General features: G+C 48.9%; 48 protein-coding genes (2 of these 48 running past the window's edge). 23 read left to right on the top strand and 25 right to left on the bottom strand.

All coding sequences use genetic code 11. The features are described 5' to 3' along the window. A protein-coding gene (locus tag MKZ12_RS27980) for a methyl-accepting chemotaxis protein (protein WP_339257798.1) crosses the window boundary here: on the top strand, window positions 1–1,716 show its 3' portion. It extends 3 nt beyond the left edge of the window; only the last 1,716 of its 1,719 coding nucleotides appear in the window; the start codon falls outside the window, past its left edge; its stop codon occupies window positions 1,714–1,716. A 147-nt stretch (window positions 1,717–1,863) separates the two neighbouring features. Here the strand turns inward: MKZ12_RS27980 and MKZ12_RS27985 are convergent, their stop codons facing one another. Both MKZ12_RS27985 and MKZ12_RS27990 read right to left on the bottom strand, forming a co-directional pair. Beyond that, window positions 1,864–2,817 (bottom strand): nucleoside hydrolase, encoded by a 954-nt coding sequence (locus tag MKZ12_RS27985; RefSeq protein WP_127548851.1) that lies wholly within the window; start codon window positions 2,815–2,817, stop codon window positions 1,864–1,866. Between the two features lie 273 nt (window positions 2,818–3,090). Beyond that, entirely contained in the window at window positions 3,091–5,322 is a 2,232-nt protein-coding gene (locus tag MKZ12_RS27990; RefSeq protein ID WP_339257799.1) for an MMPL family transporter, read from the bottom strand. A gap of 176 nt (window positions 5,323–5,498) precedes the next feature. Here MKZ12_RS27990 and MKZ12_RS27995 point away from each other — a divergent pair, with 176 nt between their 5' ends. Both MKZ12_RS27995 and MKZ12_RS28000 read left to right on the top strand, forming a co-directional pair. Then, window positions 5,499–6,134 (top strand): TetR/AcrR family transcriptional regulator, encoded by a 636-nt coding sequence (locus MKZ12_RS27995; protein WP_339257800.1) that lies wholly within the window; start codon window positions 5,499–5,501, stop codon window positions 6,132–6,134. A 15-nt stretch (window positions 6,135–6,149) separates the two neighbouring features. Continuing rightward, a complete protein-coding gene (locus tag MKZ12_RS28000) occupies window positions 6,150–6,740 on the top strand; it encodes a GNAT family protein (RefSeq protein ID WP_339257801.1) in 591 nt (196 codons plus the stop codon). 39 nt (window positions 6,741–6,779) lie between these two features. Here MKZ12_RS28000 and MKZ12_RS28005 read toward each other — a convergent pair whose 3' ends face one another. Continuing rightward, the gene (locus MKZ12_RS28005) at window positions 6,780–7,676 is read right to left on the bottom strand and encodes a diacylglycerol kinase family protein (protein WP_339257802.1); all 897 of its coding nucleotides are present in this window, start codon (window positions 7,674–7,676) and stop codon (window positions 6,780–6,782) included. Window positions 7,677–8,008: 332 nt separating this feature from the next. On the opposite strand from MKZ12_RS28005, the gene MKZ12_RS28010 reads away from it, so the two are divergent. Further along, window positions 8,009–8,602, top strand: a complete 594-nt coding sequence (locus MKZ12_RS28010) for a hypothetical protein (protein ID WP_339257803.1) — start codon at window positions 8,009–8,011, stop codon at window positions 8,600–8,602. Window positions 8,603–8,704: 102 nt separating this feature from the next. Here the strand turns inward: MKZ12_RS28010 and MKZ12_RS28015 are convergent, their stop codons facing one another. From MKZ12_RS28015 to uxaC, 4 genes are all read right to left on the bottom strand, one after another. Beyond that, entirely contained in the window at window positions 8,705–10,585 is a 1,881-nt protein-coding gene (locus tag MKZ12_RS28015) for an ABC transporter ATP-binding protein (RefSeq protein WP_339257804.1), read from the bottom strand. Then, window positions 10,582–12,309: an ABC transporter ATP-binding protein gene (locus MKZ12_RS28020; RefSeq protein WP_339257805.1), complete on the bottom strand. Its 1,728-nt coding sequence runs from the start codon at window positions 12,307–12,309 to the stop codon at window positions 10,582–10,584. The genes MKZ12_RS28015 and MKZ12_RS28020 overlap by 4 nt, the downstream gene beginning before the upstream one ends. After that, entirely contained in the window at window positions 12,306–12,848 is a 543-nt protein-coding gene (locus MKZ12_RS28025) for a MarR family transcriptional regulator (RefSeq protein WP_339238482.1), read from the bottom strand. The genes MKZ12_RS28020 and MKZ12_RS28025 overlap by 4 nt, the downstream gene beginning before the upstream one ends. A 402-nt stretch (window positions 12,849–13,250) precedes the next feature. Next, complete coding sequence (uxaC, locus tag MKZ12_RS28030) at window positions 13,251–14,693, bottom strand: glucuronate isomerase (protein WP_339257806.1); 1,443 nt, start codon at window positions 14,691–14,693, stop codon at window positions 13,251–13,253. 203 nt (window positions 14,694–14,896) lie between these two features. On the opposite strand from uxaC, the gene MKZ12_RS28035 reads away from it, so the two are divergent. Continuing rightward, on the top strand, window positions 14,897–15,640 hold the full coding sequence (locus MKZ12_RS28035; protein WP_339257807.1) for an MBL fold metallo-hydrolase: 744 nt from the start codon (window positions 14,897–14,899) through the stop codon (window positions 15,638–15,640). A 453-nt stretch (window positions 15,641–16,093) separates the two neighbouring features. Here MKZ12_RS28035 and MKZ12_RS28040 read toward each other — a convergent pair whose 3' ends face one another. Together MKZ12_RS28040 and MKZ12_RS28045 are read right to left on the bottom strand one after the other, a co-directional pair. Next, on the bottom strand, window positions 16,094–17,575 hold the full coding sequence (locus MKZ12_RS28040) for an alpha-amylase (RefSeq protein ID WP_339257808.1): 1,482 nt from the start codon (window positions 17,573–17,575) through the stop codon (window positions 16,094–16,096). A 201-nt stretch (window positions 17,576–17,776) separates the two neighbouring features. Further along, window positions 17,777–20,089: a helicase C-terminal domain-containing protein gene (locus MKZ12_RS28045; RefSeq protein WP_339257809.1), complete on the bottom strand. Its 2,313-nt coding sequence runs from the start codon at window positions 20,087–20,089 to the stop codon at window positions 17,777–17,779. Between the two features lie 137 nt (window positions 20,090–20,226). Here MKZ12_RS28045 and MKZ12_RS28050 point away from each other — a divergent pair, with 137 nt between their 5' ends. Both MKZ12_RS28050 and MKZ12_RS28055 read left to right on the top strand, forming a co-directional pair. Then, a complete protein-coding gene (locus MKZ12_RS28050; protein ID WP_339257810.1) occupies window positions 20,227–20,724 on the top strand; it encodes an antibiotic biosynthesis monooxygenase in 498 nt (165 codons plus the stop codon). Window positions 20,725–20,894: 170 nt separating this feature from the next. Continuing rightward, window positions 20,895–22,877: an LTA synthase family protein gene (locus MKZ12_RS28055; RefSeq protein ID WP_339257811.1), complete on the top strand. Its 1,983-nt coding sequence runs from the start codon at window positions 20,895–20,897 to the stop codon at window positions 22,875–22,877. 92 nt (window positions 22,878–22,969) lie between these two features. Here MKZ12_RS28055 and MKZ12_RS28060 read toward each other — a convergent pair whose 3' ends face one another. The 5 genes from MKZ12_RS28060 to MKZ12_RS28080 all read right to left on the bottom strand — a co-directional run bounded on the left by MKZ12_RS28060 (window position 22,970) and on the right by MKZ12_RS28080 (window position 27,060). Beyond that, window positions 22,970–23,530: a hypothetical protein gene (locus MKZ12_RS28060; RefSeq protein ID WP_339257812.1), complete on the bottom strand. Its 561-nt coding sequence runs from the start codon at window positions 23,528–23,530 to the stop codon at window positions 22,970–22,972. 155 nt (window positions 23,531–23,685) lie between these two features. Further along, a complete protein-coding gene (locus MKZ12_RS28065; RefSeq protein WP_339257813.1) occupies window positions 23,686–24,357 on the bottom strand; it encodes a GNAT family N-acetyltransferase in 672 nt (223 codons plus the stop codon). Window positions 24,358–24,450: 93 nt separating this feature from the next. Then, window positions 24,451–25,125, bottom strand: a complete 675-nt coding sequence (locus tag MKZ12_RS28070; RefSeq protein WP_339257814.1) for a GNAT family N-acetyltransferase — start codon at window positions 25,123–25,125, stop codon at window positions 24,451–24,453. 81 nt (window positions 25,126–25,206) lie between these two features. Then, on the bottom strand, window positions 25,207–26,064 hold the full coding sequence (locus MKZ12_RS28075; protein WP_339257815.1) for a carbon-nitrogen hydrolase family protein: 858 nt from the start codon (window positions 26,062–26,064) through the stop codon (window positions 25,207–25,209). 111 nt (window positions 26,065–26,175) lie between these two features. Then, on the bottom strand, window positions 26,176–27,060 hold the full coding sequence (locus tag MKZ12_RS28080; protein ID WP_339238506.1) for a LysR family transcriptional regulator: 885 nt from the start codon (window positions 27,058–27,060) through the stop codon (window positions 26,176–26,178). Window positions 27,061–27,214: 154 nt separating this feature from the next. Here MKZ12_RS28080 and MKZ12_RS28085 point away from each other — a divergent pair, with 154 nt between their 5' ends. The 5 genes from MKZ12_RS28085 to MKZ12_RS28105 all read left to right on the top strand — a co-directional run bounded on the left by MKZ12_RS28085 (window position 27,215) and on the right by MKZ12_RS28105 (window position 30,627). Beyond that, window positions 27,215–27,586: a CidA/LrgA family holin-like protein gene (locus tag MKZ12_RS28085; RefSeq protein ID WP_017691758.1), complete on the top strand. Its 372-nt coding sequence runs from the start codon at window positions 27,215–27,217 to the stop codon at window positions 27,584–27,586. Continuing rightward, window positions 27,583–28,263: an LrgB family protein gene (locus MKZ12_RS28090; protein WP_339238508.1), complete on the top strand. Its 681-nt coding sequence runs from the start codon at window positions 27,583–27,585 to the stop codon at window positions 28,261–28,263. The genes MKZ12_RS28085 and MKZ12_RS28090 overlap by 4 nt, the downstream gene beginning before the upstream one ends. Window positions 28,264–28,368: 105 nt before the next feature. Next, window positions 28,369–28,887: an AbrB/MazE/SpoVT family DNA-binding domain-containing protein gene (locus MKZ12_RS28095; protein WP_047840820.1), complete on the top strand. Its 519-nt coding sequence runs from the start codon at window positions 28,369–28,371 to the stop codon at window positions 28,885–28,887. A 127-nt stretch (window positions 28,888–29,014) separates the two neighbouring features. Next, entirely contained in the window at window positions 29,015–29,710 is a 696-nt protein-coding gene (locus MKZ12_RS28100) for a Crp/Fnr family transcriptional regulator (protein WP_339238511.1), read from the top strand. A 77-nt stretch (window positions 29,711–29,787) separates the two neighbouring features. Then, the gene (locus MKZ12_RS28105) at window positions 29,788–30,627 is read left to right on the top strand and encodes a DNA alkylation repair protein (protein ID WP_339257816.1); all 840 of its coding nucleotides are present in this window, start codon (window positions 29,788–29,790) and stop codon (window positions 30,625–30,627) included. A gap of 50 nt (window positions 30,628–30,677) precedes the next feature. On the opposite strand, the gene MKZ12_RS28110 is transcribed toward MKZ12_RS28105, so the two are convergent. Beyond that, window positions 30,678–31,058, bottom strand: coding sequence for a DoxX family protein (locus MKZ12_RS28110; protein ID WP_339238516.1), 381 nt, complete (start codon window positions 31,056–31,058; stop codon window positions 30,678–30,680). Window positions 31,059–31,481: 423 nt separating this feature from the next. Here MKZ12_RS28110 and MKZ12_RS28115 point away from each other — a divergent pair, with 423 nt between their 5' ends. After that, window positions 31,482–31,781, top strand: coding sequence for a helix-turn-helix domain-containing protein (locus MKZ12_RS28115; RefSeq protein WP_026081419.1), 300 nt, complete (start codon window positions 31,482–31,484; stop codon window positions 31,779–31,781). Between the two features lie 107 nt (window positions 31,782–31,888). Here the strand turns inward: MKZ12_RS28115 and MKZ12_RS28120 are convergent, their stop codons facing one another. From MKZ12_RS28120 to MKZ12_RS28140, 5 genes are all read right to left on the bottom strand, one after another. Then, entirely contained in the window at window positions 31,889–32,893 is a 1,005-nt protein-coding gene (locus tag MKZ12_RS28120) for a Gfo/Idh/MocA family oxidoreductase (protein WP_339257817.1), read from the bottom strand. A 68-nt stretch (window positions 32,894–32,961) separates the two neighbouring features. Then, complete coding sequence (locus tag MKZ12_RS28125) at window positions 32,962–34,572, bottom strand: FAD-dependent oxidoreductase (RefSeq protein WP_339261543.1); 1,611 nt, start codon at window positions 34,570–34,572, stop codon at window positions 32,962–32,964. A 445-nt stretch (window positions 34,573–35,017) separates the two neighbouring features. Continuing rightward, window positions 35,018–36,505, bottom strand: a complete 1,488-nt coding sequence (gene glpK, locus MKZ12_RS28130; protein WP_339257818.1) for a glycerol kinase GlpK — start codon at window positions 36,503–36,505, stop codon at window positions 35,018–35,020. Window positions 36,506–36,533: 28 nt separating this feature from the next. Next, a complete protein-coding gene (locus MKZ12_RS28135) occupies window positions 36,534–37,103 on the bottom strand; it encodes a glycerol-3-phosphate responsive antiterminator (protein WP_339257819.1) in 570 nt (189 codons plus the stop codon). 195 nt (window positions 37,104–37,298) lie between these two features. Continuing rightward, window positions 37,299–38,066: a GTP cyclohydrolase II gene (locus tag MKZ12_RS28140; RefSeq protein WP_339257820.1), complete on the bottom strand. Its 768-nt coding sequence runs from the start codon at window positions 38,064–38,066 to the stop codon at window positions 37,299–37,301. 360 nt (window positions 38,067–38,426) lie between these two features. Here MKZ12_RS28140 and MKZ12_RS28145 point away from each other — a divergent pair, with 360 nt between their 5' ends. The 4 genes from MKZ12_RS28145 to gntK all read left to right on the top strand — a co-directional run bounded on the left by MKZ12_RS28145 (window position 38,427) and on the right by gntK (window position 43,378). Then, entirely contained in the window at window positions 38,427–39,662 is a 1,236-nt protein-coding gene (locus MKZ12_RS28145) for an extracellular solute-binding protein (RefSeq protein ID WP_339261545.1), read from the top strand. A 159-nt stretch (window positions 39,663–39,821) separates the two neighbouring features. Continuing rightward, window positions 39,822–40,688: a sugar ABC transporter permease gene (locus MKZ12_RS28150; RefSeq protein WP_091013252.1), complete on the top strand. Its 867-nt coding sequence runs from the start codon at window positions 39,822–39,824 to the stop codon at window positions 40,686–40,688. A gap of 20 nt (window positions 40,689–40,708) precedes the next feature. Next, window positions 40,709–41,536 carry a carbohydrate ABC transporter permease gene (locus MKZ12_RS28155; RefSeq protein ID WP_339257821.1) on the top strand — a complete coding sequence of 276 codons (828 nt, stop codon included), beginning with the start codon at window positions 40,709–40,711 and terminating at the stop codon, window positions 41,534–41,536. Between the two features lie 291 nt (window positions 41,537–41,827). Beyond that, entirely contained in the window at window positions 41,828–43,378 is a 1,551-nt protein-coding gene (gene gntK, locus MKZ12_RS28160) for a gluconokinase (protein WP_339257822.1), read from the top strand. A gap of 813 nt (window positions 43,379–44,191) precedes the next feature. Here gntK and MKZ12_RS28165 read toward each other — a convergent pair. Next, window positions 44,192–44,581 (bottom strand): nuclear transport factor 2 family protein, encoded by a 390-nt coding sequence (locus MKZ12_RS28165; protein WP_237177210.1) that lies wholly within the window; start codon window positions 44,579–44,581, stop codon window positions 44,192–44,194. Between the two features lie 184 nt (window positions 44,582–44,765). Between MKZ12_RS28165 and MKZ12_RS28170 the strand changes: the two genes are divergently transcribed. The 3 genes from MKZ12_RS28170 to MKZ12_RS28180 all read left to right on the top strand — a co-directional run bounded on the left by MKZ12_RS28170 (window position 44,766) and on the right by MKZ12_RS28180 (window position 47,030). After that, window positions 44,766–45,062 (top strand): metalloregulator ArsR/SmtB family transcription factor, encoded by a 297-nt coding sequence (locus MKZ12_RS28170; RefSeq protein WP_339238528.1) that lies wholly within the window; start codon window positions 44,766–44,768, stop codon window positions 45,060–45,062. Between the two features lie 72 nt (window positions 45,063–45,134). Then, on the top strand, window positions 45,135–45,950 hold the full coding sequence (locus tag MKZ12_RS28175) for a hypothetical protein (RefSeq protein ID WP_339257823.1): 816 nt from the start codon (window positions 45,135–45,137) through the stop codon (window positions 45,948–45,950). Window positions 45,951–46,070: 120 nt separating this feature from the next. Beyond that, window positions 46,071–47,030 (top strand): MraY family glycosyltransferase, encoded by a 960-nt coding sequence (locus MKZ12_RS28180; protein WP_339261547.1) that lies wholly within the window; start codon window positions 46,071–46,073, stop codon window positions 47,028–47,030. A gap of 104 nt (window positions 47,031–47,134) precedes the next feature. Here the strand turns inward: MKZ12_RS28180 and cydC are convergent, their stop codons facing one another. Genes cydC through MKZ12_RS28200 form a run of 4 tightly spaced genes read right to left on the bottom strand, consistent with a single transcriptional unit; the run spans window position 47,135 to window position 53,398 of the window. After that, entirely contained in the window at window positions 47,135–49,072 is a 1,938-nt protein-coding gene (gene cydC, locus MKZ12_RS28185) for a thiol reductant ABC exporter subunit CydC (protein WP_339257824.1), read from the bottom strand. Window position 49,073: 1 nt separating this feature from the next. Continuing rightward, window positions 49,074–50,981 carry a thiol reductant ABC exporter subunit CydD gene (gene cydD / locus MKZ12_RS28190; protein WP_339257825.1) on the bottom strand — a complete coding sequence of 636 codons (1,908 nt, stop codon included), beginning with the start codon at window positions 50,979–50,981 and terminating at the stop codon, window positions 49,074–49,076. 1 nt (window position 50,982) lies between these two features. Further along, window positions 50,983–52,038, bottom strand: coding sequence for a cytochrome d ubiquinol oxidase subunit II (gene cydB, locus MKZ12_RS28195; RefSeq protein ID WP_339257826.1), 1,056 nt, complete (start codon window positions 52,036–52,038; stop codon window positions 50,983–50,985). Then, on the bottom strand, window positions 51,983–53,398 hold the full coding sequence (locus tag MKZ12_RS28200) for a cytochrome ubiquinol oxidase subunit I (protein ID WP_339257827.1): 1,416 nt from the start codon (window positions 53,396–53,398) through the stop codon (window positions 51,983–51,985). The genes cydB and MKZ12_RS28200 overlap by 56 nt, the downstream gene beginning before the upstream one ends. Window positions 53,399–53,866: 468 nt before the next feature. On the opposite strand from MKZ12_RS28200, the gene MKZ12_RS28205 reads away from it, so the two are divergent. The 3 genes in view from MKZ12_RS28205 to MKZ12_RS28215 are tightly spaced (at most 1 nt apart) and all read left to right on the top strand, a layout consistent with a single transcriptional unit that may run on beyond the window. Next, window positions 53,867–55,168: a hypothetical protein gene (locus MKZ12_RS28205; RefSeq protein WP_339257828.1), complete on the top strand. Its 1,302-nt coding sequence runs from the start codon at window positions 53,867–53,869 to the stop codon at window positions 55,166–55,168. Then, window positions 55,165–56,160, top strand: coding sequence for a glycosyltransferase family 2 protein (locus MKZ12_RS28210; RefSeq protein WP_339257829.1), 996 nt, complete (start codon window positions 55,165–55,167; stop codon window positions 56,158–56,160). Before MKZ12_RS28205 ends, MKZ12_RS28210 begins: the two co-directional genes overlap by 4 nt. Window position 56,161: 1 nt before the next feature. Continuing rightward, window positions 56,162–57,671, top strand: partial view of a glycosyltransferase gene (locus tag MKZ12_RS28215; protein ID WP_339238544.1) — the 5' portion only. 32 nt of this gene lie beyond the right edge of the window; only the first 1,510 of its 1,542 coding nucleotides appear in the window; it begins with the start codon at window positions 56,162–56,164; the stop codon falls past the right edge of the window.

Below are 57,671 nucleotides of genomic sequence, written 5' to 3' on the forward strand. Positions count from 1 at the left end.
AACAGTTTGTTTATGCGGATCTTTTTATTTTTTTCCTGTCTGATGCTGGCCGCGGGTGCGGTTCTTGGCATTACCATGTACCGTTCATCGGCGCAACTGGTCGAACAATCCATGGGGATGCAGGCACAGGCTGTGGCTGAACGGGCAGCTGCATTAATTGATACTTCTCTGTATGCACCACTCAGTACCGGACAGAACGAGACAGCGTATTATGGCATATTGCGTGAGCAGCTCAGTCAACTGCGCGAGGCCAATGGGCTCAAGTATCTGTATACACTGGGTACACGAGAAGAAAATGGAACTAATACATATTTCTATGTTGTGGATGGGGCCGCTGTCGATGTGGCAGAGAACGACTTCTCCCCTTACGGTTCCGCAGAAGAGACCCCTTACGCGGGTATGTTACAGGCTTTTGAGCAGAATGAACCTATTCGAGGCGAACTCACCCAGGATGACTATGGAGCTACCATTACAGCGTATGTGCCCATCCATGGGGCTGACGGAAAAGTGTTGGGGTTAGTCGGTGCGGATCTGGATTCCACTGCGGTCTATGAACTGATGTCTCGCAACCGTATGACCATGATCTGGACAGCGCTCGTTATTGTGCTGCTCAGTGTCTTGTTGGTGTATGGATTCGCACACTACTTGACCCGCCCGTTGGTGAAACTGAAGAAGTTGATTACCGAAGTGGGAAAAGGCGACCTGACCGTCAACGTCGAACTTGGACGAAAGGACGAAGTCGGACAGCTGGCTTCCGAATTCAAACATCTGGTCACAGATACCCGTGATGTTATGACGGGCATCCGTCAAAGTTCCGATTCTCTGCTGCAAGCCGCAGAAAGTGTATCGAAACACTCGCAGGCAACTGCCGAAGCGAGTCAGCGTATTGCCGAGCATACCCATCATACAGCCAGTGGAGCTGCCGAACAGGTGGCACGAGCAGGCGAAGTCACCGTTGCCATGGAAGAGATCACGCGCAGCATGCAGCATATTGCGAACTCTTCTTCTATGGTCGCGGATGTCTCGCAGGAAACGACCAATAATGCGGTGCAAGGTCAAGCCAACATCAACACGGCAATAGACAGCATGGACAAAATTCATCAAGCGAATGTGCAGATGGTGGCCTCCACCTCTCAGCTAGAGCAGTACTCTGATAAAATTGAGTCGGTTGCACATCTAATGAAGGGTATCGCTTCACAGACCAATCTGCTCGCCCTTAATGCGAGTATTGAAGCGGCTCGTGCAGGAGAGTATGGCAGCGGGTTTGCAGTGGTTGCCTCAGAGGTTCGCAAACTTGCGGGGGAATCAGAGCAATCGTCCCAGCATGTCACCGAACTGATCGCCGAGATGACACGTCAGACTTCCCTGTTGTCAGAACATATGTCAGCAAGCACATCTGCCGTACAGTCCGGTCTCGCTGTTGTACAGGAAGCAGGTCGTTCGTTCACATCCATTCATACCGGAATTGAGACGATGAATGAACGTCTGCACGAAGTATCCGCAGCATCCGAGCAGCTGTCTGCCAGCGCAGAGGAAGTGTCCGCTTCCGTGGAGGATATGGAGCATATCTCGCGCGAATCCTCTTCCAGTATCCAACAGGTGTCACACGCTACCGGAAGCCAGCTGCAATCCATGGATGAGATGAGTGCATCCGCTGAATCCCTCCGGGTACTTTCCAGTGAACTGAGCGGGCTAATTAGTCGATTTAAAATATAGCGGGCAGCTTAGATTGTTAGATATAGCCCACAACAAAAAAGCCGCACGGCAGGGACGGGATTATGGGGTCAACCCCATTTCCAGACACTGCCTGCGGCTTTATTTTTGTTGTACCTTTAAGGATGGCGAGCCCTAAGGCTGCCTGAATTAGTAGCGCTGCGGAGCAGCTTTTTTACCCAAATCCGTCATGTACGTAAAGAACGCTTCCGGATCGGTATCATACACCAGTTGTACTGGGCGTCCGTCTGCTTGCTCCACTGTGCGGCCTTGGCTAGGACCATCCGGGATGACAATACAGTTGACCGTTTTCTTCTTCACGATGTCCTCGCGTCCAACGGAAGCCGTTGTCAGCACATCCCACAGATAATATGTGGAATTTGTCTCACTGTACACCAGTGGCGGACAACCTGCGTAACAGTTCCCCAGGAAATCTACACCTTCGAAGCGACGCTCTGCTGCCCAACGGTTACGAACGGCTGGAGTCAGAGGTACTTTGTTGGTGCTTTCGAGTGCAACCAGATCGATCTGGATGCCGCTCTGCCATACACGGTAAGCCGCTTCCGGGTCCCAGAATACGTTCCATTCCGCTGTGCCGTCATGCTCAGGCTCTTCTACGTTACCACGCTCGAATGTGCCACCCATCCATACCAGCTTGTCGATTTTCTCTTCAATGTCTGGTGCTTCGTCCAGTGCACGCGCAAGGTCTGTCAGTGGTCCTGTGAACAGGAGCAATGTTTTGCCTTCGGTGTTACGCACTTTCTCGATCAGATGCTGGTGTGCAGGAATAGCAGAGAGTGGTGCTTCCATTTTGCCGGACTCGTTCAGTACAGGAAGTGCATCTACATAGAAGGAATGCAGTCTCCACGCCGCAGGAAATGGATTTTTTCCTCTGGAGTTGGATTTGGATACCTCTACGGAATATGTACCGAAACGATCGATAATTTTACGGCTGGCATCTGTTGCTGGCTCCAGATATCCGTCTGCCGGAATAACCGATACACCGGTTACATGTACATTGTCCATTTGCAGAAGCATGAACAGCGATACGAGGTCATCCACGCCGCCGTCATGGTTAAAATACACATTAAGTTGGTTCGTCATGCTTGCTTTCATCCTTCCCCTGGTTGTCCCATTGATGTTGATTCATCCGTCTGCCCTAAGCCGACGCTTCCTCTATTATGTCCCATAACCCTTGTCTACGTAAACCTTCCCTACGCAAAGAAAACAAGGATCACGCCTCATCCTGCGGATATTTTACAGTTCCACCATTCCATCTCAGGAGCAGACCCGTCCAACTAATTCCATGCCATTGTTATGCAAAAAGAAATGGACAGCCGGCTCGAAGCCCCGCTGCCCATACTACCCATCCATGCATTACACGGACTGGTTCTGTTTCTCTTCATTCTTCTCGGCAATCGGTACATACTTGCCTGGCCAGAAGGCCCATTTGCCCAGCAATGTGGTGATTGCCGGAACCATGAACGGACGTACTAGGAATGTATCCAACAACACACCAACAGCCGTTATAATACCAAACTGTACCAACACCTGAATTGGCAATGTAGCAAGTACCGCAAAAGTTCCTGCCAAAATCAGGCCGGCAGAGGTAATAACGGAGCTCGTCTCACCGACGCCTTCCTTAATGGCTTGACGAAGCGGCATCGTTTTGCGTTTTTGCCAGATGCTGGAGATCATGAAGATGTTGTAGTCTTCACCCAATGCCACCAGGAATACGAAGGAATACAGCGGAATCGCGCCTTGGATAGCATCTGCGCCAAGGCCATAGTGAATGATGATCCAACCCAGACCCAGTGCAGAGAAATACGACAGAACAACCGTTGCAATCAGATACGCCGTAGCTACAACAGAACGCAAGTATAATAGCAGCAATAGTGTAATCATGCCGATGACCACCGGAATAATGATCTTGGCATCCCGTTCTCCAGCCACTTCAATGTCATACTGCTCTGCTGTCTGACCATCAATCCAGACCTGACTGTCCGCATTGGTTACACCGGCATCTTGAAGCGCCTGTTCCGCAGTAGCCCTCAGATCCGGAATATGCTGCATCGCCTCCATGGAGTATGGATTCAGATCGAATTCCACATCAAAGGCGGTAATGTTGGCGTTCTCGGCACCCTGTTGGGCATCGCCTACTTTGCTAATGTAGTCCAGTGATTCGAGACGCTGCTTCAGATCGGTTTCTTTGCCACCTGAATCTACAATCACTTTTACCGGAGCCAGCTCGCCTTGGGAGAACTGTTCACCAATGACCGTGAAACCTTCGCGGGAAGGTACATCCTCCGGGAACGAAGACAACAGATCATATGTGAATTTAACCTGAGTTGAGAATGCTGCCAGTCCTCCCAGCAGTACCACGGTAATTGCAAGCACGGCCCAAGGTTTAGTGACCACCGTACGGCCAATCCAGCTTTCCTTCACTTTGCGTGGAGCAGGAGCCGGCTTGCCTTTTTTCTTGGCTCGTTCCACTTCCATCTCATGAGTACGCGGTACGAACGGGTAGAATGAACCCCGGCCGAAGATCGCGAGAAGTGCCGGAACCAGTGTCAGACTTGCTATAAACATAATAAAGATGGACAGACTGAATGGTACGGCAAAACGATGATATGCCCCATATTCAGCCAGCAATAGCACCAGCAGTGCTGCAACGACCGTGAATCCACTCATGGCAATAGCGCCGGAAGATCCGGTAATGGCCTGGAAAATGGCTTTCTTTTTGTCCGGCTCATGATAGAGAATCTGGCGGTATCTGGAGATCATAAACAGGCAGTAATCCGTTCCTGCTCCAAATAACAATACAGTCATGATTGAGATGGACTGTGCGTCTACCGTAATCCAGCCTTGATCCGCCATGAATCCGAGAATCGGACTGGTCACCATATACGCGAATCCAACCGCAATAATTGGGATAATCGCGAGTACCGGCGAGCGATAGATCAATAGCAGCAACACCAATACCAGTACAACCGTAGCGATCAACAAGGATACATCGGCGGAGGAAAACAGTCCGCTCGCATCAATGGATATTCCTACGGGCCCTGTCACACGAGCAATTAGTGTATTAGTATCATCTATAGCCACATCGAACGGGTTTGCCCCGAAGATGTCTTGTGTTTTTTGCTCAAGTGCTTCAATGCCTTGCTCTAATTGTTCTGCATCGGCACCTTCATTGAAGAAAAGCGGCATAACCAGGGTGCTTCCGTCTTCCGAAAGCTGGCCTTTCAACGCCTGTGGCGGCAATTGATAGAGTGGCACAACGGACTGCTGCTGTTCTACCGGATCTTGATCCAGTCGTTCCGTTAATGCCTGAATGTTCTCAATCTGCTCATCCGTCAAACCGCCGGCTTGACGCCATACGATCAGCGCGGGCAATCCTTCACCACCAGGGAATTCCTTCTCGGCAAGTGCAGCTGCCTGAACCGATGGTTTGGACTCACTCAGATCCTGCGCGTTATTAGTTTCACGATCACCAACAGCAGGCCATACCATGCCAAGCACAACGGCAATAATGATCCATACCAACAGTGTAATCCATTTGCTTCGTTTGCCAGCAACCCAGCGACCATAACCCGAACCTTCCTGCATTGTCTCTTCATCTCCCTATTCTGTTTCTATGAAGCCCTATTTATGTGATGATGTAGTAATGAACCACGGGTCATAGTATAATCGACTTAATTATATATACCGGAAGGTTAATTTTGCAATGCCTAATTTGTGAACTTGCTAAACTAGCAATTAAATACGTAAAGAGGTCAGTGATTATGAGCAAAAAAACAAACATTCCCCGGTCTCCGGGCAGACCCAAAACGGCTGCCGATCAAGCATCTGTACAAACCAACATATTGATGACAGCTTCACGTCTGTTTATGGAATATGGGTATGAACCCGTCTCTCTTCAACAGATTGCTTCATTATGTAATGTAACCAAAGCATCCATCTATTATCACTTCACCAGCAAAGCCGATCTGTTCACCGTTGCCATTACACGCATGATGGCAATGAGTATGCAGCAGACTTCACTCCGCTTGGATGAACCTGGCACACTACAAGAGCGGCTAATCAAGGTTGCAGAAGCGAAGATGCAACACTCCCATATTGAAACCGAGACCATGATGCGAGAAGCCGAGAAGCATCTGAATACGGAGCAGCTCAGCCAGATTCGAGAAGCCGAGGTTCGTATCTTTGAAGTGCTTGCGACCCACTTCCAGCAGGAGATGGATAACGGCTATTTGCGGGTCGCCAATCCCATGTTGCTTGCTCATGCATTTACGTCACTGCTCATGCTCGCGAACCGCGAAGATGTACGCAATATGAATGGTGGCAGCATTAAGGAACTCGCACGGGAACTTGTTGCCCTGTTTCTGGATGGAGCGGTTAAGCGGAACGAAAGATCATGATAGGAGGAACAACTTATGTCACATTCAAAATCATCCCCACGCATCCCCCGTCTGCTGGAAACAAGGCGCATATACCTACGTCCTTTCGAGATTACAGATGTGGATGCTTACTTCCCCGGTCTGTTTGACGCTGAGATGCGCAGGCTGACAGGAACACAGAATAGTTTCACACGCGCTCAGGTTGAACGTTATGTTGAAAACGCAGCACAGGATGATTCCAGACTCATGCTACTTATTGCTTTACAGGAAAATGACCAGATCATCGGAGATGTCGTCCTGATGGACATGCATGCCAAGAATCGCAGTGCACATATTCGTGTGGCCATCGATCAGGCGGAGCATCAAGGAAAAGGCTACGGCAGCGAGGCGTTACTGCTTATGCTGGACTACGGCTTCGGTATCTGTAACCTGCATCGAATCGAACTTGAAGTGTACGCCTTCAACGAGAGAGCTATCCGCACGTATGAGAAACTCGGATTCCAGCGCGAGGGTGTGAAGCGGGATGTCTTGTTCTACAATCACCAATATCATGATGCCATCCAGATGAGCATGCTGGAAGATGAGTTCAGGCAACGTCATATGAAAGGACAGGCAGGGAATAATTAAGTTTCCGTTCAGCCAAAATGAGACAAAAAAACCGGGGATTTAGTACACCTCCCCGGTTAGAAACTTCAGATGACCCGTGAGCACCGACAGCTCGGCGGGTGTCTTCATATACAATTCGCCATCCGTGTCAGCTGACATCGGCGTATCTGTGTTCACTTTTAGCGTAGATGCCTTGAAGTATGAAATGCTCTCACTCTGGGGTTGCCAATCTCCCTCGGGCTTATGTGACAGGATCTCTCGCAGCAGCGGGATGCCTGTCTCATGAATAATGAGTACGTCTAGCTCCCCATCCTGCAATGCATCCGGTGCAAAAGGCAGGGCATTCGTTCCCAGAAAACGGCCGTTGGCTGCGTAGATCATTACCGCTTCGCCTTCCATCTCTTTCCCATCCGCCTCCAATTGATAACGAAACGGCTCCGTATGACTAATTGTCTGCAACGTGCTGATGAAATAACTGAGCTTACCCAGCGTGCCTTTCAGATTCTCGTTAATATTCTGCGATGCATCACTGATCAAGCCAATACCAAAAAAGTTCGTGAACACCCGATCATTGGCTCGTCCAACATCAATAGATACTACCCGACCTGCGAGCATTTCTTGTGCAGCAGTCTCTGCATCGGGTGAAATGCCGAGCGAACGCGCAAAGTCATTACAGGTGCCTCCAGGCAATATGCCAATCAACGGAGGATGCTGCAGATCAGCCAGTCCATTCACGCATTCATGCACCGTGCCATCCCCACCCAGAATAAACACCACATCGAATTGTTCACCGCGTTCACGACACAACTTCTCTCCTTCGCCGGGTTCATCGGTACGCACAATGACGAGTTCATGGACAGCGGGGGCCAGCACACCAACCACGAGACCCACTGTATTCTCACGATTGGCCTTGCCTGAATGATGATGATGAATTAACAATGCTTTGTTAAACTCCATCCTTCTCTTCCTCCATTCCAATGCTTGTTAACCTTTACCCAAGAAGGTTGAATCCATAAACAATCCCTGCGCTAAGCACTCATCATTCCAAATAGGTTCCCCAATCAGACATGCATCCTAATCCTCATTCATTCGTAATAGCTATATAAATTCAACTATTTAGATAACTCGTTGATCTTACAAACCATTTCCTTGGTTAACCAGATGTATGCATGAGAAAAAGGGTTTCTCCGCACCTTATGTCATAAGGCCGCAAATTTTGCTGGTGAGAACCCATTCAAAACGATTCAAAACGGTTATATCTATACCATATACGAATGGAGGGATTCCCTATGATTCCGGCAACGTTGGAACAATTGGAGCAAGTTCGCAAGGAATGCCGTACCATGGTTCGCAAAAGAGCTACCGCATCTGCCGGTACAACACTCGTTCCGCTGCCCGGTACAGACGTGCTGGCTGATGTGGGGATGCTGATGCAGCTGTTGCCTGCCATTAACAATAAATTCGGATTATCCCAAAAACAGTTGGACGGCATGGACCCCGAGACCAAATCCATGATCTATGGATTCGTCATGTCCATCGGAAGCAAAGTCATCGGACGTATGGTGACGAAAGAACTGGTTGTCCAGGTTTTGAAAAGAGTTGGCGTACGCGTAGCTACTAAGTCCGTTGCCAAATTTGTCCCATTTGCTGGACAGGGACTGGCTGCTGCACTCAGCTTCACAGCTATGCGATATGTGGGTAACAAACATGTCGATGACTGTTATGAAGTCGTCAAACGCATGATTGAGCAGCGCGAATTGATCCCGGGTGAACCCGCTCCGTCTGCACTGGAGGAAGCTAACAGGGACAACATAAAGATAGAAGCGAGGTCGATCTCTAGCAACGGCGCAGATGAACCTGCTAAGGAGTCTAAGGATCAGTAACTAAAACGATCCATATCCTAATGTCACTCCTCTGGATATACGACAAATAGCCGGGAACCCCTACTAGGGGGCTCCCGGCTATTCTTGTTATTTACATTGTAATCAGATCGCCTGCGGTTGCTGCTCTGCAAACTGACTATTGTACAGATCCGCGTAGAAACCTTGACTCGCCATTAATTCCTCATGATTGCCCTGTTCAATCACGTTACCATGATCCATAACCAGGATCAGATCGGCGCCGCGAATGGTGGACAAACGGTGTGCAATGACAAAGCTCGTGCGATCCTTCATCAGATCATTCATGGCTTTCTGAATGAATACTTCAGTCCGTGTATCCACGCTACTCGTCGCTTCATCCAGAATGAGAATAGCCGGGTTCGCCAGAATCGCTCTTGCAATGGTCAGCAACTGTTTCTGCCCTTGAGAGATGTTCGACGCCTCTTCATTCAGCACCGTGTCGTATCCATCAGGCAGTGTACGAATAAAGTGATCCGCATGTGCCGCAACGGCTGCCTTGATGACATCCTCTTCCGTAGAACCTTCTCGACCATAGGCGATGTTGTCCCGAATCGTTCCGTTGAACAACCAGGTATCCTGAAGCACCATGCCGAACAGACTGCGCAGCTTGCCACGCTCCATGTCCTTAATGTCGGCACCGTCAATCGTAATCCGACCATCCTGAATTTCGTAGAAACGCATTAACAGGTTGATCAGGGTCGTTTTACCGGCTCCCGTTGGTCCAACAATGGCTACGGTCTGTCCCGGTTTTACATCAATGTTCATGTTATGAATGAGCAGTTCATTTTCTTTATATCCAAAATTAACACCTTGGAATGTAACCGCACCTTTAGGTTGCTGTAGTTGCACGGGTTGTTTGGACTCCGGAACTTCTTCCTCTTCATCCAGCAACTCAAATACCCGTTCTGCCGATGCAATCGTCGATTGAATGATATTAGAGATATTAGCAATCTGGTTAATCGGTTGTGTGAATTGACGGGAGTACTGTGTAAAGGCCAGAATATCCCCGATCGAGATAGATCCGCGAGTAACGAAGATCCCACCGACCACACAGATCAGTACATAACCCAGGTTACCGACAAAACTCATGAGCGGCATAATAATACCCGAGATAAACTGGGCTTTCCAGCCGGATTCATACAACTCTTCATTGACCTTCTCGAATTGCTGTACCGATTGTTCTTCGCGTCCAAATGCTTTGACAACCTTGTGTCCTGTGTACATCTCTTCGACATGACCATTCAGTTCCCCGAGGGACTTCTGTTGGCCTGCAAAGTGTTTTTGCGAACGGGAAGCGACCAGCATAACAACAACGACACTGAGTGGCAGTGTCAAAATCGTGATCAAGGTCATCCATGGACTAATCGTCAGCATCATGATAATTACGCCGACAATCGTGACGATGGACGTAATGAACTGTGCCAAACTTTGCTGAAGGGTATTACTGATATTGTCCACGTCATTCGTGGCACGGCTCAGTGTCTCCCCAGTCGTACGGGAGTCGAAATATTTCAAAGGAAGGCGTCCAACCTTCGCACTGATCTGCTCACGCATGTCATAGACAACACGCTGGGCTACACCAGCCATCAGGTATTGCTGAATATACATGAATGCAGCACTGAACAGATAGAGCCCGCCAAGCAGGTATAATACTTTCATCAATGCAGGAAAATCAATCCCGGCTCCCTGCACACCCTGAAAGATGGCAATGGCGCCTTCACTAAGAATATCCGTACCTTCGGCCATGATCTTAGGACTGATGATACTGAATACGGTACTCAGAATGGCTGCAACCAGCACCCCAAGTAGACGAGAGCTGTGGGGCTGGAGATAACGAATCAAACGCCGCAGTGTGCCTTTGAAATCTTTTGCTTTCTCAGCGGGAGGTCGCATGCCCATACCCGGACCGGGTCCCGGTCCGCGAGAGGCACGGGGTGCTTTATGTTTTTCTGTATGATCACTCATGCGATCTCCTCCTCAGTCAGCTGGGAGGATACAATTTCGCGATATACTTCATTGTGCTCCAGCAGCTCTTTATGTGTTCCTGAACCGACAATTCGTCCCTCATCCATAACCAGAATACGATCGGCATCCATTACTGTACTTACACGCTGGGCAACAATCAGCACAGCCGCTTCTGTCGTTTCGGACTTCAGCGCAGCACGAAGTTTAGCATCCGTTTTGAAATCGAGGGCAGAGAAACTGTCATCAAAGATATAGACTTCCGGACGGCGAACAAGTGCGCGAGCGATGGACAAACGTTGTTTTTGTCCACCAGACACGTTGTTACCCCCTTGTGCAATTAGGCTGTCATATCCATCTTTCATCTCGGTAATGAAGTTCTCTGCCTGAGCCGTACGAGCCGCATGAACAACTTCATCCATTGTGGCATCGTCTTTCCCGTGACGGATATTCTCCGTAATTGTACCCGTGAAGAGGACTGCCTTTTGTGGCACAAAGCCAATTTTGGCCCGCAAATCTTCCTGCCGAAGTTCCCGCACATCCGTACCATTGACCCGAACGCTGCCTTCAGTCACATCATAGAATCGTGGAATAAGACTGAGCAATGTCGATTTCCCGGAACCCGTACCCCCAATAATGGCTGTTGTCTCACCTGAACGAGCTGTGAAGGATATATCGGACAACGCTGGATTCTCTGCGCCCGGATAACGGAAAGTTACATGGTCAAACTCAATCATCCCCTGCATGGATTTCATGCCACGAGGCTGCTCGGGGTTGCTAAGATCCGGCTGCATATCAAGTACTTCGTTAATCCGTTCTGCCGATGCTGAAGCTCTTGGAATCATGACAAAGATCATGGAAACCATAATCAGTGAGAACATGATTTGCATGGCATATTGAATGAAGGCAATCAATGCACCGATGTTCATATTGCCGCTGTCAATCCGCATTCCACCAAAATAAAGAATGGCAATCATCGAAAAGTTCATAACCAGCATCATAACAGGCATGATGGTCGCCATGAGCACATTAACTTTAATAGAAGAATCTCTCAGTTCCGTGTTGGCCCCGTTAAAGCGCACGCGCTCATGCTCACCACGGTTAAAGGAACGCACGACACGAATCCCTGTTAACTGCTCACGCAGCACCAGGTTGAGGCGGTCCAGCTTTTTCTGAATGGTTTTGAACAAAGGTAAACCCTTGGAACCAATCAGCGCAATGGCTCCGCCCAGTACAGGCAGCACGACCAGGAAGATCGTAGATAATTTGGCGTCCTGCGAGACCGCCATGAAGATACCACCGATACACATCAATGGAGCCATAATCATCATGCGCAGCATCATCGTAAGTACGTTCTGTACCTGCGTGATATCATTCGTCGTACGCGTAATCAGGGAAGCCGTACCCATCTTATCGAACTCCTGGAGCGAGAAGTTCTCCACATGGCGGAATACTCTGCTGCGAAGTTGTTTGGCAAATCCACCCGCAGTGCGGGAGGAGAGGTAACTGGCGATCACTGAACACGCTGTTCCGCCAATCGCAATGACCAACATCCATCCACCAATCTGCCAAATATAAGGGACATCTCCCTTAATGATGCCAAAATTCACGATATCCGCCATTAACGTAGGCAGGTACAATTCGGCAAGCGACTGAAACAGTACCAATACCAGAATGAAGATAATCGGTATTCGATAAGGCTTCAGCATGCGAAACAGTTTCATCATGGCGTATCATCTCCTTGTGTGGACGTCTCCGTCTGTTGGAAAACCACTGTATCAAAAAAGGTATAAACCTTGGTCAACAACTCCGTCAATTGAATGCTTTCTTCCTCACCCAAATGCTCGACGAGCTGGTTGAACGTTTGCATGCGCTCCTCATGTGCCGCCCGAATAATGTTCCGCCCTGCCTCTGTAATGGTGATACGCACAGCACGGCGATCCGTCGGGTCCATGGTCCGTTCGACAAGCCCTTCATCCTCAAGCCCACGAATAACCGGGGTTATTGTTGGTGATTTCACCCGCAGTAACGCACTGATTTCCGATACTTTAAGTCCTGGGCGACTCTCATTCAGTTCTCTCTCAAAATCTGGCGGATTATCCCGCCAGTCCAGACGTTCTCCTGGATGGGTACCATGCAGCAAACAAGCAAGCACCATAATTTCATTATGATTGCGCCCATGAGGTTTATTTTGCCTCCACTTGCCTTTATTAAACTGCATGATGGAGTATAAAAGCTTCTGAGCGACCGGATCTATACCAGTCATATTGGATTCCTCCCTCTTTCTTTATTAATGCATAGATATCCAATATCATAGGACACCTATTAAATAGCATCGCAATTAAATAGATATGCAATTAATTAGGTGTACTAAGTATATTATCGCAGGAAGCGAAAGTCAAACAACTAAAAATAACCAAGAGTAACCCATACTAAACGCTTATAACCGCTTCGTTATGGGCTTTGTCATTTTGCCGTCATTGGAGCTGGCTATAGTTATTGTGCGCAATATCAGGAAGGAAACTCAAAAAAGCTCCCATCCAATACTCCGGTAGATGAATACCCGGTGTACTTAATGGGAGCATTGTTATACATATGGAATGAAGAAACAAGGTAGCCTCTCTTATTGCAAAATTAGATGAACTTGTTGAGCATCACGCATCACCTATCATGACTTTGAAGCAGAGACCGTTTGAGGCACTGAGGCAAACGGGAAATATTCTTTTGCATTGTTGTAGGCAATGCCCTGTACGATCTGACCAAGCAGCTCCATATCCTGCGGTGCTTCGCCCTGTTCAGCCCATTCACCAATGAGATTGCAGACCAGGCGGCGGAAATACTCATGCCGTGTGTACGACAGGAAGCTGCGTGAATCAGTCAGCATACCGACAAATCGGCTGAGCAGACCCACATTCGCAAGTGCCTTCATCTGGGCGAGCATGCCGTCCTTCGTATCATTGAACCACCATGCTGCACCAAGCTGGATTTTGCCCGGAATACCACCGCCCTGGAAACTGCCGATGATCGCTGCAAGAACTTCATTATCCCTTGGATTTAAGGAATACAGAATCGTTTTGGGTAACGCCTGCTGCTGTTCTAACGCATCGAGCAATCCAATCATTGCTGATGACAGTGGTGTATCATTCACGGCGTCATAACCGGTATCCGGCCCAAGCTTGGCAAACATCCGTGTATTGTTGTTACGGGCTGCATTAATGTGGAACTGCATCACCCAACCGCGCTCTGCATACAGTTTGCCGAGGAACGTCAATGTGACCGTCTTATACTTGTCCTCTTCCTCACGAGTTACCTTCTGACCTGCAAGTGCCTTCGCAAAAATCTCACCCGCTTCTTCTCGCGTAGCCACACCGTAAGGAACATAATCAAGTGCATGGTCAGAGACTCTGCCACCGACGGAATGGAAGAATTCCACCCGGGACTCCAGCGCAGTAAGGAAGGATTCATAATCTGAAATGGCAGTGCCAGATGCCTGCGACAGCTTGCCCACCCATTCGGTGAATGTATCCCGGTTCAATTCCAGTCCTTTATCTGGGCGGAAAGAAGGCAATACCGCCGTATCAAAGCCTTCAATCTCCTGAATCTTTAGATGATACTCCAGAGAATCGGTAGGATCATCGGTTGTGCACACAACAGTGACATTGGATTTGGTAATCAGATCACGTGCACCGAATCCGTCACTGTTCAGTTTGGCATTTACTTTATCCCAGATGGCCGGTGCGCTTGACTCATTCAATACTTCGTAGACGCCGAAATATCGCTGTAATTCCAAGTGAGACCAGGCGTACAACGGATTACCAATCATCATGGGTACTGTTTTGGCGTAAGCCAGGAAACGATCGTAATCGGTTACGCCTTCGCCGCCAGTCACATATTGCTCTTCAATTCCGTTTGCGCGCATGAGCCGCCACTTATAGTGATCACCGTATAACCAGGCCTCCGTAAGATTGCCAAAGGTTTTGTTCTCGTAGATCTCCTGAGGACTGAGGTGGCAATGATAGTCAATAATCGGCATGTCTTTGGCATAATCCTCATATAACTTGACCGCCGTTTCATTATGCAGCAAAAATTGTTCATCCAGAAAAGATTTCATTCGCCTCGCACGCTCCCTTTAGGTGAGTTTACGTTCATATGGGTTCACTTCCCATCTTTACGCTACACTGTTTGCCATCAAAGTTCAATATAAAATGATAGCGTTATCAAAAAAGGTTGATTTAGGCATATATTCGGGAACAAGGTATACTGGATTTAACGCAAGGATGCTGATCTGAAGATCACACAAGGAGATGAATATGAATGAAAATTACTTTTCTCGGCACAGGAGATATGTTCAGCGTGGAGCAGCACCACAATAGTATGTTGGCTGAATTCGAAGACACGCATCTGGTCATTGATTTTCCGGAATCAAATGCCAAAGCACTCAAGGAATATGGATTTCCCATGACCGATATCCACAATGTTTTCATTTCACATCTACACGAAGATCATATTAATGGTGTACAGATGCTGGGGTATTACGCACAGATCGTGGGCGACCGCAAACCCCGTCTGTTCATCCATGAACAATTGGTAGATCCGCTCTGGAACATACTCTCCCCCGGCATGCGCTACACAACGGATGGTGAACGTACCATGAGTGATTACTACGATGTTGTTCCCCTGCCAGATGGAGGCACATTCGAACTGGGCGGTGTGACGTTTGAGACATTTCGGACGCAGCATGTTCCCGGTATGGTCAGCAATGGGTTAATCGCCAAGCCTTACTTCTATTACAGTGCAGACAGTACACTCAACCAGGAACGGGTGGAGCAAGTTGCCGCTGATGTGCAGCTGATTTTCCATGAATGTCATATGCATGATCTGGTGATCAAATCTCATACCTCATTGAAGGAACTGGAGCAACTGCCAGCCGAAGTGAGACAGAAAACCGTGTTGATGCATTATCATGATGAGTACGCGGATGCGGACAAACGGGAACAATTCAACCGCGATCATGATCTGCGAATGGTTGGCACGCTGGAATCCTTTGAGTTGGATTAGATAAACGGAGATCCAACACATAGGCAGCGTCTCCTCAGGTTCCTTTGATCCGTTTGCCTATGGTGAGAGCGTTAACCCAAGTTAAGCTAACGAATCTGAGAGGTCCTAATTAGTCAAAATCCGAGGTATCAGTATTCTAACGAATCTCAAACGCGTTAATCTGATGATGTTGCTCCAATTGGCGCTATTAAAATCACTTTTGGCAGTAATAAGGTTACTGAGATTCGTTAGAATTACAATAAGCCTAATTCGGTGCAAATAAAGTGGGCTGAGTTCGTTAGGAGTTTCTGTTGAGTTGGAGTTTTGGCCATCCATAGAAAAATGCAAAAACCACCTGAACATAGGAGTGCCTGCTCCCCTGTTCAGGTGGATTATCGATCGATCTATACACCATTATTCATATCATCCATCGGTGCATCTTTTCTTTTCTTATATATTGCCTGATATACGCCGTTACTCAGCGTCAGCGCAGTCCTCATTCTGTTCAGGAAGGGCCCATACCGAGACGCCTCCACCGCACACATGGAAGGTGGCCCAGCCGTCTTCCTCGATGGTAATCTGATCCTCACAACTGTTCGTCAGATCCACCCAGACTTCACCAGCACGATGCTCTCCGATGAACATTCTCTTCTCACCGTCATCCCCGTTGGAGATGACCACCGCACAACCAGAACCTTCGATTTCCTCTACGCCACGACGCACCCAGCCAATCGTATTGGCGTGATCGAAGTAGTCTTCCTGCTCCCCATATGCCTTGTTGCAGCGCGCAGACAGCAGAATGTCCAGAATTTCTTTTTTGCCATCCACAGGTTCAGGACCACCAATACCATAATAATCTCCGTAAAATACAACCGGATATCCATCACGTCGTAATAGTGTCAACGCATAGGCACTCGGCTTAAACCAGTCTCCAATCCAGGATTCCAATGCTTCATGGGGTTGGGAGTCATGGTTATCTACAAAGGTTACCGCATGGGTAGGATGGGTCTGGACCAAGGTGTCATCAAAAATTTTGGAGAGATCAAAGTCTCTGCCTGCAAGCGAAGCCTCATGCAACTTGTAGTGAAGAGACACATCGAACAGGTCGATCTGATAATCTACCGTATCAAGGAACTCACGACATGCATCCAGGTTCGAGTTCCAGAACTCACCTACGATGTAGAAATCCTGACCGCGTTTGCGGATCATCTCTGCTGCGAACTCCTTGATGAATTCGTGATTGATGTGCTTAATCGCATCCAGCCGGAACCCACCGCACTGGAGGGTGTCGATCAGCCATTTTCCCCAATCGATCATCTCACGCCGCACATCCGGATGGTTATAATCTATGTTGGCGAACATCAGATAATCGTAGTTGCCAAACTCATCATCGACATTCTGATTCCAGTTCTTGTTCTCACCTGCGATGCGGAATACACCGCTTCGTTCTCCCTTGGCATCATAGTCCGTACCGTTGAAATGTTCGGAGCTCCACTTAAAGGAGGAGTATTGATCACCGCGACCCGGGAATGTGAATTTGGTCCAGCCTTCAATCTCGAACGGTTCAGAAATTTCCTTCGTCCGATCATTGGGATCAACCTCAATCACTTTGAACACTTCCGTCTCATCTGCTCCGGCCTTGTGATTCATGACCAGATCCACATAGACGGCAATTCCGTTCTTCTGACACTCGGCAATGGCCTCCACCAATTCCTGCTTGGTGCCATATTTGGTCCGCACGGTACCCTTTTGATCAAATTCGCCCAGATCATACAGATCATATACACCATAACCTGTATCTTCTGCTGACACTGCCTTGGTTACGGGTGGTACCCATACCGAGTCAATGCCTTTGGCTTTCAGTTCCGGGGCCATTTCAGCCAGTCGCTTCCAATGATCTCCGTCTGCAGCCAGGTGCCATTCAAAAAACTGCATCATGGTATGATTTCTCTTCATTATAACCGACCTCCTTGATTGCTTTCGAAGCGGACCGCGGAACGGATAGGGTAATCGCCGTTGTTCGTTCGTTGCTAACCAAGTTATAACCCTTTCACCCTACCTTTCAATCATGTAAAGGGAAGAAATCTGAAAAAAAATGTTAAACTCCTTGGTTCCGCATTTGCCTGATTCCATTGGAACTGCTCTGAAGATGCAATATCAGATTCGTTTATAGTCCCGCCACTCCTCGGGCAGCAGGGAACGGTACGGTTCTTGGATAAAACGATCGTCGACCAGCACCAACACGCCCTTGTCTTCTTCCGTTCGAATCAGCCGTCCACCCGCCTGCAGCACCTTGTTCATTCCCGGGAAAATATAAGCGTAATTAAATCCGTTGCGTCCTGTCCGATCATAATAATCACGTAATACGTTGTTCTCCAAACCAATCTGCGGCAGCCCCGCACCTACCACCACAACGCCATTCAAGCGGTCTCCCGGCAGATCGACACCCTCCGAGAATACACCACCCATAACGGCAAACACCAGTCGTGTTCGTTCAGGATTCGGCTGGAATCCATCCAGAAACTGCTCCCGTTCCAGTTCGTTCATGCCCTGCTTCTGTATGACCGTATCCGCTTCACTTGGAAGCTGTGCATAGGTGTCATAGATCTCGCGCATATAAGGATACGACGGGAAGAACACCATCAGATTACTGCGCGGCCATTCACTTACCAGCTGTTGCAGCATCTCCGCAATGGGGCGCCGAGATTGTTCCCGGTCTTTATAACGAACAGATAAGGGCATGAGTCTCACATCCAGCTGTTCACGCTGAAAGGGTGAGGGAATCTGCAACGTATAATCTTCTTCCTCTGCACCCAGCATATCCCGATAATAGCGAAGAGGTGACAAGGTTGCCGAGAAATGAATGAGGGAGCGGAAGCCTTTGGCCGTCTGACGAAGCAACACCGACGGATCGAGACAGAATAACTTCACTCGCACTTCACTTCGTACACACTCTGCATACGTAATAAAACGTTCATCATACAGCTTGGCAATACGCAGAAAATTCTGTGCCGTGAAGTAGGCATCGAGCAGCAACTGATCCGTTTCGGCATTGCCCGAGCCACCTTCAACAAGACACTGCTCCGCAACCATAACAAAAGGCTCCAGCCGTTCAATTAGTTCCTCCGGCGCCTCCTGTTGAATGATTTTCCCCTCATCTCCACCATTTTGGCGAAGGGTAATCAGATACTTAACAATGGCCCCGGTGTAGTCAACAATGGCTTTGGCAGCAGGCACACTGCTGTCCAGCGACTGGAACTCCCTTTTCACATCCAGGAACACTGCCTTCTCCAGCTCCGCGGAAAACATCGTTCGCCCACGATCGACCAGATTATGTGCCTCGTCCACCAGTAATACCGTCTTGCGTTTCTGCTCTTCCAACATTCTTTTCAGAGAGATCCGCGGATCAAAAATATAGTTATAATCGCAGATCACCGCATCGGCTGCATATGCCGCATCCAGTGAAAACTCAAACGGACACACCCGATGTTTGCGCGCATACTGCTCAATAACCGGGCGTGTCATTAACGTCTCATGTTCCAGCATGTCCAGCACGGCTCCATTAATACGGTCATAATATCCTTCGCACATGCCACACTGCCCCGTATCACAAGCTTCCTCTTCCTTGAAACAGATCTTGTCCTTCGCGGTCAGACTTATGACATGCATCTTCAATCCTTCCGATTGCATCCGGGCAAAAGCTTCTTCTGCCGCCACCCGTGTCGTTGTCCTCGCGGTCAGATAGAACAATCGGTTCGCTTCGCCTTCGCCAATGGCTTTGACCGTGGGGAACAGCACGGACATGGTTTTGCCAATACCTGTTGGTGCTTTGGCCATCAATCCCTGACCCTCACGGATCGTTTTGTACACGGCTCCAGCCAACTTCCGCTGCCCCTCCCGGTATTTGCGAAAAGGAAACGGCAGCTCTCGCACACTGATATCACGCTTTTCTTCATATGCAGCAATCATCTCTGCATATGGCGCATAACCGGCAATCACTTCTGCCGCAAACTGCTCCAGTTCCTCTCGTTCTGCCATTCGGCGAAACCGTCTCTCTTCATGGGTCACCGAATGCACATACGTTAACTGCACTTGCATACGTGGTTCATCATGCTGGACAGCGTACATGTAGGCATACATCATGGCCTGCGCCCAGTGTACCGGAAGACCCTCTCCCAGATCATCCAGATTGCCCGCAGTTGATTTGATCTCATCCACCGTCAATTGCCCCTCCAACCGGATCAGGCCATCACACCGCCCTTCCACCACATAGGTCAGATCCCCATGTTGGATCTCAGTTTCGAGCACAATCTCTTTTAAATCCTCTTCGGTATACTCCTTCTGGACACGTTGGTGGATTCGAGTCCCCTCCTGCATCGAGGCATTGGTCCGGAACCCCGGACGTATGCTGCCACTGCGGTACACATACTCCACCAAAGGTCTTACCGATATCCGAATTGTTGTTGTCATACGATCACCCGTTCTGTTTGTAGTGATTATACTTTATCATGAAAAGACGTGCTCAAACCAGTTGATCCACCGATTGGACTCGCACAATCTCATATGCTATCTTGAGATAGAATGTACTTAATGAGGAGGCAGCTTCTATGTATATCTATTTGGTTCCTTCACCGATTCCGGATGCACTTGCTGCGTACCCGCATCTCACTTTGCGAAGCGAAGAGCATGTGCGTCTGGCGATTGAATCCGCAGAACGCCTGATGAATATTGAGTCTGATGATAAAGTAGCCGCATATGAAGCTTTCGATGCCGCAGGCTCCTGGACTGGCGGTGGTTTCGCTGTTCTGAACAATATCCCTGTGACAGAGGATGGTCGTGACGATTTTGAAGAACGATTCAAGAACCGTGCCCGCAAGGTAGAAGATGAGCCTGGTTTTGTCGGTATTCGTGTGCTTCGTCCTCTCAAGGATGATACGTATGTCGTACTTACACTTTGGCAATCCGAAGAACATTTCAAAGGCTGGCAGGAATCCCAAGCCTATAGCCACGCTCACCGAAACCGCAGTACAAGCGAAGGGCTGACTGCACAGAAGCCCACGATGTTCCCCAGACCTTCTTACGTCACAACGTACACGATCGAATAACGGAATGGGTCGCATCTGGCTTTTATCGCGGTAACCCACGTTTTTTTCACACCTCTTCCTGCTTGGAAGAGGTTTTTTGCCGTCCATTTTGAAGGCTTTCGTTTTTGACACAGCCATGCTGAGATAGGATAATACTTGTTAAATGAAACTTCGGAAGGGAAGGCGGTACCTTGTCACGCAGTTCACTCACCCGATTTCTAAGCGGACCTTTTATATTCTTTACCATCATCATGATGATCAAAAGCTCACTGGCCTGGATCGTTATCTTCGATGACATCCCTGTCTGGAAACCTCTGCTGACCGAATTGCCGCTCATCTGGATCGGCTTCTGTCTAATTGAGTGGTTTGCTGCCAAGCGGCGGATGTGGATGTACCTTGCCATGAATTTGCTGCTCTCAGGCATTTTCTTTGCAGCCATCATGTACTACAAATATTACGGTGTAATCGTTAACTATCACGCGCTGGCACAGGTGAATCAGGTGACTTCGGTCAAGAGCAGCATGTTCTCTTTGCTTGACCCCTATTATTTGTTTATTTTTGCAGACGTTCTGATCATTGGGGGGATACTCGTTCGTCGTCGGATCAAGCTCGGGAGTACAGAACGCCCGAATCGCATTCCGCTTGAACGACGTGCCAGAAGACGGGTTGCTTCGGTCATTCTGATCCTGTCCATGATCCTGTGCATGCTCAACATCTACCCCAATCGGGCCAGTATGAGTGAGCTTACACAAGCAGAACAGATGGGCATCCTCGGTTACGAGGCGTATACCATCCTGGATCGACCTGATGAACTTGTGCCCGTTGCTCACATTGATCAGGCTGCCATCGACCAACTGAAGCAAACGACTCCACTTCCTGCGATTGTGAAGCAGGGTGCAGCGAGCGGACGCAACGTGATCATGCTCCAGATGGAATCGTTTCAGAACTTTCTGATTGGATTAGAGGTGGATGGACAGGAGATCACGCCCAACCTGAATGAATTGGCTAGACAGAGCCTGTATTTTCCTAACTTTTATCAGCAAGTGGGACAGGGAAATACATCCGATGCCGAATTCGTTGTGAATACTTCGTTCTACACCCCACCGAACGGGGCAGCAACGACTGTATACGCAGATAAGGCTCTGCCGAGTCTACCCAAGCTAATGGCGGCGAACGGATATCAGACAGCCACATTCCATACAAATGATGTCCGATTCTGGAATCGGGATCAGTTATACAAGGCACTTGGATTCGACCAGTATTATGATATTGATTATTTCGGCACACAGGATTCTATCGCCTTCTCGGCCTCGGATGAAGTGCTATATTCCAAAACACTGGATAAGCTGGAGTCCATGCAGTCTTCCGGTGTTCCCTTCTATGCCCATATCATCTCCATGTCAGCCCACCACCCGTACACTTTGCCCGAAAACAAGGTGAAGCTGACGCTGCCTGAGCGTTACAAGGATACGTTGCCCGGCGATTATCTGATATCGCAGCACTATGCCGATCAGGCGATTGGACAGTTGATTGCTGGACTGAAGGAACGGGGATTATGGGAAAACAGCCTGCTCGTCCTGTATGGGGATCATCTGGGTCTCCCCATCTATTCACTGGATAAGCAAGACAGAGTCATCATGAAAGAGTTGTATGGTCGGGAGTACACATCAGCAGATATGATTAATATTCCGCTCATGATCTCGGCCCCTGGCGTAACCGCGGGTGTTCAGCTGGAACAGATCGGAGGTCAGGTGGACATTCTGCCAACGATTGCGGGACTCACCGGCGTATCATTGGAGGACCAATTACACTTCGGACAGGATTTGCTGCGTGAAGGCGGGAATCTTCTACCCGAACGATATTACCTTCCTTCCGGGTCCGTTCTAAACGATGCTTCTCTCTTCATACCCGCAAAAGGATACGGGGACGGAACGCATTATTCCCTAGCTGATGCGGGCAGACAGGATACCGGGCAAGAGCAGAAGGCTGTTCCTTCGGAAGAGACGCCGCAGATTTCGGCGGGCAAGGTACCTCCAGCAATCGTTACATCCAGTAACAATGAGGTTTCTTCTTCACGGTTTATAACCAAGGAACAGTATGATCGAGCATTGGATCTTGCACACTTGTCCAACAGTTATTTGAGCCAGCTTCCGGATCGAAAGACTACACAATAATTATTTTTCACTCGAACTCATCATGCGGCGACCTTCCTCTCTTACATAGACGGAATGGTCGCTATTTATCTGTACGGAGCCAGACTGGATGCCTATCCATTCGTGAGCAGACCATCAAAGAGCCAGTTGCCTTCCTCGGAACGAATGAAATAGAGATCCAATGCACCGTTTCCATCAGACCATACAGTAGCCATATGTAAAATGACCCGATCTGAATCCAGCGGATTAAATCCGCGATACTCCAGATTATTCAGGCTAACGTTTTGCAGAAAAGGTACTTCGTAATCTACCTGATCCCGTTTCGAAATAATGACATTGCTCTGCTGCGATATTTCTATGTTCGGAGAAGACACCGATTCAAGATATGCATAATCTTTAGATTGCATCGCTGCCATCAGTTTAAACGTAATATTCAGCGTTTCTCTTAAACTTTCTACTTCTTCCTGCTCTTTTGCTTTTTTTTCATCTTTTTCCTTCCGGTTGTTCCGCACCTGCTCCTTCAGCAGTTCGTTTTCCTTCTGAACTTGTTCGATATCTATGGCATCCTTGCGTTCCCTCTGCTGTACATCTGGTAGTGAAGCATCGTCACTTGAACTGCAGGCTGTTAAAAACAAAGCGAACATCGATATGAACAAAATTCTGCTTTTTCTCATCTAATCCCCTCCTTAAATAAAAATGAAAATAAACATATATCTTCCATATTAATGGTAACATATCCCACACAAATAAAAAGAGGATCTCGTTCGTTCTGAAAAATAAACCAAAAAGACCCGAACCCTGTTAGTCCAGGCTCGGGTCTTTCAACTCATTACAACGGCAGTAATGCAACCGACTTACGAGCAGTCAATTGCTCTACCATGGCAAGCCACTCCTGTGGTTTGTTCGGTAGCACCGCATAATATCGATTCAGGAAATCAGCCACCAGACTGGCTGGCAATTCACTGAGTGACTCATCGCCTGGCATGAAGCACAGATCCAATCCGCCAACCGCTTCCCCATCCCCTTGCCAGGATGGATGAACGTACGGGAAATCCAGACGCTGGTATCCCAGATGCGACAATACTTCGCGGCGTACATACGGGTCCATCGGCTTGATCCCGCCAAATTCGTGATCCTGACTCAGATATGGGTTATAGATTTCGGCAAACATGCCGAACAATTCCTTCCCGTTGGCTGCCGCGAGCTTCTGCAGATCACGCTTGCGGTGATTGGCCAGGAAACTGCCGATACCCAGACCTTCACGCCCAATAATCGTAAAGTCCGTCATGGCCACATTCCAATCCTCGTAGTAACGGTACTCTGTCGCGCCAACAACTTGTCCCTCGTGCACAGCCACGAATACCCGAATACCTGGATCTTCCAATGGCTCTGCCCAGAGCGGGAAGTCCAACACTTCTTCCCTTGGGAAGATCTCCTGCATCAGCTTGTGCATTTGGGCAAACAATGGATCGTTAATGGATGTAATACGCGTGAATTCCATGGATAAATGCCTCCTTGATATGAATGTATATTTTAATCATTCGTGTATCTAACTCGTTCAAAATTGGGTTTGATCTGTAATGGTGAGCAAATCTTATCGAAATGGATTTCGCCACTCCATCAAGGCAGCATAATTGCAGGACTCCTCATCATCCAGATAGTCTGCGGTTACGCCTACGGGCATGCGGCCACAGCGAAGCAGGAACGATATCACCGGGTCACGCTTCTCACCCGCAGCCACTTGATCCAGATATTCCTGTGCAGACAGTTGATCTGCAACCAGATGATAACCTGGCATTCTCCCCGCACCCAGTAACCGATCTATACCCTGTGCGATCACCAGGTGGTACATCGCCTGCATCATCAACTGAGCCAGTCCCCACTTGCGGTACTTCGGACGAACACAGAGATCAACAATATACAGCGTGTTGCCATCCGGTTGGTGGTTACGAATATAGCCGTCATCCGTTACTTCGGCCCAGGTATGACTCGCTGGATGTGCAGGGTCCCACTGCATCCGCAGCGAGGTCATCGATCCGGCCAATTCTCCATCCACTTCAATGCATATGACCCCTTCCGGGTAATGCTGCACATGACTGTTGAGCTGCTCGTGACTCCAGAGCAGCTCTTCCGGATAAGGAGGAGGGAAACTCTCCGCCTGAATGCGAACAAGTTCCTCAAAGTCGGCTGCAATGTAATTGCGGACGACTGCTTTTACCCTTTTACCCTTCCGCTCCGGGTCGGTGATCAGCATTTCTTTCCTATACATGTTGCCGGATCGCCCCTTTCCACTGACAAATGAATTTTGTTACATGTTCCGATGTCCTGTTCATTTATAAATGGAGTTTTACTACTCCCAATCGGTATACAGATCAGTACGGCGGTCACGCCAGGTCGTTACCGATCCACGTTCGCGTACCTCATACAACAATTCCAGATCCAGATCAGCGGTCACAATCATATCGTTGTTAAGCTCACCCTCGGCCAGAATGCCACGTGGCGGGAACGGAATATCATTTGGCGTAATAATCGCAGCCTGTCCGTAGTTGGCACGCATGAAATCAACCGTCGGCAAGTTGCCCACCGTTCCGGTTAACACAACATACACCTGATTCTCCACCGCACGGGCATGACTTGTATAACGCACACGGTAGAATCCGTGACGATCGTCCGTACAGGAAGGACAGAAGATCACGTCAGCGCCTTTGGCTTTGGCCATCCGCACAATTTCCGGGAATTCAATATCGTAACAGGTCAGCATCGCAATACGGCCTTTATCGGTGTCGAACACCTCAAGTCCATCCCCTGGAGCCATATTCCATTCCTGTACTTCGGTTGGTGTAATGTGAATCTTGTCCTGGCGCGCGATGCGACCATCCGGGTAGAACAGGTGAGCTGTATTATACAGCTTTCCCTCACGGCGAATGACGTGGGTTCCCCCGATAACATGCATACCGTACTTGGCAGCAAGTGACGTGAACAGTTGTTCATATTGCTCCGTAAAGTTCGGCAGATCCTCAATGGTCAATGCATTACCTTGTTCGTCTCCAATGGACATTAGTTGCGTTGTGAAAAATTCCGGGAACAGCACAAATTCGGTTCCGTATTCACTCGCTGTCCGTATATAATGCTCCGCCTGTGCGGCGAACTGCTCAAACGAGCTAATTGTGTGCAATTGGTATTGTACAGCGGATACCCGCAGTTTCATGTTCGTACACCTCCACCATCATTATGCTTCCATTGTAACAACGATCCTGATTCAACAAAAGAGTATTTACACTGGGTACTACAACGACAGAATACCTTCCAATCGCTTCCCTCACTCACCCAGCATCGACTGTGTGAATCCGATCCATTCTCTCGTGGCAAAAGACAGATAACGGTCCTTCCGCCAGATCATGCCGAGCTGCCATGGAATCACCGGTTCCACCACGGGTATAATGCGCACGCGCATGTGGTCCACCTCACGACAGATCGTTTCCGGCAGTAAAGCTACACCCAGATTGGCGGCAACCATTGCGCTGAGCAGATCCCACTGAGAGCTCTCATACACCACTCTGGGCTGGAACCCCGCATGCTGGCAGGCCACAATAATCCGGTCATGCAACGCAAAATCCTCCCGAAACAACACAAAGGCGTCGTTTTCGAGTTCATGCAGCGCAACCGAATCTTTACCCGCAAGTGGATGTGAAGGATGCACAAGCAGATTCAATTTCTCTTTCACAAAAACAAAATGATCCAACAGTTCGTCCACGGTTGGCAGAACGGCAACGCCAATATCCAGTGCACCGCTAATCACATCGGCCTCCACTTTTTTGGCACCATCCTCAAATAGCTGAATGGTCACCTGCGGGTAGGCTTTGTGGAATTCACCAATGATCATGGGGAAAAAGCTGGACCCCACCATCGGCGGCAGGCCAATCCGCAGGTGACCTTTCTTCAGATTCATCAAGTCGTCCAGTTCGGATGACAGATTGCGGAATGATTTTTCAATCTCAAGCGCCTGTCGGAAAAACACATGGCCTGCATCGGTTAATTCCACCTTTTTGCCATAACGGTCCAGTAGCGTGATCCCCAATTCCTCTTCAAGACTCTTGACCGTCTTGCTGATGGTAGGCTGGGTGATATACAGCACTTCAGCTGCTTTGGTGAAGCTTTGTTGTCGGGCAACTTCCAGAAAATATTGCAAATGGCGGATATCCATCCGTTGATCTCCACCTCTCATAGACAAATGGAATAGTAAACATTCTTAATATGCATTTTACTCATGAAAGAATGCCATGTAAAATTTATGATATCAAATGAAACATTTTCAAAAAAAATAAACGATTACGTTGATGTTACAAGGAGGGATTGAAGTGAAAAAATGGGGCCTTGGTATTGCACAGGTTGCGCTCTTAATGGTTTTTTCACTGCTTATGGACCTGCTGGCCCGTACTCTCCATCTTCCTGTACCGGGTTCGATTCTCGGTATGGTCGTGCTATTCATTCTGCTTCAGACTCGTGTCGTAAAGCTGCGCTGGATTGAAGTTGGAGCTGCATGGCTGCTCGGAGAACTACTATTATTTTTCATCCCGTCAGCCGTTGGCATCATGAACTATATGCCCATGTTGGAGCATGACGGATTGCAGATTTTATTCATCGTACTACTTAGCACTTTCCTGGTCATGTCCTGCACAGGACTCGTTGCTACACGAATTGCGAAACGAAAGGAGCGTCACACTGGATGATTGGATTCCTCTGCCTGTTGTTAACCGTCGGGATCTATGCGGTAGCCAAACGAATGTATCGCAACCTGCCAAAAGTGTATCTGTCTCCGTTGCTCATTACGCCGCTTCTTGTCGTTGGCGTATTGCTCGCAACCGGAACGGATTATACCACGTATAGCAGTGGTGGCAAATGGCTGAGTCTGTTGCTTCAACCGGCCACCGTGGCTTTTGCTGTGCCGCTTTATACTTTTTTCCATGTACTCAAAAAACATATCTCCGAGATTGTCTTCAGTGTCATGACCGGATCGGTGGTTGCCGTGCTGTCTTCTGCCCTGCTTGCCAAATGGCTGCAACTGGATTCAGGACTGATCCATAGCTTGATCCCACGTTCTATCACCACCCCAATTGCCATGAATGTCTCCGCTACAATCGGCGGCATTCCTGCGGTGACAGCTGTTTTCGTTATTATGACCGGCCTGCTCGGGGTGATTATGGGACCTTCTATCGTCAAGATGCTGCGCATCGATGGGGAAATTGCACGAGGCACACTGTTTGGAACCGGTGCCCATGGCACAGGAACATCCAAAGCGTTTGAACTGAGTTCCCTGACAGGTACCATCTCCAGCATCTCCATGGTGCTCGCCGCATTATTCACTTTAGCCGTTGCACCGATCCTTTCCAAACTTATTTTCCCATAATAGATGGAATTATCCCACTTTTTTGAAATATTATTGTTGTATTAAAGCCCTTTCTTCCTTACAATAAGGACAGGTTTTAATTGTGAATATTGCGGGGGAGATGCGATGAAAAGAACCGGAATGAAGAGATCTCTGGACCGTCTTGGACGAATTGTCCTTCCCAAAGAAATGCGGGATACGATGGAAATCCATATCGGCGATCCGCTTGAGTTTTTCATTGAAGGGAAAGAGTTGATTTTGAGAAAGTACAAATCAACATTATGTATTTTTTGCGGTGATGTAGATACGGAAATGTATTTCAAAGAACAATTCATCTGCCGGACTTGTGCAATTCAATTAAAACACCCGGATGACTCTCCCGACTGGTTCGTACCTCAGAACAAACAGGCTCCTGCACCCGTGGAGCGTCCTGCTTCCAAATCCGCCCCTGTCTCATCTCCCGCTAGGGAAGAAGGGACCACAGCTGACAACCAAGAATATCCGGATTTGCGGCCGAAAACGGCACGCATGCTGCAACAAATGAAAGAAATTGTTGAACAGAATCCAGGTTTGGCTCAACAGCAAATTGCGGAAAAGCTTGGCATCAGCCAAGGACGCGTCTCTCAATTAAAAAAGTTACTATAATTAAAATGGCATTCGATCATTTATAGTCAGAAGACCTTCCGATACCGGAAGTCCCGCTGCAAGAGAACCCGTTGTTTTTCGTGGGTTCTTCTTTTTTTATTTTCATAATGTTATGGGAAGGAATGCTATGGATAAAATTCTGTATTTATCACAATTCGACCTGCTGTCCTCCTTGTCCGAGGCCGACCTGATTGAAATGGATGGGATGACTTCTATCACGACCTTACCTAAAGACAGTCAGATCCAGACACCGGCTACATTTACGGAAGGTTTCTATTTTGTAAAACGGGGAAAGGTTCGTTTATATACATTGAGCCCGGAGGGCAAGCAGTTCACGCTTGATATGTTGACGGAAGGTAACGTGTTTGGAGAGATGAATGGAATCTCACTCGGAACACGTGCCGTTTATATCGAAACGATGGAGGAATGTGATATTTGCCTGATGAACAAACCGCGTTTTGAACAGTTTCTGATTGGGCATCCGGAATTTATGATGAGACTGATGAACATACTAAGTGAACGGATCAAGCGAATGAGCGAGTTGACACAGACGCTTGCACTCGGTAACCTGCACGAAAAGGTGATACATAATCTCTTCCGGCTGGCTGAACAGATGGGATGCATCGAAGAAGAGGAGTTCTGCAAGATTCAACTGGCACTTACCCATCAGGAGATTGCCTGGATGGCTGGAGTCACACGGGAATCGGTCACCGTCGCCATGCAAGAGTTAGCAAGAGCAGGCCGTATTCGTACCGGATTCAAATCAGTCTCCCTTCATCGTGACGAAATTGCTACCCTTCGAAAAATCACTGCACAGTTGTAAGATGCCTTACATCCCTGTTCTCCGGCAAGTTGTATTGTATAACGCATGAGTCTATACAACCAAGGAGGCGTATACCATTGGATGCTAAGTCAGATCTGTTTATCCCTGAGGACGTTCTTCTTCGCAAAGGCGCCCGTAAAGCTGCCGAAATCCCGGAGCATATCCGCAATGGGCTACAAGCAGGACATATTGAGTCGGTCAATCTGACCGAATGGCTGGCAGTAGATCATATTTCTCTTTTTGAGAGGGTTACCCATGAATGGGGAATGGATGCCGAAACCGGAGCAATTACTGCACAGTTAAGACAGATGAATGAACAGCGAATTATGAAAATCATCCCGGCCATAGCTATGCAATGGCTTAATCTGTTGAATCGTCTAACCATGAATGAACATACCAATCTCTTTCGTTCCATTGCAGAACATCGTTCAGACAGTATTCGCTGCTGGGCGGCTTATATCATTGGGTTGGATTCCCGGCTCAACCTGACTGAAAAGTTGGAGCGTATTCGGCCCTTTGCCGCAGATCATCACTTTGGTGTAAGGGAAATTGCCTGGATGGCGGTACGGGAGCCCATCTCTGCCGAATTATCCTCCGCTTTGCACGATTTGATCCCATGGAGCGTTGACCCTGATCCACTGATCCGTCGGTTTGCCATAGAATGCATCAGACCTCGTGGCGTATGGGCCAGACATATTCCGGAGTTAAAAGAAAACCCGGCTATGGCCCTTCCCTTGCTTGACGCGGTGAAATCGGATGCTCATAAGTATGTACAGGATTCGGTAAGCAACTGGCTGAACGATGCCGGCAAAACAAATCCCGAGTGGGTCCGGCAGGTCTGTGACACTTGGATTCAGCAGTCCGATACCAAACATACACTGCGAATTATCACACGTGCCAAACGAAGTCTTACATAAAAAGATGACCACCGCTTATTGGCAGTGGTCATCTTCTTGCTGTCTCTCAATTATGCCTGAATCGCATCCATCTGGCCTTCTTCTTCCGCTTCCAATCTGCGCATGCCCACAATCAGGACAATAATGTTAGCTACCAACAACACAGCCGGGAATGGGACCGCAGCATATTGTGCATAGATCAGATGGCTTCCCACGGCTCCAATCAGAATGAATGTCAGTATGCCTGAAGCCAGGATACGAGTCCGTGGAATCAGCAGTCCGACTGCACTAAGCAACTCGGCAGCGCCAAGCAGATACATGGTCCATGTTGGATAAGAGAAACTCTCGAATGTCTGAACCATCATGTCTGCTCCAGTAATTTTATTAAACCCCGTCATGACGAACACACCCGCAAGCACAACCAGAAAAATATAACCCAAAATTTTGTTCATATGTAGATCCTCCTGTGACAAATTATATGTTCCTACTATGTAATGAATATTTTTGCTGTACATTGTAAAAAAAATCTATGTAAAAGTTCCCAAAGGGTCACTCTGTTTTCAAGCGTTTAGCCCAGTTCCATTTTCAAAATAGTACGCGTTCATATTATACGTATTATTTATCACCAACTTACTTTTATGAAGTTAGTATATAATAATAATATAATTTCTTCAAGTAATTTCTCACTATATGATGTATAATACATACAAAAGGTATGTTACAGTATATTTTGTAGTAACCCTCATTTACTTGAATGTTCTACCATTCCAAAAGTGGCAGAAACCATGTCCTTTCATATACAACTGTGAAGAAAATGATCATGAAGCGAGGTGAATACGTTGAAACTGAGAAAAGTAAAAGCACCAAGTCCCTGTATGATTACTCAGGCGATAGACATTATAGGCAAGAAATGGGTACTGTTGATCATGTACCAACTGTTGTCCGGACCCAAACGGTTCACGGAGCTTGAAGCAGAGATGGCGATCAGTGGACGACTTTTATCGGAGAGATTGAAGGAAATGGAGACGGAAGGCATTGTAACCCGGCACATGTTTCCGGAGATTCCTCCTCGTGTAGAGTATGAATTAACACCCAAAGGCAGAGCGATTGAACCTGTCATTGATCAGATCTACAGCTGGTCTTCCGACTGGTTGAAACAGCAGAAATCCGAGTAATTTGAATGCCGATCCATTCATGTCCGCTCGACACAAATACGCCTGAATCAGGCTGATCTACCGATCAGTTTTTGATTCAGGCGTATTTATATTACGTTCAACCTTGATTAATGAGAGAGATGCTTTGAGGGCTGAAGCTTGACAGGCAGACCGGAATCAGCCGATGCCAACGCCGCCGTCGTAATCTCCTGTGTACGGCAGGCATCCGCATAATCGGACAGGATTCGTGAACGGTCCCCGGTACGCAGGGCATGAATGAACGCTTCATTCTCACGCTCGTATGGATTAGGTCCTGCCGAAATCTCCAGTCCTGCCATCGCATGTGTTGCGGCACTTGGCAGAAGCAAACGTTCCGGTGTCCAGTCCCACACACCTGCATCCGTGTAGAATTGGAGTCCTGCGCCGCCCTCTCCGTCTGGCAACAGACAGGTATTGGCGATGCTTGCAATCGCTCCACTTTCCAGCTTGAGCGTCACATTCGCCACATCAGCAACGCTGACATTTTCATGTTTCTCATGCATGCTTCGCTGAGCTGCTACAGCATATACCTCTGTAACTTCTCCTGCACAATACCGAAGCAAGTCTACAATATGTGTAGTCTGCTCTACGAATTGTCCTCCAGAACCATCCTGACGCCGCCACCAGGCAACCCCTGGCATTCCGCCCATCCAGCGACCAAGAGCCATGCCAACAGTCTGTTCTTTCATCGCTTGTTGCATTACTTGAGCAGCCTCCTGATAACGGAAATGGTATCCGACAGAGGTTAACAATCCGCTCTTCTGCACCTGATCCAACACCTGACGTGGCACGTCCATTCCGGTGCTCAATGGTTTCTCCACCAGGAATGGAATACCGCGGCGGATTAATTCGGACTCTATCGATCCGTGAGACATCGGAGGCACACAGATATATACCGCATCCAACTTCTCACCATCCAGCATATGTTCAAGTTCCCCGTAACCAACAGCATCATAGACGGAGGCCATGGCCTCTGCCTTTTCCAACGTTGTTCCACAGACACTCGCGACACGAACACCTTCCATTCGTGCGAGAATATCCGCGTGCACCTTACTGAACCAGCCTGTTCCAATGATTCCGATCTGTAATGTCATGGATGTAATCCCCTCTCTATGTTACACGCTTACATGTTCCATTCGACTCTCGGCCTTGAAATCCTGCCTTAGATTTTTCCGGATGCTTCCAGCAACAGCTGATTCAGTTCCTGTGTGTGCTTGACCGTTTGTTCTTCCGACCAGTTCAAACAATCGGCCATATACGAGATAACCGCTGTTTTATAGCGACGTACTTCATCAATGCAGAAGAATAAATGACCTGTTCTTCGTACCAAAAAGTCAGACGGGGTTACAGCCATCTCTTCATCAATCGCGTAACGCAGCATCAACAGTAGCTCCTGTGGCATGCCATGGAGCTCAGCCTTGGTGCGGGGATCAGGCATTCGCTCATACAGTGCTTTTACATTGGAACCATACGTGCGAACCAGCCGCTCTGCGGCAGGCCGAGTAAGCCCCAAAGCGACACCATCCTTGATCTTGCGCTCCGCATACGATACAAATCCAGCCGAACCGCCTACGTCACCGCCGGAGATGGGCATCTTCTTCGTTACGCATGGGCCTATGTTATGTCCACTCTCCTGCTCCATCTGGCGTGCGACCAGATCAACGACCATCTCGGCCATTTTACGGTATCCGGTCAATTTGCCCCCGGCAATCGTAATCAGATTGGAATCAGAGACCCAGACTTCATCTTTACGTGAGATTTCGGAGGGATTCTTGCCTTCCTCATGAATAAGTGGACGCACACCCGCCCATCCGGATTCCACGTCTTCGATACCAATGTGTACATCTGGAAACATGCCATTGATTGCATCAATTACATAATCTCGATCCGATTCGGAGATTTGCGGGTGTGCAGGATCGTCCTGATATACGGTGTCGGTTGTTCCGACATAGGTTTTGCCATCACGTGGGACAGCAAACACCATTCGACCATCTGGTGTATCAAAATAGACTGCCTGCCTCAATGGGAATCGTTCACCATCAAAGACCAGATGAATGCCTTTGGTCATCTGCAGCGTTTTCCCCTGGCGCGAGCCATCCAATTCCCGCAGACCGTCCACCCATGGACCGGAAGCGTTGATCACCTTGCTTGCTTTCAGCGTATAATTCTGCCCATTGATCTGATCGATGGCCTGAATACCTGTAATTTGGCCATCCTCCTTCAGAAAACCCGTCGCCTTGACATAGTTCACTGCCTGTGCCCCGCGTTTAACAGCTTCTTTCAACACTTCAATGGTGAGGCGGGCATCGTCAGTCCGGTACTCCACATAGAGTCCACCACCCAATAACCCCTGTTTGCGCAATAAAGGTTCACAATCTGACACCGCTCCAGCATTCAACATTTGGCGTCGTTCACTGCGCTTCACCCCGGCGAGCCGATCATACACCATCAGTCCAATGGATGTGCTGAATCGGCCGAACGTACCTGCCGTGTAGATCGGTAACAACATCGGTTCCGGTGTTGTCACATGTGGCCCATTTTCATAAACGATAGCCCGCTCCCGTCCTACCTCAGCAACCATCTTCACTTCATATTGTTTCAAATATCGCAATCCGCCATGGACCAGTTTGGTCGAACGACTGGATGTACCCGCTGCAAAATCCTGCATTTCTACAAGTGCTGTCTTCAATCCGCGTGAAACTGCATCCAATGCAATCCCTGCGCCTGTAATCCCACCGCCAATAATTAATATGTCAAAATGTGCATTCGCCATGCCTCGCAAATATTCGGTCCGGTGTGCTGAAGAGAACGTTTCTGTCATTCCTGAACCTCCCATTGATTTCCTTAATGTTTCCGTAAAAAAACAAAAAAAGGACCACGTCATTCGCTCAGCATTTGCTGAGCGGCACGTGGTCCCTCCCGATCTCCAGACATCATTTTTTAACTTGTGCCTTTATCCTATCACAGATTTTTCACGGCGTGAAGTCCTGAAATGACACATTATTCAAAAAATATTCAAAAACCTGTTCTACCAAAGGATGGAATTTCAAATGAATCCACTAACCTTGATTTTTTCCTTATAGTGGTTTTTTATTTTGGCACCTTCAGGAAGAATAACCCTGTAAATCATGCATCATTTTCCACCAGTAAATATCATTTATAACATATGTTTAGTTAAAAAGTACAAATACCCACAATGAGATATATTTTATTTCTTTTTATTTAAAAGCCATCGCCGCTTTCACTGCTCGCTTCCAGCCTGCATACAGTTCTGTCCGCTGATGCTCCGCCATAACAGGCTGGAAGACACGCTCCGTATTTTCATGATCGGTCAATTCATCCGCACTCGTCCAATACCCAACCGCCAATCCTGCCAGATAAGCCGCACCCAATGCCGTCGTTTCATTCACCGTTGGGCGTTCGACAGGAATGCCCAGAATATCACTCTGGAATTGCATGAGAAAATCATTCGCTGCCGCTCCCCCATCCACACGCAAAGCATGTACGGAGATACCCGAGTCGGATTCCATGGCCTCCAGTACATCTTTGGTCTGATACGCCAACGCTTCAAGCGTAGCACGGATGAAGTGTTCCTTCGTCGTGCCTCGGGTCAGGCCAAACACCGCACCCTTAACCTCGCTATCCCAATACGGACTGCCCAGCCCCACAAAAGCAGGTACCATATATACGCCGTCCGTTGAAGGCACGCGCGAGGCGTAGTCCTCACTGTCTTTGGATGATCGAAGCATCCTTAATCCGTCACGCAGCCACTGAACCGCTGAACCAGCAACAAAAATACTGCCTTCAAGCGCATATTCAACCTTGCCATTCATCCCCCAGGCTATGGTTGTAATCAGTCCGTGATCGGATTGTACCGGGTTCTCTCCCGTATTCATGAGCATGAAACATCCGGTACCATATGTATTTTTCATACTGCCCTTGGTGTAACATCCCTGACCAAACATCGCTGCCTGCTGATCTCCTGCCGCTCCAGCAATCGGAACCCGATGACCGAAGAAATGATAGTCTGTCGTGTGTGCATATACCTCGGATGAACCTCGCACTTCTGGCAGCATGGCCTTAGGAATGTCGAGGATCTCCAACAATTCGTCATCCCATTGCAGATCATAGATGTTGTACATCAGGGTACGTGAGGCATTGGATATATCCGTGACATGTGTCCCCCCGCTTAGTTTCCAGATCAGCCAGCTATCAATCGTGCCAAACAGTAATTCCCCCTTCTCTGCCCGCTCCCGGGCGCCAGGGACATGATCCAAGATCCATTTGACCTTCGTTCCCGAGAAATAGGGATCGATCAGTAATCCTGTTTTGCTGCGGAAAAGGTCCCCCAGACCTTGCATCTTCAATTCTTCACAGATATCTGCAGTCTGTCTGGACTGCCATACCACTGCATTATAGATCGGTCTGCCTGTTACTTTGTCCCATACCACCACAGTCTCCCGCTGATTGGTAATTCCAATTCCCGCAATCTGGATCGGTTTGATGCCGCTCTCTGCCAGACATGAAGCCATCACGGCAAGAATGGAACTCCAGATTTCGTTGGCATTCTGCTCCACCCAGCCCGGCTTGGGGAAATACTGGGGGAATTCCTGCTGTGCAATGTGCACGATCTCTCCTCCACGGTTAAACAGAATAGCTCGGGAGCTTGTCGTTCCCTGATCCAGAGCCAATATATACTTTTCCATACAGATAACCTCCTGTTGTGGGTTCTTTTTAGGGTGTAAGCGATTTCTCAAAGTGTCGGATCAAATCTGCATTGGATGTGGTCACTGCCGTAGCCCCGACACCAAGCGCAAGTTCAACCTCTTCCGGTGATCGAATCAATCCCCCTGCAATAATAGGGATACCGGTACGCACAGACACTTCCGCAATAATATGCGGAATGACACCAGGTAATACTTCAATATAATCCGGTTGAGTTTTGGCCAGTAACAGATAACTTTTCTCCAGGGCGTGGGTGTCCAGCAGAAAAATACGCTGAATAGCTGTAATCCCTTTCTGCTTCGCTTTCTGAATGACACTTGCACGTGTAGAGATCAGTCCTGCCGGACGAATGTGCTGACACAGATACTCTGCGGCATACTCATCATTCTTCAATCCCTGTACCAGATCTGCATGCAAAAGTATTTTTTTGTCGTACCGCTTCGCCTCGTCCATCACACTCTGAAGCTGAGCAATATGGGTTTCCAGCATCACCCCATAGGTATAAGGGCCTTCAATCATCGCTTCAAACTGCTTCATGCTCTTCGCAGCTGGCAATATACGTTGTCCCTCAAATGGCACCTTCGTTCCTCCCGCATTCATCAGATGCCTATATTGTATAATCCGTCCAGTGAGAACGGCAAGCCATTCCGTAAATCAGGAAATCTGGTTGCTTGCCGGCTATCAAGATCGCACCAAAAAGCCGTTGCAGTATTTCTCCTTAATGGAGAGTACAACAACGGCTCCCAGTTAATCGTGCCCTTTAATGAATCATCATTAAGCCTGTGCATGCGGAAGCAGCGTATCTGCCCCAGCCCAGCCATCATTTTCTGCCAAGTGACCGGAACGGTTCACTTTGGTCTGCAGATATTTCTCGTTGAACGCAGAGCGATCGCCCCACAGTGGGACACGTCCGCCAACATTCAATCCCGCTTCCTGCAAGGCAGCCAGCTTCCGTGGATTGTTGGTGATCAATGTAACGGGTGCGGAACGAAGCGCACGTAACACAGCAATCGCATCGTCATAATTACGAGCGTCGTCCGTGAATCCAAGCTGCAAGTTCGCATCTACCGTATCCAGACCCTCTTCTTGCAAAATGTACGCCATCGCTTTGCTGAACAGACCGATACCACGGCCTTCATGGTTCGCAAGATAGAACAGGGCACCTGCTCCGTGAGCGGCGATCATCTTCATGGATTGCTCCAACTGAAAACCGCAATCACAGCGTTTGCTGCCAAAGATATCGCCTGTATGACAGATGCTGTGCATCCGAATTAATGCTTCTTGCGCTTCGGCAAAATCACCATACACCAGAACACTGGATTGTTGGCGCTCTGCCAGTTCAGCAGCAGCGAGAGATTCAATTAACTCGCCGCTCTCCATCGCTTTGTCCGATTTCATCCAGCTATACCACTGAAATGTCTTGGTCTCCCCATCCAGGTTAACCGGAAGCTTGATCGGTCCCACCAGGTATATAAACTCTTTTCCACTCGGAAAAGTCTGAATTTTGGGGGCAAGCAGTTGAATAATATGTGAATTGATCATTGTCGTTCCTCCTGTTTAGGCCACTGTCTGTTGATTGATTCGCATCTAGAGCGAAAATGGATCACTCAGATGTTATATAGTACGTATCTATATTATTCTCATCATCATTAGTTACTTTATGTAAGTTAGTTTAGAATAAAAATTATATTGTGTCAAGTAACTTTTATTTTTAAAGTAACTACCCAATTTATGTTACGCAATGGACACAAATATGTGTTTCATTTCAGGAATATTGGGTATGACTTAATAAACTGCTCATACACTAATGTTGTAGTACAAAGCACTTCATGCCTCGAACTTAACGATGAGGGGGTAATACACATGATCCGCCGGAAAAAAACATGCTGGACAGCCATACTGATGGTCTGCGTCCTGCTCATAAGCGGATGCTCCATCTGGCCCGGACAGGACGATTCAGCGAACAACAAAAAGGTAACGCTTACATTATGGTACTGGAACCGTTCCATTGATGATAAGTTGATTGCCAGGGCTAAAGAAAAGTTCCCCAATATCGAACTGACAGCTCAGAAAATCGGCGGTGATTTCAAAGCAAAGCTCAAAACAACACTCGCTGCACGCTCAGGTGAGCCAGACATTGTTGCACTGAACGACTGGATCATGGAGCTATTCCCCAGTGAGGACCGTTTCTATAATCTGTATGATCTTGGTGCAGGAGATATTGAAGACCAATATCTGCCGTGGAAATGGAAGCAAGGCGTGACGCCAAATGGACAGATGATCGGTTTCCCCATGGATACGGGACCGACAGCCCTCTTCTACCGGGAAGATCTGTTCAAGGAAGCCGGATTGCCGTCTGATCCTGAAGACGTTACACGTCAGATCAACAGCTGGGAGGCCTATGCTGCTGCCGGAGAGAAGATCAAGGAAAAATTCGGAGGCAAGGTATTTCTGACCGACAATATTGCAACCGTTTACAATCAAGTCTTATCACAGGCTGCCGAACGTTATTTCCGCCCGGATGGGTCCTTTATCGGTATGGATTCCCCTACTGTGCGCAAGAGCTGGGATACGGCCGTTGCCTTTAAAGAAAAAGGCTTGCTTGCCAATGCAGATGGCTGGACTCCGGGCTGGAACGCAGCGATGAATAACGGTGAAGTCGCCTCGTTCGTGGGTGCTGTCTGGATGAAACAAGTGCTTCAGGAAGCTGCACCGGATACATCCGGAAAGTGGCGGGTAGCTCGGGCTCCGGGAGGGGATGGCAACAACGGAGGATCATTCCTGTCTATCCTGAAGTCGAGTGAACATCCTCAGGAAGCCTTTGAACTGGTTCGCTGGCTGCAAAGTCCCGAGAATCAGTTGGAGCAATATCAGACATTGAACCTGTTCCCTTCTGCACCAAGTGTATTTGACGACTCTGCCATGACAGAGAAGGAACCCTTCTTCGGTGGGCAAGCGACCGGCCCTGTATTTGCCGACTCGGCACAGCAAGTACCGGATGCTTTTTTTGGTGAAAGATACCCCTCTGTACACAACATTATTACGCGAAGGCTGAATGATATCGCGAAGCAAAATGCCAATCCACAGCAGGTTTGGACGGATACGGTACACCGCGTTGAGCGGGAATTGCAGCGGTGAGTATAAAATACAGCGTTATCCTGATTACTGGTCCTGGTTTCATGTGGTCTCGTTATCCGCAAAGGAGGAATTCATATGGCTGTAACTGAACCTCGTCTTACGCCCGATCCTGGCAATACCAGACCTGATCTGGATCGGCAGAAGTCACTCTGGTCCAGAATGTGGGAGCATCGTGCGCTCTATGTTGCGATATCGCCGTTTTATATTCTGTTTGCCGTATTTGGCCTATTCCCGATCGGGTTCTCGCTCTATCTGGCTTTTCATAAATGGGATGGCATCGGTGTCATGACGTACAACGGGTTCAACAATTTCAAATACATGCTGACCGATGCCGAATTCTGGCAAGCCGTGGGCAACACCTTCATGATCTGGATCTATTCGACGATTCCGATGCTCTTCTTCGCATTGATTATTGCCTTTCTGCTGCATGCACCATTTGTGAAGTTCCGTACATTATTTCGGGTCGGTTATTTCCTGCCAAACGTCACGTCCATCGTAGCGGTAGCCATTATCTTCGGTGCTTTATTTGCCAACAATTATGGCTTTCTCAATTATCTGTTGCAGTCGGTCGGGCTACCTGTTGTGGAGTGGCTGAATGCACCATGGGGCATCAAAGTTGCGATCTCCTCCATGGTGGTCTGGCGCTGGACCGGATATAACGCCGTTATCTATCTGGCCGGGCTACAGAGTATCCCGCAGACGTTATACGAAGCAGCCAAGATTGACGGGGCATCCGCGATACAGTCCTTTTTCCGGATCACAATACCGATGCTGCGTCCAGTCATCCTGTTCACAGTCATTACATCAACCATCGGCGGTATGCAGCTGTTCACCGAGCCGCAAGTATTGGTAGGCAATGATGGTGGCGCGGGTGCAGCAGGCATGACGATTGTACTGTACCTCTACCGTGAATCCTTCATTAACAATTACTTCGGATACGGCGCTGCTGTTGGCTGGGGTATGTTCCTCATTATCGCCCTGTTCTCGATTGTGAACTGGAAGCTTGTTCAAGGCAAATCATCCTGATGTGATAAGGGGGAGCGCACATGGCGACCAAACACCTCAAATCGCTGGTGTTGTATACCGGTCTTATCGGGGGCATGCTCATATCCATGTTCCCGTTCTATTGGCTGATTGTAATGTCCACCCGGACAACGTCCGATATCTACAAGTTTCCACCGCAGCTCTGGTTCGGGGGCGAATTGTGGAATAATATTACGCGAGTGTTACAGCAGATTGATTTTTGGGGCGCCTTTCTGAATACGTTGTTTGTGTCGGGCCTCGTGACCATTCTGGTACTGTTTTTTGACTCACTGGCGGGGTTTGCGTTTGCGAAGTTTGAATTTCCCGGCAAAAAGTGGCTTTTCATCTTGCTGCTCGCGACCATGATGGTACCTTCCCAGCTGTCACTGGTGCCCTCCTTCGTGCTGATGGCCACGTTCGGCTGGGTCGGTTCCTTCAAAGCCCTTATTATTCCAGGCATGGTCAATGCCTTCGGGATCTTCTGGGTTCGCCAATATGCTACGGAGTCGATTCCGAATGATCTGCTCGATGCAGGACGCATCGACGGCTGTAATTTCTTCCGGCTCTATTGGAACGTGGCGCTGCCGATTCTGCGACCTGCCTTTGCTTTCCTCGGCGCGTTTACCTTTATCGGCGTATGGAACGATTATCTGTGGCCTTTGATCGTCCTGACGGATGAGCGTAAATACACGTTGCAGATTGCGTTGTCTCAATTAAACGGGCTGTATAACACCGACTACGCGATGGTGATCGCAGGTACGTTGCTTGCCGTCATTCCGCTGATTGTCATGTTCCTGTTCATCAGCCGCCAGTTTATCTCGGATATTGCCGCAGGAGCGGTGAAGGATTAAGGCTAGTGTAATCGAGATCGACGTAATCTGTTCCAATTTTGATCCATCCCTCAAGTCTGATATTCTTATCTATAGTTGAAATAACAGATGCCATATAAGTTGGATGAATAGCGCCACGTGCGCGAAGGGGACAGAAAGGGCCTGAAGAAATGGAATTAAAAGCTTTCCAGAGGAAAGCTACTTCGAAAGCATATGCTTCGCATTTACGCGATCGGAAGGCTTTCTGTACCCGAAGTGTTAACGTGTAACAGCATTCTTTCACTTATATATTTAAGAAAGAGGGATGACAAAATGGCTTCTTCACCCTATATGATCGGCGTAGATATCGGCACAACCTCCACCAAGGCCGTCTTGTTCGAGCAGAACGGAACCATTGTGGCTCAAGGCAGTGCCGATTATCCGCTGCACACCCCCACACCTGCGATTGCAGAGCAGGATGCGGAAGATATTTTCAAAGCAGTCATCGAATCGGTCAAACAGGCTACCTCCAAAGCAGGAGTTAAGCCGGACGAGATCCTATTTGTCTCGTTCAGCTCAGCCATGCACAGCATTCTGCCAGTCGATCAACACGGTACACCACTGATGCGGGCCATGACATGGGCAGATAATCGCAGTGCCGAGTGGACTGAAGTACTCAAATCGGAGATGAATGGTCACGAAATCTATCTGAGAACAGGGACGCCGATTCATCCGATGTCCCCACTCACCAAGATCATGTGGCTCACCCGGGATCAACCGGAACTGTTCCAGCAGACGCACAAATTCATATCCATGAAAGAATATGTGTTCTATAAATTATTTTCTGAATACGTCATAGATCACTCCATGGCCTCCGCCACCGGACTCATGAATCTGGAGAAACTCGACTGGGATGCAGAAGCACTCCATGTGGCGGGCATCACGCCGGAACACCTATCCCGATTGGTACCGACCACCCATGTGCTCAAACATGGATTGCATCCGGAGTACGCCAAGGAGATGGGCATTGCGTTCACCACACCGTTTGTCATCGGGGCCAGTGATGGCGTGCTCTCCAATCTGGGCGTTAACGCCATAGATCCAGGCGTTGTGGCCGTGACCATTGGTACCAGTGGAGCGATTCGTACCGTCGTGGATAAACCGGTGACCGATCCGAAAGGACGCTTCTTCTGTTATGCACTCACAGAGGATGCATGGGTCATTGGCGGACCCGTGAACAACGGCGGTGTTATTTTCCGCTGGATTCGGGACGAGTTTGCGGCTTCCGAGGTAGAGACCGCGAAACGACTTGGCATTGATCCGTATGAAGTGCTCACTCGTGTTGCGGAAAATGTGCCTCCGGGTTCGGAAGGGCTCTTGTTCCATCCATACATGACGGGTGAGCGGGCTCCACTCTGGAATCCCAATGCACGCGGTTCGTTCTTTGGCCTGACGCTGCATCATAAGAAAGAACATATGATTCGCGCTGCGCTCGAAGGTGTATTGTTCAACCTGTACACGGTTATGTTAGCAATTGAAGAAAAAATCGGTCGTCCGAAAAAGATTCAGGCGACAGGCGGCTTCGCCCGCTCCGAGTTGTGGCGCCAGATGATGGCGGATATTTTCGATCAGGATGTCATTATCCCCGAAAGTATTGAAAGCTCCTGTCTCGGCGCAGCCGTACTGGGCTTGTACGCCCTTGGCCGCATTGATTCCCTGAGCGCCGTCTCCGGCATGATCGGATCAACGCACCGACACCAGCCGGACCCGGACAGTGTCCGTGTCTACCGGGAACTGCTGCCGATCTTCATCCGTATCTCGCGCAAATTCGAAGAAGAGTATGCGGATATCGCTGCTTTTCAGAACAAGACGATGCAGGGATAGGCAATGCGGGAAGATGACCGGAGAACTGGGCAGTTTAAGTTTTGAGGGTTGGGGTTTGGTTATTGGGTTAGGTCTGGGGGTGTGGGATTGGAGATTTGGAGCGTTTGAGGCTTAGAGCGGGGTAAAAAGGCTCAATGTTACACGTTGGAGAGTCAAAACGTTGAACATGGAGCAGCTAACGAATCGTAGACGTCTTATTTGCAGCTTTTAGCGTGTTTTAAAAATCTAACGAATCTGAGACGCCTTATATCAGCTTACATGGGCGCAAAACTACGCTAGAACCTAATATGTTGATCATTAACGTGTCTGTGATTCGTTAGGATTTTGATTTTGCGAAATATCCTCCAATAGCTCGTCTCAGGTTCGTTACATTGAAAGAACATCGTTTCCATGTTGCGCGTCTCAGGTTCATTAGAATTGCCGGACCCTCGCTACCACGCAGCGAATCACTATCTCCTTCGCTGATTCCGGCTCAAATTTACATTCAACTATTACATTTGACTCTAACGAGTACGTTTATGCACATTCATGAGGACCGTCTCGCCATGCTTACGACATGCGGGACGGTCTTTTTCATGCACAGTTTTTCAGGTACATATATTTTCATGTACAGTGTGTTGGTGCATCCATTTCCCTGTAGAAACTGTGCGATCAGAGTGATGAAGCCTTCGTTCTCAGTGCCTTCTAATTAACTAAAAGCGCTACAGAAAAAAGCCCACAGCATGAAAAACTGTGGACCTCAAGTGTGGCTATCTTTTTAGTAATTCAAATTTCTGGATTTTCATTCATCAAACTGAAATCGCTAGATTTTATTTACTGATTATACTTGCTGAATGCATTCTGATCGGCCTGTACATTCTCCAGATACACAATCTGCCCCGCATCATTTACACGCGCGATATCAATGCCTGCTTTGGCATATACCGTTCCGTCTGCCGCTTGTCCGCATACCGCCCAGTTCGTTTGGTAGCTGCCGTCAGGCTGTTGCACCCACGCGTCCCACATATGTTTTACGTCCTTATTGTACTCGTAGAAAGCTTTCATAAAACCATCGAACCCTGTGCGACTGGTACCATTAAGTACAATTTCTGCGTCCGGTGTAAACAGGGACAACAGATCTTCCATGGCGCGCTCGTCTGTGCGTGAAGCATCAAATAAACGGAAGTAGTTGTTCAACATTGTAGTGGTATTTGTAGTACTCATATATATTCCTCCTAGAATAAAAAGCCGATTTCCAATCTTTCAGTTCGAATAATTTCGAACTAACTGAAAAGAAATGTAACACACTTCCTATCCTACCCGCAAGAAATAGTTCGATATTTTTCAAACATTGAAAGAAAAAGCCGAATATGCTAACGTCATAGATATGAGAACTCCAACGATACCTATGGCTTCGGAACTGAAACTGACTACGGTCTGCAATGCACTCGGTGATCCAATCCGCATGAAAATTGCACACTGTCTGGCCAGTTCTGGCGAGAAAAACTGTTCCGCCTTCGAAGTAGACCATATTTCCAAATCCACGTTGTCCCATCACATCAAAATTTTACGTGAAGCTGGCGTGATCCAGCCACGCATTGAAGGTAAACAGCACTTTTATTCCCTGCGAAAGGAAGAACTAAACTCACGTTTTCCAGGTCTCGTCGAGATGATTCTGAATACAACCGAGGAATATGCACATTAAAGTAGGCAGGTCTGGGATCGATTGAAGAACCACATTTATCATGATGGTATATCCATAAAGGAGGCTAACTATATGGACAAAAAAGCGGCAAAGATACTGCTGAGCACATTCTGGGGAGGTGGCGGCTGGAAAACAACCTCTTTACCCTTCTCTGGAGATGAATTTGAATATGCCAAAAGCAAAGGCGTCATGTTCGACCCGCTTACAATTACGCATGACGAGATTGTTCAGCGTCTATACGACATACATCAGGATGACTCGTTCAAGGAGCGGGTAATATCGGCCTTTCTACATAGTCTGTCCACCAAAAAAGTTTACCTGCGCAGCGCATTATCCAGCTGGGCTTTAACATCGAACATGCCTCTGCATACCTATGCGGAACGCCCTGCCCTTCACCCTAACACCAGTGCCTGCGGGGATTGTAATTACCTGCGTTTGAAGTCAGACAAGGAATATTCCAACGTCGATTTAAACGTCTTGAACTTTGAACGGATCAAGTGGGGCGGCGTGCGTCATGGCTGGCTTCTCTATTGCCTTATGGATTTGGAATTACTGCGTAAGGACAACGATACAAGCTATGAAGTAACCCCTGAAGACCAAGCTATCCTGGTAAAGCTGCTTGAAGCAGCTCAGACGGAAGACCCTAAGGACAGTGCACGCTCACTGGAGAAAAAGTGGAAAGATATCTTGCCTTCCAGCAAACAGGAGCGGGATGCCCTGCTGGAAATCTGGGCGGCAGCTGGAATATTGGTTCCTGGAGATAACCCGCGAAAAGGCAAGGGTGGTTCCGGTGATTTCATCTTTGCAGCAACCTGGCAAGGTGATGATGGATATCATGCAGAAACCGTAAAACAATATTTCGGCTCCTATCTTCCTCAAATGCGATAAAATCTGAACTTTGGCTCACCTTTTTTCGTACGTCTGGTTACAATAATGACATCGACAGATTTCCTGTTTAACTCGTATAATAAGGAGAAATTGGTAGATGGGAGTGAAACAAGCGAGTTTATGGTATACATACTGGCTTTTATAGTGTCTTTTGCTGTCGTGGTTCTGCTTATTCCGCCGCTTGGTCGACTGGCTCACCGGCTCGATTTTGTGGACAAGCCCCGGGAGGATGTGGAGCGTAAGCTGCACAGGCAACCGATCCCGCTCACGGCGAGTTACGCGATATTTACTGGATTTTTCCTGACATACATTGCTCTGACCAAAGAAATCACATGGGAAACGGCGGCTCTGGTCGCTGGTGGTATGCTTCTGCTAACGATTGGTACCGTCGACGACTGGTACAAAACAAAAGGCAAAGATTTTCCTGCCTTGCCCAAGATGCTCGTACAAGTCTCTGCAGCAGTGCTCGTATTTGCTTCAGGCATTGCGTTCACCGGATTCGTGAATCCCTTCAACGCGGAATATGTTATGCTCCCGATCTGGCTGCAATTCATTCTCACGATCCTCTGGATCTTTGGAGTGACAACCGTCATCAACTTCTCGGACGGCATGGACGGACTGGCCGGCGGATTATCGGCCATTTCGGCGATTACCTTGTTCATCGTGGCCCTGGCCAAAGGACAAAGTGACTCCGCACTCATGTCGATCACTCTGGTTGGTGTGACAATAGGTTATCTGAAGTACAACAAAGCTCCTGCCAAAGTGTTTATGGGTGATGCAGGTGCTACGTTCCTCGGCTTCATTCTGGCGGTTATCGCTCTGGATGGTGCATTCAAACAAGCGACCATGTTGTCCATCTTCATTCCAATTTTGGCGCTCGGTGTACCAATCTTCGATAACATCTTTGTCGTGATCAAACGCTTCATTCAAGGTAAAGCAATCTACCAGGCCGATGCGAGTCAAGCCCATTATCGACTGCTGCGTGCCGGATTGAATCACAAACAGGTGGTTGCTGTGCTCTATCTCATCAGCACTTGTCTGTGCCTTTCCTCCATCATATTGATGTTGGTAGAGATGTAAGTATCCGCAACAACGCGGTCATATCCTAGAAAAAGAGACGAGTCCAAGATTTCTTGGCTCGTCTCTTTGTTATGTTTATCTGATTCGCGCTCACTGGCTCACACTTATCTCGAAGCCGCCGGCGGCAACGGTTGTTCATGTTGCTGCCGCCCTGTCCATCCCGGCCGATCAAGTTCAATGAGACGGCGGTATCGCTCTTCCCCGACCAGCAGTTGTTCGTGAGAACCCTGCATGGCAATCTGTCCATTTTCCATAAAAATAAGTTCGTCCATCTGTTCCGCACCAATCAGGTGATGGGTGACCCAGATCATCGTTTTGCCTTGCAAGCTGTCCAGAATGGTGCGCATCAGTTCACGTTCCGTCACGGGATCAAGCCCCACGGTTGGTTCATCGAATATCACAACAGGTGTCTCCCGGAGCAGTACCCGGGCAAGTGCAATTCGTTGTCTTTCCCCACCTGAGAAACGCAGACCCGTCTCCAGCATCGGTGTATCATATCCCTGCGGCAAGGATTCAATCAGACCGGATAAACCGACTTGGGCAGCCACCTGACGAATCTCCTCATCCGTTGCATGTGGACGACCAATCCGTAAATTATTGGCTACCGTGGTATCGAACAGGTGTGGGCTCTGATTCAGCACTGCGATGACATCAGGCACACTCTCATCCAGCGTCTGCACAGGTGCATTATTGATCAGAATGTTCCCCGCAGACGGAAGCAAGGCACCCTGAATGAGCTTCAACAAGGTCGACTTGCCGCCACCGCTTCGCCCAAGGATAGCTAATCGTTTGCCTTGCGGCAAATGAAGGGAGATATCCTGCACAGCGTAAGGATCATCCGGTGCATAGCGATAACTAACGCGATTGATCTCGATGTCTGCTCTTAGTTTGGGCGGAATGCGCAGACGAATTCGTCTGTGTTGAGTATCATCTGTAGCGGGTAAGGATTCTGATGGTTGTCTAGCCGCAAGTTTGCTGTTTTTTACTTCAGAGATCGACTCGCCTGTTCCGCCAACATCATCCACTCCCGTCTGCCCCTGAAGATCCGATTTCCCTTCCAGCTGTTTTAAGCGGTCCAGTGATTCCTGGTACTGTGGAAGATGCTCCACAGCATCCCCTACAGGCAGAAGTGTTTCCGTGAGCGGAAATAACACCAACACAAAAGCAGCAATCATCACGACAGGTAATTGTCCGACAGAAGCGGCATTTCCGGCCCATACTGTAACTGATACGACCATCAAGCCAATGACATACTGGGCCATCAGATCACGCCAACGTGTCCAACGTCGCAACTTGCGACGAACCATGTCGACCTGTTCTTCCGCCTCTTCCTGCTGCTGAACAAATTCGGTTGCTCGTCCACTTGCAAGCCAATCTCCCAGTCCAAGCACACCGTCAGTCAGACGGGTATACAACCTGCTGTTTTCTTTTTTTAGCCGCACACGCCATTTCCACGTCACTTTCAGGGAAATCGCAGGTAGCGCGGCAACAAGGAATAACATATACAAGCCCATCCACACCGCAAATCCCAGATCCACATTGCCAAAAGCAATCACAGCCCCGCCGTACATTACAAGCGCAGTTACAGCGGGAAAGACGGTACGTAGATAAATATCCTGCAACCGCTCCACATCATCGGCGAGTGCTCCAAGTACATCTCCGGTCTGCATGCGAGAATGCAAGAACAGGGCCTGTGGCTCCAGAATGCGATATAATTTCACCCGTTGATCGGCCAATACCCGCAGTACGGCATCATGTCCTGCCAAGCGCTCGATATATCGAAACACCGCGCGGAATATTCCAAATGCACGTACACCTACGATGGGGACATATACCATCAGAATATTTTCAGGACGCAGCGCAGACTTGGAGATCAGAAATCCGGAGGTAAACAGCAGCAGTACCGCACACAGTGCAGCACAAGTGCCTAACGCAATGACTGCGATGAATCTCCAGCGGTACTGTGCCACATACGGAGCAATCCAGCTATTTTTTTCTTTGCCGTTACGGACGGTCTCCATATGTTCATATCCGGACTTCATGTTATATCGCCTCCATCTGTGCCTGAATCATCTGATAATATACACCTTGCCTTGCTAGCAGTTCCTGATGTGTTCCTGTCTCTGCCACCGTGCCGCCATCCATAACAATAATCCGATCCATATGCGGCATCCAGTGCAGACGATGGGTAGCCAAAAATACAAGTTTGCCTTCGAACAGCGGCAGCATCGTCTGTTTCAGTTCATACTCTGTTTCCACATCCAGATGTGCTGTCGGTTCATCGAGCAGCAGAATGTTTCGTTTGCTCAGCAGGGCTCTTGCCATTGCCACCCGTTGCTCCTGCCCACCACTGAGCTGTCTGCCGCCAGCCCCAATAGGCTCATGCAGCCCACCGGATAATGAGGACAGTAACTTGGTTAATCCGGCAGCGCTAACTGCTTTGGCCACCTCCGCATCCGAAGCCTCCGGCATGTAGAAACGAACGTTATCGGCCAGGCTTCCACTAAAGATATACGGATGCTGCGGGATCGCTGCCGTCTGGCTTCGCCAGGATTCGAGCATATCCGATGTAACCGGCTGTCCGTTAGCCAGTACTTGACCCGAAGTAGGTAACTGGAAGCCAGCCAATACATCAATTAATGTGGACTTGCCTGCTCCGCTGGCGCCAATAATACCGATTTTGCCGAGACCTGTGATCTGAAATGTGACATCCTTTAGCGAATATGGACCTTCATCCTCATGCCGTACCTGTACATCCGTAAGTGCGAGTCTACTATTCTCATTCCAAGAGGATCTGGAGGAAAAGGAAGAATCCAACTCAGGAATAGCATCGGGATCAAGATCAGGGTGCACCGCAGCCATGTTGTCACTCAACACGACACGTATGGTCGAGATGCCGACTTTCCTTTTACCCGAAGTTAATGATGGTGTAGATCCTGCTTCGTCCTCTGCCGTAACCGCATGCGGAACAACATTAACATAGACTTCCTTCTGTTTCTGTTCAGCGGCTCTACCCCGTTCGATCACCTGATTAATGGCCGCTCCGGCTTCCTTACCGTCCAATGTGGCGTGATAATCAGCGCCGAGCATACGTACAGGCAGGAAATATTCGGGTGCGAGAATCAGTACCGTCAGCGCAGGACCGAGCAGCATATGACCTTCTGTCAGACGTAATCCCAGACCAACCGCCACGGAAGCAACGGACAGCATGGTGAAGAAGTCGAGTGCAAACGAAGAAAGAAAGGCCATGCGCAGGGTAGACATCGTTGCTTTCCGATACCGCTGACTGACCCGCACAATGGAGCCTTCATGTGTTTTGCTCTGTCCCAATGTTTTTAGCGTCTCCAGCCCACGCAGGGTATCGACAAAATGGTTAGCGAGCGCTTTGTAGGATCTGAATTGTCCGTCTATCTTACGCTGAGCTGCGAGGCCAATCAGAATCATGAACACGATTAGGATCGGGAGTGTCAGCATCAAAATAACCCCGGACATCATATCCAGCTTGAACACATACAGCAAAATGACGATGGGTGTGAATCCTATGCCCAGCATACGAGGAATGAACAGTTCGAGATACGTCTTGTATTGAGCGGTGCCCTCACGTGCCAGTGTAACCAGATGGCCTGTGCCCTCGGTCTTGGCATAACGCGGCCCAAGTCTGAACCACTGCTCCACCATCTGTCTGCGCAGATCAGTCCCTGTCCTCTCCGCATATCGTGATGTCACGAGTTGTAACCAGAAGGATAGAGCGTATCGGGCGGCAAAAGCAGCCAGGAACAGCAGCAGTACCGGGTACTGCTCCGTTACGGATGAACCTTCAAACAATGCCGTGATGGCTTGTGCCAACCATTTGGCTTGCATAATGATCGTCATCGCCTGTAGCAGTACCAGCGCTGATGCCAGCGCGAGTACTGGCCGGATGCCCGGCAGCTTCAGCAGCCCCCGTCCCATATCAGTACTCCAGGTGGTGCTGCTCGTTCAGGCGTTTGCGGAAGATATAATAACTCCAGATCTGATACCCAAGAACAAATGGCAGCAGTGTACAAGCTACAATGGTCATGACTTTCAAGGAATACGCACCAGATGCCGCATTGTATACGGTCAGGTCATATGCCGCTCCAAAGGAACTCACCATCACTCTTGGGAACAGTCCGATAAATACCGAAGCAAAGGCAATCGCAATCACAGCACCTGTCATACCAAAAGCCCAACCTTCACGCTTCTGACGAATGAAGTATGCCGCAAGCGCAAGTGAAACTGCACCAAGTACAACCATGATCCACAGTGCCCAGCCGCGAACGGCGAACACATCGGTCATGAAATACGTCAATATTGCATACACGGCAAGCAGTACAGCCAGCGGTAGCATCAATTTTTGCGCTGTATTCAAGGCACGCTCTCTGAGTTCCCCGACTGTTCGTAGGGAGGCAAACAGCAATCCATGAACCAGACACAGCAGGGTTACGCTCAAACCACCAATTACAGTGTACGGATTAACGATATCCAAGAATCCTGCGCGCAACTGCATCTCCCCATCAATGGGCAGACCCTTCATGAACGTGGCAAAGACTACGCCGAACAGGAAAGGCAGGAGCGCGCTGGATACCACAATGATGATATCCCATGTTTTGCGCCAACGCTGCTGTTTCATTTTACTGCGGAATTCGAAGGCAACCCCGCGACCAATCAAGGCGAGTAATACGACCACAAGCGGCAGGTAGAAACCACTGAACATCGTGGCATACCAGTGCGGGAAGGCAGCAAACATGGCACCCCCTGCTGTAATCAGCCATACTTCGTTACCATCCCAGAAGGGACCAATCGAGTTGATCAGGGTCCGGCGTTCACGGTCCGATTTGGCAATAATGCCTGTAGACATCCCCACTCCAAAATCAAAACCTTCCAAAAAGAAGAAACCGACAAACAATACGGCAATCAGCAAAAACCACAACTCACTTAGTGACAACGGAATAACCTCCATCCACGCCGAACGGATCGGCCGACTCATCGTGATCTTCCGGCTTATCAACCGCAAATGGCCCTGCCTTGATCTCACGTACGAACAGGTATACCATCACGATTCCAAGAACCGTATACGCGGCGGTAAAAGCAATGGTCGAGAACAGGATCATTCCTGCGGATACGTTCGGTGAGACACCGGCTTCGGTCGTCATATAGCCAAACACTGTCCACGGCTGCCTGCCAACCTCGGTCATGATCCAACCAGATGTATTAGCGATAAATGGCAGAGAAATAGCAATTACCATCAGACGCATGAACCACTTTCCTGCAATCTCCAGCTTCTTGCGCATGGCCAGAAACGTACCATACAGGGATAACAAAATCATTAAGCCACCTGCTGCGATCATAATGCGGAAACTCCAGAACGTTGTTCGTACCGGCGGGATGTAATTCCCCGGTCCATACGTCTGCTCATACTCGGCTTGAAGCTCCTTCATGCCTGTGACACTGCCGGAGAACTTGCTGTAGGACAGGTAACTGAGCAATCCAGGGATTTTGATCTCACCGGTATTCTCCTGTTTGTCTGGATCGATAAAAGCAACTACCGTCCATGGTGCCGGATCTTCTGTCGTCGTCCATGTGCCTTCACTGGCTGCCATCTTCATCGGCTGTGTCTCCACCAGATATTGCGCCTGGAAATGCCCGGAGAAAGCTACACCCAATGAAGAAACGAGTCCAATGATGATCGCAATATTAAACGATTTGCGGAAGATCTCCACATCCTGCTTCTTCATCAATTTGTAAGCACTGATCCCGGTGACAACGAAGGCACCTGTCATCAATGCCCCAAAAATCGTATGTGGGAACTCAACGAGAAGCTGACCATTCGTGATCAGTGCCAGGAAATCATTCATCTCGGCTCGGCCGTTGTTGATCTCAAACCCGACGGGATGCTGCATAAATGAATTGGCTGCCAGAATCCACAGCGCGGACAGGAATGTGCCGACAAACACCAGCCAGATGCAGGCCAGATGCACTTTTTTGGACAAACGATCCCATCCGAATATCCACAGCCCAATAAATGTAGACTCCATGAAAAACGCGAGTAACGCTTCAACCGCCAGTGGCGCACCAAACACGTCCCCCACGAACCGGGAGTACTCGGACCAGTTCATGCCGAACTGGAATTCTTGCAGAATACCTGTGACAACCCCGACGGCAAAGTTAATCAGGAACAGCTTGCCCCAGAACTTGGCCATCGTTTTGTAGATTTCCTTCCCCTTAACAACGTACAACGTCTCCATGATTGCAACCAACAGCACAAGACCGATGGATAGCGGGACAAAGAAGAAATGGAAAATCGTTGTAAGTGCATATTGGATACGCGATAACATAATCGGATCCATACCGTTACCCCTTCTTTCTGTTCACTTCGCAGTATGCGTATTTGGCATTGAAGCTGCACCTTCGCTGTCTGTCCGCCAAATACGTTGATGAACGTATTGTGCCAGATTCCCTATTTTATACATGTGAGAATTATCACAATCTCCGTGTTTAGAGCAAAAAAAAGTGATCCTGGTCACACAAAAGATAAAAATCAGCCTTTTGTAGTGCGAATTCAAATATCTTTTTTACAATATCGAGAAGGTGTAATGACGCCGAAATTAGAGGATTGGTGCTTAGGGAAGCTCTATAATGGCTTGCCTACTTCATCTATTCATGGAAGATACTCATGTTTGGGACGGAATGCCCATATGTTAGTCTCAGGCATATCATGCGAAGTGCCGTGAGGGCTTTACATATGAAGTGGAAGCATGAAGCACATGCATAGTGAAGGACGCTCCTTATTACAGTCAAGGTGAGGTGAACGATTCATGGAAAAACATGCGCCGTTACCAAGTGAAGACTCCGAAGCCAGTTCGGATAAGGCCCGTGCAGCTGTCGCAGAACAGCCCCCTGTCCGTTATGTTCTCTTCCCTCGCAAAGGAGGATGGTCATCCTTTCCCTATCCCGATATTGCTGCACTGCTATCGATTGAGGGCGAGGTCTACTATGTCAGCAGTCTGACGCAAACAGAGGATGTACCTGCGGTGATCACTGTAATCTCCTTACCTGAAGCCGAGCAGCTATTGATGGAGCCGCGTACCGTGGCAGTGGTCACTCATCCCTACTGGCTCATGGCTGCAGCTTCGCTGGAACCAGAGCTATGTATTGTCCTGCTCCCTGAGCCTGTCGGAGACGAAGCCTCTTCTCCCCTGTGGGAAAGCAGTATTTCCAAACTGGTGGGTATCGCTGATCTGGTAGGTACATCCTCCGAAACACGATATATGAAGCTATTATTCCAAGGCGTACGCGCCATCTGGCTGGGAGGCGAAGATCCTTCACAAGCGGGTACGGTGCAAAAGGATAATCTCGAAGTCCCTCTCCGGGACTACGAACTGTTCTTCCTGCATGCGCTGCGGCAGATCCTGTCAGGCACTCCGGATAGCGTTACCCTGCTTCAATGCAGTGTACGTGCTGATTTCTATCGCCAGCTTCGAGCCAAAGCAGGGGCGCATGAGACCATATCCTTTTTGCTGGCAGCCTATGAGTACTTGCTTGAAGATTCTCGGGCCATCCAATCATTACAAGAGGCATTCACCCAAGCGGTCCTGAATGGTCGAAGTGATTGTGTGATCTCCCACTATCGCTTCCTGTCTGCCATCCATGCCCGGGCCGGACAGTTGGAGGACGCCTTGCTGGTGTACGGAATTAGTGCAGCCGACGAACAGGAACGACATCATTATGAACAGTTATGTCGCTGGTTGGAGGCAGGAGAAGATCAACTTGTACGTGCGGAATTACTACGTATGAACGATGATTATGGAACCGCGCTGCGCACCCTAGAAGAACTTGGTGGAGAAACCGCGAGACATTGGAAATTCCGCATTTATCAGGAGACAGGTCGCGTGGAAGAGGCACTGGCGCTGGTTCATGCAGTCGATATTCAGGATGATGCCAGTCGCAGGGATTATCAGCAATTATCCGGAAGTGTGCTGGCCCTGCGAGGCGACAGACACGGGGCAGTCAGACATTTTCTCGAAACGGCACTGGAGGATGAAGATGCGCTCGCCCGGATTGTCGAGCTGGAATTGTTGGATCATGCCGTACAGCAATTGCTTGGGGAGGTGCCATGATGCTGGACCCGAAGAAACGCAGACAACAGTTGAATGGGCCTATGGTGCACAGGAATATCCGAACCGAAACCACTTACACGCCAACGGTAACAGTGGATCTGACACATACAGACGCATCGGGAGAAGGCGATCAACCGCCGAATCATGCACATCCAGCGCAGAACATCCGAAGCCAGGTGCATCACTGGGGCGGTGAACAAGGTCAGGGTGAACAGGATGCTGCTGTATCACAAGAGGAAACGAGTGCATTCAAAGAGCCCTTCTCCATCCGTCGAGTTCGCAAAAGCAAAGGCAACAAGCTGACCGCCATGCTCCAGGTTCGCAATGAACGCGGCCGATACCTTGAAGAAGTATTGCATGATCTGAGTGAGTTCGTGGATGAGATCGTGATTGTAGACGATGCCAGCACAGACGGAACCCCGGAGCTATGCAAAGCTTATCCGAAGGTGGTCCGCCTGGAGGTATTGGAGAAACCGCTGTTCGCCGAGGAATGGCGACTTCGCAACACCTTATGGCAAGCGGCGGCGGGAACACGTCCCGACTGGTTGCTATCGGTTGATGCGGATGAGCTCTACAGCACAGAGGCCAAGAAAGCCATACGCACGCTGATTAATCAGGAATATGCAGACTGGTTTGCCTTCCGTTTCTATGATATGTGGGGTGGCCGAACCCATTATCGGGAAGATGATCTCTGGTGTCTGCACAAGCGGCATACCGCTTCACTTGTACGTTATATGCCTGGATATCCTTATTTTTATCCACAACAGAATCATCATGTTCCCCGTCTTCCCTTGTCCTGCACCGTATTGCCCGGAGTCAGCACGGAACTGAAGGTTCAACATCTCGGCTGGGCAGGCAGTCTGGAGGACCGGGTCCGTAAATATTTGCGTTACAAGCGCATTGATCCCAGCGGTGAGTGGGGCAATCTTGCACATTACGAGTCGATTCTCGATCCGGAACCTCGGCTGATTCCCTGGAAGGAGGGACCGTGAGATGGGCGTGGTGAGTATTCTGACACATAGCTTCACCGACGGGTATAACCGGGAATTTGGTCGGGTATTCGGTGGTGGGCTGGAGCGGTATATCCTGGATCTGTGCAGTGTCATCCGCGGACTCGGACATATTCCCGAGGTTCATCAACTGTCCTATTTTGAAGCATTCCAGACTCGGACGGAGCAGATTGACGTATTCGGTTATTCGTACGACATGGATAATGTACCGGAAGCCTTTGATCGAATGGCAGCCGCGGCACGCGGCCCAGTGATCTATGCAAGCTGTCTGTGGCAGCCCATCACCTACAAACCGGGCAGTCTTGGCATCTGTCACGGCATTAACTGGGATCGTCCCGGACTGCCACTGGAGACCAAACAACAAGTGGCGGAACATATTCAACTCGCTCTGGATGGACTCGTGCGCATTGTATCCGTGGATTCCCATTTCCAGACCTTTTGCCGGGCTGCGTGCACCTATACCGATCCAAGGCAGGTTGTCCTGATTCCCAATGCAGTGGATACGTCCTATTTCACACCTGCCCCGCCAACACGAACCTTCGAGCAGGAACAGGAAGACGAATGGCTTGCCGCATGGAAGACCGATCTGGCGAGTCATGAGGAGAATGCCGGTGCAGTTATATCCGGGATGAAAGCTGTGGAAAGCAAGGTTGGACCGAGTGGTGATGGAGCATACAGTGGGAAGGCTAACGGAGATGGAGGTGGGGATACAGATAGCGATCAAGAACGAGATGAGAAGGGAGCGGTAGGTCACCATTTGGAGTTATCAAAGCTGGAAAAAGCCGAGGTAGTCGGCGGATCGTCTACGGTTGCTCGTCACCACCTGAATTCAACGGATTGGGCTACCGATATTGTAATATCAGCAGATGCTGATTATCAGGTTAATGTTCCGATTCAGGAACAGGTTGAACAGAAAACTATGGATATCCGCTTGACCCCTCCCCGCCCAATTCGCATTATATATCCGCGTCGCATCAGCATGGAACGGGGCATTATTCCCATGATGCTGGCAGCAGATAAGCTGCTGGGGGCTTTTCCGGATCTGGAGATTGAATTTGCCGGGGAACTGGTTGAAGGCAGTACGGTCGGGAGAGCCTTTCGTTATTGGCATCGTACTCATCCACATGCGGAGCGGATTACCCAGCGTACGTATGATTTCCGGGACATTCGGGAGGCCTACCATCAGGCAGATATCGCCGTAATTCCAACCGTGTTCTCGGAAGGTACCTCCTATGCCTGTCTGGAAGCGATGAGCTGTGGACTTCCGGTGATTGCCTCCAATGTCGGCGGATTGAATGATCTGATTCAGGATGGTTTTAACGGGCTTTTGGTACCTCCTGGCGAGCAGGAATTAACCGCCGCCCTGGTACGTCTCGTACAGGATCGGGCCGAGCGGGAACGACTGGGAATCTATGCGCGCGAGACCGCACTGTCTTATGATCTTGCCAAGTGGCGGAGCCGGTGGAGCACGGTGTTGGAATCTTTTTTGGCAG

The sequence above is a fragment of the Paenibacillus sp. FSL R5-0713 genome, from assembly GCF_037973325.1.
Classification (GTDB): Bacteria; Bacillota; Bacilli; order Paenibacillales; family Paenibacillaceae; genus Paenibacillus.

Excerpts from the sequence above, each read along its gene's own strand:
- MKZ12_RS28115 (WP_026081419.1), top strand. The coding sequence starts at position 31,482 with ATGATTACTCAGGCGATAGACATTATAGGCAAGAAATGGGTACTGTTG.
- MKZ12_RS28170 (WP_339238528.1), top strand. The coding sequence starts at position 44,766 with ATGGCTTCGGAACTGAAACTGACTACGGTCTGCAATGCACTCGGTGAT.
- MKZ12_RS28095 (WP_047840820.1), top strand. The coding sequence starts at position 28,369 with ATGAAAAGAACCGGAATGAAGAGATCTCTGGACCGTCTTGGACGAATT.
- MKZ12_RS28100 (WP_339238511.1), top strand. The coding sequence starts at position 29,015 with ATGGATAAAATTCTGTATTTATCACAATTCGACCTGCTGTCCTCCTTG.
- MKZ12_RS27990 (WP_339257799.1), bottom strand. The coding sequence starts at position 5,322 with ATGCAGGAAGGTTCGGGTTATGGTCGCTGGGTTGCTGGCAAACGAAGC.
- MKZ12_RS28040 (WP_339257808.1), bottom strand. The coding sequence starts at position 17,575 with ATGAAGAGAAATCATACCATGATGCAGTTTTTTGAATGGCACCTGGCT.
- MKZ12_RS28065 (WP_339257813.1), bottom strand. The coding sequence starts at position 24,357 with ATGGAATTCACGCGTATTACATCCATTAACGATCCATTGTTTGCCCAA.
- MKZ12_RS28140 (WP_339257820.1), bottom strand. The coding sequence starts at position 38,066 with ATGATCAATTCACATATTATTCAACTGCTTGCCCCCAAAATTCAGACT.
- MKZ12_RS28025 (WP_339238482.1), bottom strand. The coding sequence starts at position 12,848 with ATGACTGGTATAGATCCGGTCGCTCAGAAGCTTTTATACTCCATCATG.
- MKZ12_RS28125 (WP_339261543.1), bottom strand. The coding sequence starts at position 34,572 with ATGGCGAATGCACATTTTGACATATTAATTATTGGCGGTGGGATTACA.
- MKZ12_RS27995 (WP_339257800.1), top strand. The coding sequence starts at position 5,499 with ATGAGCAAAAAAACAAACATTCCCCGGTCTCCGGGCAGACCCAAAACG.
- MKZ12_RS28000 (WP_339257801.1), top strand. The coding sequence starts at position 6,150 with ATGTCACATTCAAAATCATCCCCACGCATCCCCCGTCTGCTGGAAACA.
- MKZ12_RS28035 (WP_339257807.1), top strand. The coding sequence starts at position 14,897 with ATGAAAATTACTTTTCTCGGCACAGGAGATATGTTCAGCGTGGAGCAG.
- gntK (WP_339257822.1), top strand. The coding sequence starts at position 41,828 with ATGGCTTCTTCACCCTATATGATCGGCGTAGATATCGGCACAACCTCC.
- uxaC (WP_339257806.1), bottom strand. The coding sequence starts at position 14,693 with ATGAAATCTTTTCTGGATGAACAATTTTTGCTGCATAATGAAACGGCG.
- MKZ12_RS28005 (WP_339257802.1), bottom strand. The coding sequence starts at position 7,676 with ATGGAGTTTAACAAAGCATTGTTAATTCATCATCATCATTCAGGCAAG.
- MKZ12_RS28015 (WP_339257804.1), bottom strand. The coding sequence starts at position 10,585 with ATGAGTGATCATACAGAAAAACATAAAGCACCCCGTGCCTCTCGCGGA.
- glpK (WP_339257818.1), bottom strand. The coding sequence starts at position 36,505 with ATGGAAAAGTATATATTGGCTCTGGATCAGGGAACGACAAGCTCCCGA.
- MKZ12_RS28180 (WP_339261547.1), top strand. The coding sequence starts at position 46,071 with ATGGTATACATACTGGCTTTTATAGTGTCTTTTGCTGTCGTGGTTCTG.
- MKZ12_RS28200 (WP_339257827.1), bottom strand. The coding sequence starts at position 53,398 with ATGGATCCGATTATGTTATCGCGTATCCAATATGCACTTACAACGATT.
- cydD (WP_339257825.1), bottom strand. The coding sequence starts at position 50,981 with ATGGGACGGGGGCTGCTGAAGCTGCCGGGCATCCGGCCAGTACTCGCG.
- MKZ12_RS28010 (WP_339257803.1), top strand. The coding sequence starts at position 8,009 with ATGATTCCGGCAACGTTGGAACAATTGGAGCAAGTTCGCAAGGAATGC.
- MKZ12_RS28080 (WP_339238506.1), bottom strand. The coding sequence starts at position 27,060 with ATGGATATCCGCCATTTGCAATATTTTCTGGAAGTTGCCCGACAACAA.
- MKZ12_RS28150 (WP_091013252.1), top strand. The coding sequence starts at position 39,822 with ATGTGGGAGCATCGTGCGCTCTATGTTGCGATATCGCCGTTTTATATT.
- MKZ12_RS28020 (WP_339257805.1), bottom strand. The coding sequence starts at position 12,309 with ATGATGAAACTGTTTCGCATGCTGAAGCCTTATCGAATACCGATTATC.
- cydB (WP_339257826.1), bottom strand. The coding sequence starts at position 52,038 with ATGAGTCGGCCGATCCGTTCGGCGTGGATGGAGGTTATTCCGTTGTCA.
- MKZ12_RS28060 (WP_339257812.1), bottom strand. The coding sequence starts at position 23,530 with ATGAGAAAAAGCAGAATTTTGTTCATATCGATGTTCGCTTTGTTTTTA.
- MKZ12_RS28045 (WP_339257809.1), bottom strand. The coding sequence starts at position 20,089 with ATGACAACAACAATTCGGATATCGGTAAGACCTTTGGTGGAGTATGTG.
- MKZ12_RS28070 (WP_339257814.1), bottom strand. The coding sequence starts at position 25,125 with ATGTATAGGAAAGAAATGCTGATCACCGACCCGGAGCGGAAGGGTAAA.
- cydC (WP_339257824.1), bottom strand. The coding sequence starts at position 49,072 with ATGAAGTCCGGATATGAACATATGGAGACCGTCCGTAACGGCAAAGAA.
- MKZ12_RS28210 (WP_339257829.1), top strand. The coding sequence starts at position 55,165 with ATGATGCTGGACCCGAAGAAACGCAGACAACAGTTGAATGGGCCTATG.
- MKZ12_RS28165 (WP_237177210.1), bottom strand. The coding sequence starts at position 44,581 with ATGAGTACTACAAATACCACTACAATGTTGAACAACTACTTCCGTTTA.
- MKZ12_RS28075 (WP_339257815.1), bottom strand. The coding sequence starts at position 26,064 with ATGAAACTGCGGGTATCCGCTGTACAATACCAATTGCACACAATTAGC.
- MKZ12_RS28175 (WP_339257823.1), top strand. The coding sequence starts at position 45,135 with ATGGACAAAAAAGCGGCAAAGATACTGCTGAGCACATTCTGGGGAGGT.
- MKZ12_RS28090 (WP_339238508.1), top strand. The coding sequence starts at position 27,583 with ATGATTGGATTCCTCTGCCTGTTGTTAACCGTCGGGATCTATGCGGTA.
- MKZ12_RS28120 (WP_339257817.1), bottom strand. The coding sequence starts at position 32,893 with ATGACATTACAGATCGGAATCATTGGAACAGGCTGGTTCAGTAAGGTG.
- MKZ12_RS28155 (WP_339257821.1), top strand. The coding sequence starts at position 40,709 with ATGGCGACCAAACACCTCAAATCGCTGGTGTTGTATACCGGTCTTATC.
- MKZ12_RS28110 (WP_339238516.1), bottom strand. The coding sequence starts at position 31,058 with ATGAACAAAATTTTGGGTTATATTTTTCTGGTTGTGCTTGCGGGTGTG.
- MKZ12_RS28145 (WP_339261545.1), top strand. The coding sequence starts at position 38,427 with ATGGTCTGCGTCCTGCTCATAAGCGGATGCTCCATCTGGCCCGGACAG.
- MKZ12_RS28050 (WP_339257810.1), top strand. The coding sequence starts at position 20,227 with ATGTATATCTATTTGGTTCCTTCACCGATTCCGGATGCACTTGCTGCG.
- MKZ12_RS28205 (WP_339257828.1), top strand. The coding sequence starts at position 53,867 with ATGGAAAAACATGCGCCGTTACCAAGTGAAGACTCCGAAGCCAGTTCG.
- MKZ12_RS27985 (WP_127548851.1), bottom strand. The coding sequence starts at position 2,817 with ATGACGAACCAACTTAATGTGTATTTTAACCATGACGGCGGCGTGGAT.